Genomic DNA, 57671 nt, shown 5'->3' with positions numbered 1-57671 from the left:
GTATTCGTCTGCCAACAACCCGAAGGCCATCGCACTGCTCAACTCCCTTGGATACAGCAGCGTCGGCGAATTCTCGACCCGTTATGCCGAGCCTATTCTCGCCGTCGATGCCCTACTGGGAGTCAAGTATGCCATTCCTGAGAACGTACCTGCGGGATACGTTTTAGCCAAGATGAATCAGGCCGACTCCACAAGCGCAGTGTACGAGAACCCCTATGCGCTCAGCATTGGCGTCGCAGCCTCAAGCGATATCCAAAACAGCACGCTGAAGAGCGAGAACCCCTTCGAAAAGCAGAACGACCTCTACAGCAAAATCCTAGGCCGCGAGGTCGAGCTCTATACCAAGATCGAGGCCACGAGCACGGAGAATGGCGATAGCTTAAAGCAATGGAGCGTTACTGTTCCGGCAAGCTCCATCGGGTATCTCTACATCAACAAAGATGCGACCGCCGGCAGTTATTGGCCCGTCGCCCTCACCATCGACCAGCGAACAATCAAAAACGAGGCTTGGAGATTCGACAACAATATCCGACAGATTGCAGGCACATCGGACACCCCGAGCCAGCATACGGTGGCAATCGGAGTCGCGGAGGGCTATACAGACATGCCCCAAGACAATGAGCCGGTCTTTTATGCCCTCAATCTTGACGTTTTCGAACAGATTATTAGCGAGCTTAAGACGAGCGAGTTTATTCCGACGGTTTTTAAGGACGGAAGGATCGAAGGCGAGTATACCGCCAAGGATGACGGCAACCTGCTGCTGAGCGTTCCGTACGATGAGGGCTGGAACGTAACGGTAAACGGAACCACCGCAGAACTAACGCCCGCCGCCGATAAGGGCTTGTCGTCCCTGAACATGCAGAAAGGCGCGAATAGGATCGTGATGACCTACAAGACTCCGGGCGCCCTTGCGGGGCTTGCAGTGAGTCTGGCGACCGCTGCCGCCCTTGTTGCAGCGGGGCTATACGCCAGGCATAAGAAAAGCCGCCGTTAAAGAACGGCGGCTTTTACTCTCGAAAAGTTAATAGCGGCTAGAGCGTCTTGAGGTACTCCCCCAGTTCTTCCTCCCAGTCGGGCATGTTGAACCCGACCGACTCGAGCTTGGACAGGTCGAGCGCGGAGTGGACCGGGCGCGGGGCGACGGGGCCGGCGGCATTCGCGTAGTAGTCGGCGGTCGAAACCGGCAAGACCTTGTCCCCGTTGCCGTTGGCGGCCTCGAAGACGGCGCTGGCGATATCGGCCCAGCTCCTCACGGCACCGGAGCCGGTGCAGTTATAGGTGCCGTAGGGGGCGTGCGTACCCAGCACATGGAAGATGGCGGCGGCCATGTCGCGCGTGAAGGTCAGGCGGCCCAGCTGGTCGTCCACGACGGTGACCTGCGTGAGCCCGTCCTCCGGGTCGGCGACGCGGTCGGACAGCCCCCTCATGGTCTTCACGAAGTTGTGGCCCTCGCCGATGACCCAGCTGGAGCGCATGATGTAGTGGCGGGGGCACCCCGCCACGGCGATGTCGCCGGCGGCCTTGGTCTGGCCGTAGACGGACAGCGGGCTGAGGGGCTCCTCCTCGGTATGCACCTCCTCGGTGCCGTCGAAGACGTAGTCGCTGGACACGTGGACGAGGGTGATCCCGTGCCCGGCGCAGGTGCGGGCGAGAAGCGCCGGCCCCGTGGCGTTGGCCTTCCAGGCGGTCACGCGGCCCTCGGGGGTCTCGGCCCTGTCCACCGCGGTGTAGGCGCCGCAGTTGATGACGGCGCCGTAGAGCGACCAGTCGTACTGCGAATAGGCCTCCGGGTCGGACATATCGAAGGTGTCGATGTCGCAGAAATCGAAGTCCTTCGCCACGCCGCGCTCCTCGGCGAGCGCACGCACCGCATGGCCCAGCTGGCCGTTGCAGCCGGTGACGAGGGTGCGCTTCGGCGCCATGGGGACGACGTCCTTGAGCATCGGGTGGTTGAGGTCGGCCTCGGAGACGGTCGCCTCCGAAAGCGGGATCGGCCACTCGATGGCGAGCTCGGGGTCGGCGAGGTTCACGAAGGTGTAGGTCCTCTTGAGCTCCAGCGACCAATGGGCGTCCACCAGGTACGTGTAGGCGGTGCCGTCCTCGAGCGCCTGGAAGCTGTTGCCCACGCCGCGCGGGACGTAGATGGCCTTGGAGGGGTCCAGCACGGTCGTGTAGACCTTGCCGAAGGTGGCGCTGCCCTCGCGCAGGTCCACCCAGGCGCCGAAGACCGAGCCGCGGGCCACGGAGATGAACTTGTCCCAGGGCTCGGCGTGGATGCCGCGGGTGACGCCCCTCTTCTCGTTGTAGGAGATGTTGTTCTGGACGACGCGGAGGTCGGGAATCCCGAGCGCGCACATCTTGGCGCGCTGCCAGTTCTCCTTGAACCAGCCGCGCGAGTCGCCGTGGACGGCGAGGTCGACGACCTTGAGGCCCTCGATGCCGGTCTCCGCGACGGAGAGGTCCTTCTCGAATGCGATGTCTGCCATATGGGAAAAGCTCCTATCGAAGAGGTTGGATAACCGGGGGCGCCCGCGCGGGAACGCAGGATCATCCCCATGCCCTGCGGCCCCGCGCGGGCGCCCCGCGGCGCGGTACGCCGGGGTTCGGTCTTACTGCCCCTGGGCGCGGTAGCGGGCCTCGGTGGCCTCCTTGGCCGGGCGCCACCAGGACTCGTTGGCCACGTACCAGTCGATCGTCTGCTTGAGCCCCTCGGCGAAGTCGGTGTGCGCCGGCCTCCAGCCCAGCTCGCGCTGGAGCTTCGTCGAGTCGATGGCGTAGCGGCGGTCGTGGCCGGGGCGGTCGGCGACCCAGTCGAAGTCCTCGGGGTCGCGGCCCATGGCCACCAGGATCATGCGCAGGACCGTGATGTTGTTCTTCTCGCCGTCGGCCCCGATGAGGTAGGTCTCCCCCGTGCGGCCCTTGGTGAGGATGTCCCAGACGGCGCTGGAGTGGTCCTCGGTGTGGATCCAGTCGCGGACGTTCTCGCCGCGGCCGTAGAGCTTGGGGCGGACGCCGTCGATGATGTTCGTGATCTGCCTGGGGATGAACTTCTCCACGTGCTGGTAGGGGCCGTAGTTGTTGGAGCAGTTGGAGATCGTGGCGCGCAGGCCGTAGGTGCGGGTCCAGGCGCGCACGAGCATGTCGGAGGACGCCTTGGTCGAGCTGTACGGAGAGGACGGGTGGTACGGCGTCTCCTCGGTGAACTTCGCCGGGTCGTCGAGCGCAAGGTCGCCGTAGACCTCGTCGGTGGAGACGTGGTGGTAGCGGATGCCGTATTTCCTCACGGCCTCCAGCAGGCGGAAGGTGCCCTCGACGTTGGTGCGAAGGAACGGCTCCGGGTCGGCGATGGAGTTATCGTTGTGGCTCTCGGCGGCGTAGTGCACGATCGCGTCGTGGCCCGGGACGATGCGGTCCAGCAGCTCTGCGTCGCAGATGTCGCCAACGACGAGCTCGACCCTATCCTCGGGCAGGCCGGCGATGTTCTCGGGGTTGCCGGCGTAGGTCAGCTTGTCCAGGACGGTCACGTGGACGTCCGGGTGGTTGTTGACCACGTAATGGACGAAGTTGCTGCCGATGAAGCCGCAGCCGCCCGTGACGATGATGTTCTTCGGTTCGAAAAACCCAGACATAAAAATCCAATCTGAAGCAAGTACAGCTTCTTTAGTATGCCGCAGGAAGTGACGACGCGACACTATTCAACAAAACTATCGGACATTTCGGCATGCGATAAGAGCCATAACCTTCGCAGAATTACTCCCCCTAAAAAACGCCTCCGGAATACAGTCTTTGTCGTACCGGAAGACCGAATTCCCAGTTTTATCGCGTAAGTACTTATAGAAGAAGTCCTCCCAGCTTTTAAACTTTTCACTGTCTGCAAACGCTTCTGGCTCTTGCAAAACCGCCTTAACATCTAACCCTGAAATTACGCCGGAGCTCAGCAGAAGCCATTCGAACGACTCGGGAAGACAAACCGTAACAGTATCGCGGTGAATGTCTTGCAGCTTAAGGACGCGGTCCGCATAGCACCCAAATGCCGCTCCGTCCGCAACAACAAACACGCGATCGTCAAGATGCTGATCCAACCAGCGCAAAATCGCGCTGTTCGTCATGGCCGAAGTACAGGTAAGCTCACTGTCAGCGAAATGCCGTTCAAAGAACTGGAAACCAGACTTACTGTCCTCGCATAGAAGGATAGAAAAGTCCTGTTTTGGCGCCGACCGGGAAATAGCATAACGATGATTCCCGCGATCTTGATAAACAGGGATGAAAGAATGGTATTTTCCGCTCGTCTTAATCTTGTAAATCTCATCCACGCTATACGGAAGATTGGGGAAATCAGCCCTTGAGATCAGCACGAAATAATTCGAAGAATACAGCACATGATGGGCAAACTCATCAGAATGAATCTCTTTTAAGCCCTCATCGACAAATACAATCGAGTCATGAACGGACGAAAGCTGGTTTCGCCAATCATAATCGGTCAAAGCGACACAGGGACAATCACATTGTAAGGAAACACCCGACTGCTCGCCCGTTCGCATGTAGTCTGCGACCATGTCAAACAGTGTCGTCTTACCCGTGCCGCTATCGCCACGCACAATAGTGATGTTCCGCTTGATGGTAAATGTGTACTTAGTTCCCCTGCGGCGGGAAATCTTAACGAGATGCGAACCGTTCATAAGCAGTACCTACAGATACGGAATCGACTCGTGAATCAATTCGGCCATGTTGTGAACGATTCGGCCGCTATTCACGACTTTAATTTTAAAATCCTCGCGACCAAAGTCCATCACATGATAGAGATTCACAACGAGCTTGCGATCTTTCGCCATGTCGAGAATCCACTTGGCACAGTTGTCACCACAGGTAGAGGCGTTAAAAATATGCTTACGATCAAATCTCATAAGCAGCAGCGTTTTCACGCCACCAGAAAGCTGGAGTGGGGAGATGGATCCGAGCACAGGGCTTTCGATGACGTTTTCGGAGACAACATCCGATCGATCGACATCTTTAATTATCGAGACTGCATAGGAATCCGTAATCCAAGAAGACCGGTAAGAGTTTTTGAAATATGTCGCTGTGTTGTAAATCGCTTCTGGCATATCGCCAAAGTAGACGCTTAACACATCCACTCCCAATCATATTGTCTTTATGGTCAACGTAATCATAACGAAAGGGGCCACCAGATAAACGGTGACCCCTAAAAGAAAACAAGCTGGCGCTAGTACTCGCGCGGGCTGTTGACGATCTCGCCGGCGGCGACCTTCTTGAGGTGCCGCCCGTAGACCGACTTGCCGTAGGCCTTCGCGGCCTCCTCCAGCTCGGCGGTCGTGATCCAGCCGTTCTCCCAGGCGATCTCCTCCGGGACCGAGACCGGCAGGTCCTGGGAGTGCTCGACGGCGCGGACGAACTCCGCCGCCTCGTGCAGGCTCTCCATGGTGCCGGTGTCCAGCCACGCGTAGCCGCGGCCCAGGGTGACCACGGACAGCGTCCCCTCCTCCAGGTACATCTGGTTGAGCGTGGTGATCTCCAGCTCGCCGCGGGCCGAGGGCTCGACCCTATGCGCCTTGGCGGCCACGTCGCCCGGGTAGAAGTACAGGCCGGTGACGGCGTAGGAGCTCTTGGGCTGGGCGGGCTTCTCCTCGATGGAGACGGCCCTCCCCTCGCGGTCGAACTCCACGACGCCGAAGCGCTCGGGGTCGTCGACGTGGTAGCCGAAGACCGTGGCCCTACCGGACTCGGCGTTCTGGACGGCGCGCGTCAGGTGGCGGCTGAGGCCGTTGCCGTAGAAGATGTTGTCGCCGAGCACCAGGGCGCACGGCTCGCCGGCGATGAAGTCCTCGCCGATGGTGAATGCCTGCGCCAGGCCGTCCGGCGAGGGCTGCTCGGCGTAGGAGAGGTTCACGCCGTAGCGCGAGCCGTCCCCGAGCAGGCGCTCGAAGTTGGGCAGGTCGGTCGGGGTGGAGATGACCAGGATATCCCGGATGCCCGCCAGCATGAGGGTGCTAAGCGGGTAGTAGATCATGGGCTTGTCGTAGACCGGCAGCAGCTGCTTCGAGGTCACGAGCGTGAGCGGGTACAGGCGCGTGCCCGAGCCACCCGCGAGGATGATGCCTTTCATAGGTTGGACCTCCAGAGTTGGGCGTACACAGATTATATAAGTATACGCGAGGCCGAACCTAGGTTGCAGAGCTGCACAAAAGAAGGACGGAGAGAGCCAAGCATGCAGCCTCTTTGGTTCACGTCCTTACGGACCACAAGACTCCAACCATTGGACCATATTTGGTCCACTGCGCTGTTCAGTTAGCCATTGACACAAACACGCACTACAGGGTCGCGGACGAGCTGGATGAGGCGGTGGGCACATAACGGCGTGCGAGGTGACGGAGCGCCTCTACATCCACTCGTACCAAAACCTAGGAGACGGGGAGGTTGCTGGGGTCATTGAGCGAAGGGACGCCCTCTCGTCTCGAGGGACAGACCCCGAGGAGATATGGGCGAACTCGTTTGCCGCCGCGCTCCTCATGCCGGCACAGGTCGTAGCGAAACCCTGGGCGGGCAATTGTAGCATCGGTGAGATGACGGACATACTCGACGTATCCGTAACCGCCGTGGGCCATAGGGTGGAAAACCTTGGGCTGCGATAGCGCAGACCAGCGCGGAAGCAGGTCACCAAAAGGGACACAAGAGGCAATCGACCTCATGGGTTCGGCACAAAGGAGAGCAAACGTCTTCCCCATCGAAAGCGCCCATTTAGACGAGGTCAGGGTCGAATGCTCGAGCGAGGAGCGGGAACGGCGAGCCAAGGCGGCCCAGACCGAGAGCGTGGTCAAGAGGATGGAGGCGGAGAACGACCTTCGGTCCGAACTCGGAAAGGCCGCGCTCAAGTGCGTCAAGTGGCAGCTGGTCGCATGCAACACCCTCGTCGTCGCGTACACCGCCCGTCTCATGTGGCTGCAGCGCGAAATCCCTACCGAGGTGATAATTTCCTGGATGGGCGCGACGACCGCCGAGATCATCGGAATACTCTGGGTGATAGCGAGGAGCCTGTTTCCGTTCCAGGACGAACACAGGTCCGCAGACCTGGAAAAGAGTGGCGGCGGCCGAATCGGCCATCCCAGGAGATAAGGGTCGCCCCAATGGCGGTTCTTTCTTTACGGAGGGGGCCGGGGGATTCGAACCCCTGGGCCTAGGACACACCTCGCACGTCACGTCAATCCGTTCGTTGGGCGCAGCCCCCGCCTAGGACCCTTGCAGCCCCTCCAACAAACAAGACAACTTTCATAATAACCCCCTTGAAGTCAATGGACCCGAAATGAGCAACGACTAGGAAGCAGAGCGCCGCGAGGACCATAACCTGAACCTCAACAGCGACAGAAAGCGTGATGTACGTAGATGTCCTCTTCGATGTTAACACAGCGGAACGGAGCGTCTGACGAACTCATAGCGACACATCTAAGAATGCCAGAAATCACGGAACTCCTCTCTGCATTTATAGCGAGACATGAAGTGAATAAGTACAATGAGCAGTGTCCAACAAACGAAAGGCAAACCATGCGAGTCGTAACAACCGGAGTATGCAGAGGAAACTGGAAAATCTACCAGCAACTTAAAATCGAAGGCGTCCATGAAGCCTCCAGCGTAACAGCTCAAGCGACTACGGACGATAATCGCCGTTTGCCTTTATCCCTTCTAAATTTCAGGGACAATAGCGACGAACCGAACTCGTACGTTCTTGTAATCCCTGATCCCGATGTTCGCACCATCATAATTGAATTAAATGAAATTGATTCAGACGGTCGCACTCTGAGCAGCGACTCTATTTCACTCAATTGCAAGAACATAAAATGGGAGTCTCGTCTTAACTACAAAATAAAACCCGAAATGTGCAGCAAACTTAGAAACTATGATGACGTTTCAGAGTTTGACATGGCAACGATTGATTTTTGGCAGTGTATTGAGGATTCAAACGAATATATCCTTAGGTGTACGGTAAGAACTCCGTACCGTAGCGACTCACAAATCAAGGTTCGCTGCCTCGATCGATCCCTCAACGAAGTCAATTTGACTACCGTCGATTTCGGCTCAAATGTAACAAGCGTTGGATTCGCTGCTGGGAAAAAACAGCTTGAAACGCAGCTCTCAGTCCGAATGCCAAAAGCGTTCGATCGTTACTACTTTATTATTGACGATCAAAATCATCCTTCATTCAGCTCATTCGACTGTCTCACACCCGATAAACTTGGCTTACTTCTAGAAGAAACTAACTTCCTTTTTACCCATGCACAGTTTGATCCTGAATACCCCGAATGGTTCACGGAGCATAAGGCAACCATTGGAGCATTGGAAAAGCAGAGAAAAATAGCCTTTACCAGCGCTCCGAAGTTCAGCATTATTGTCCCTCTTTACAACACGCCTATTCCGTTTTTTAACGATATGGCGGAATCCGTTAAGGGCCAGTCTTATGCAAACTGGGAGCTCATCCTAGTTGATGCAAGTCCAGACAATCAGGAACTAAAGGCTCGCGTTGAGCATGAGGTAGCCCGCGACAACAGAATTAAATCAATTACCCTTGCCGAGAATAAGGGCATTTCCGAAAACACAAATGCCGGAGTAGCTGCTGCTTCGGGCGATTTCGTCAGCTTCTTTGACCATGACGACATCCTTGAACCGGATTTGTTGTTCTCGTATGCCGAGGCAATTGAAAACAATGATAACGTTGATCTTCTTTATTGCGATGAAGACAAACTCATGCCCGATGGAAAGCTGGCACAGCCGTTCTTTAAACCGGATTTCAATATCGATTTACTCAGAAATAATAACTATATATGCCACATGCTTACCATCCGTAAGTCCCTTCTTGACACTCTAGAACCGAATACGAAAGAGTTCGATGGAGCCCAGGATCATAATTTGACTCTCCGGGCCGTTGAAAAGGCAAGGAATGTCCACCATGTTGCAAAAGTTCTATATCACTGGCGCCTAAGCGAAACATCAACCGCGGCTAATGCCGACAGCAAGCCGTATGCCACTATCGCAGGAATCAAAGCAGTTCAGAATCATTTGGACAGGCTTGGGCTCAATGCAAAGGTCGAACAGGCACGTCGTCCCTTTACATATAAAGTAACCTATGCCGCGCCAGATTCCCATCCGCTCGTTTCGATCATCATTCCAACCAAAGATTACGCTAATATCCTCGATAACTGCATTACGTCAATTGTCGAGAAATCCACATACGACAATTACGAGCTTGTGATAATCGAAAATAACAGCACGGAAAATGCGACATTCGAGTATTACGATAAGTTACAAGCCAAATACCCTGATATCGTTCGCCTTGTTACCTGGGAGCACGAATTTAACTTTTCCAAGCTCATGAACTTTGGAGTGGCCCGTGCCAAGGGAAATTATCTCTTGCTGCTGAATAACGACACCGAAGTGATTACGCCCAATTGGATTGAAACTATGCTTGGCATCTGCGCACGCGAGGATGTTGGCGCAGTTGGTGCAAAACTCTACTATCCCGACAACACCATTCAACACGCTGGCCTATGCGTCACGGGCGGCGTGGCAGGACATCTCTGCCAAAGCATGCCAAAAGACAACTGGGGCTATTTTGCACTCAACGATGCGCAGCAAGATTTCAGCGCCGTCACGGCGGCTTGCATCATGACCAAACGAAGCGAATACGAAAAAGTCGGAGGTTTCACCGAAGAGCTTCAAGTCGCATTTAATGATGTTGACTTTTGCCTAAAGCTTCGCGAGATTAACGATCTGATTGTATACACGCCCGAAGTCGAGCTGTATCATTACGAGTCAATTTCTAGAGGCGTTGAAAACAACACGGACAAGCAGATTCGCTTCCACAAAGAGGTCGCGTACATGAATTATCGCTGGGCAAACTACTATGTCGAAGGCGATCCATACATGAACCCGAATTTCACCGTGGGAGAACCTGGAAATCGCTATTACCACTTGTGAGATCCAAATGCAGCCTCACAATAGGTATTAGCAATATCATTGCACTATAGATAAGGGGATGGGACCTCCATTCCCCCGTCCCCTTATTACGGCGACTTAATTTTGAGTTACTGATTCCTTTTTCTGTATTTAGAGAAAGAAATCTCATAGACCATTTCATTGGGGGTTGGCAAGAGGACTATTATGTAAGAAGACTCCAGCAAGCAGTTAAAGCTAATCTGAACCTCGCAACGCTAAAGTTACTGCCAGTTCCTGTTTTGAAGAATGGGAGAAGACTAGAATACGAGCGGAAGGTTATTCCATTGGAGAATGCCATGGAGAGCTACGCCGCCGAAAGCAGAACGCTAGCGAATTTGCGTGACACCTTACTTCCCAAGCTGATGTCGGGCGAGATTGATGTGTCGGGGCTTTAGATCGATTAGCATTAGTCGGGTCGGGTTAGGAATGCGGTTTTGAAGATTGCAGATATTTTATCCAATCACATTGTTCCTTTCGAGACGGAGGACATGAAGCTCAAAAGCCTCTTTAGCTTCTTTTTGCATCTTGCACCAACGATCAGCAGTTCGAGTGCGGGTGATATCCCGAAGGCTGGACTTGCTCGGACTTTGGCAAGCTTTCTTCGTGAAACGAGAATTCAGAATGACTCATTCCGATTCTATACGTCCGGAAGCATTAACAAAAAGCAACTCGAGCGTTATTCCCTATCCAGTTCTTCGACGGTGTCACGGAAAAGCAAGTGTTTCATCTGCAGCAGAAAATCTGCTGACGAATGCAAATGAGCTGTTTGCTAAGACATTTGCGCAATTCAATTGCCCACAGCAACGTGTATCTATTGAATAACAACCGAAAGTATATTCTCTTCGACGACTTCAATACCAAGCAGAATCGTTCAGCGAGAATATTGCTTTCGCAAGGTGATTTAAAAGTTTTGAAGAAATATTTACGCTGAATAATCGGTCTAGAAGTAGGTGGCGTAGATCGCGTCGAAAATGTTGGTGTAAGGGTGACACCCTAGCGCCCGTTTAACGAAAAACGGCCTTCGTCCTAGAATCTGAAATCACCACAACAACAGGTTCTGGGAAAGGACGAGGACCGCTATGGGAATCTTATCAGACCCGACGCCGGACATGCTCGCCATGCCCCGTTTCGACGACGGCGCCATCGACATGCAGGAGCTGCTCCGCAGACTAGCCGAGCAGGTCGTGAACGCCGTGATGGACGCCGAGGCCGACCAGCTGTGCGGCGGCGGGGCGAACAGCCGAAACGGCTACCGCGAGAGGTCGCTCGCCACCTGCGTCGGCACGCTGACGCTGCGCATCCCCAAGCTGCGCTCCGGCAGCTTCTTCCCTGAGGACGTGCTCGAGCGCTACCAGCGCGTCGACCGCGCCCTCGTGGCCGCCGTGGCCGAGATGTACGCCACGGGCACGAGCACCCGCAAGGTGCAGAGGGTGGCCGAGAAGATGGGCGTCTCCAGGCTCTCGAAGGACCAGGTGAGCGCCATCGCCTCGAGCTTGGACGCAGATATCGAGGACCTATGCGGAAGGCCGCTCGGCGGCTCGCCGGTGCCCTATGTCTGGCTCGACGCGACCTACGTCAAGTGCCGCCGCGAGGGGCGCGTCGCCTCCACCGCCGTGGTCACCGCCATCGGCTGCGATGCGGGCGGCTGGAGGCGCGTCCTGGGCGTCGACGTGGTCGACACCGAGTCCTACGACTCGTGGCTCGCCTTCCTGCGGGCTATCCACTCGCGCGGGGCGGCGGGCGTGCGGCTCGTCGTCTCGGACGCCCACCCGGTGCTCGTCCGGGCGCTCGGCGAGGTCTTCCAGGGCGCCGCGTGGCAGCGCTGCGCGGTCCACCTCATGCGCGACTGCATGCGCGAGGCCGGCTCCTGGCAGCTCAGGCGCCGCGTGGGCAGGATCGTGTCGCAGGTGTTCCGCGGGCGCGACGCCGCCACCGTGACGGCCATGTACCACGCGGCGTGCGACATGCTGGAGGGGTGCTGCCCCAGGGCGGCGGCGGTGCTGGAGGAGGCCGAGCCCGACGCGCTGGCCTACCTCGACTTCCCGCCGACCCACTGGAAGCGCCTGCGCACCAACAACGTGCAGGAGAGGACCAACCGGGAGATAAAGCGCAGGTCGCGCGTCGTGCAGGTGTTCCCCTCCACGGGCTCGCTGGTGCGGCTCGCGGGCGCGGTCATGTGCGAGCAGGACGAGATATGGCAGGAGTCCAGGTACTTCTCGGAGGTGAGGATGAACGAGCTCTACGATGACGGTCGCACTCGGGGAATCGACGGTCCCGTCGAGTGGGCGCGGCTTGAGGCGGAGGCCAGGAAGATGCTCGAGTCCGGCCTCGAGCTTGCGGACAGGGTCGAGGCGGCATAGGATATCAACCGTATTCCAGATTCCAGGACGCCGGGCCGACTCACTTCGGATCGGGCGCTACACCAACTTTCTCGACACTACCGTGGCGTAAATGGACGATGTGGTTATAACGGCAATTGCGACAGCGGGTTCTCAACTCGCCACTCTCGCTGCAAAAGGAACAGCTATTCAAATCGGCGCTGACGTCCTACGAGAAGCTTCAGAGTGAAATATGGAGCCTTTATGGAGCCATCAATATTCCCTTGCTTGACCTCGGCGAGCTAAACCCGATGACCAACCCGTCGCAGATTATCAGCAACGGGTTGAGAAAAAGTAGGCCGCAAGACAGGACCGTGCCGATGCGCTCGCCGGAGTGGTAGATTTACAGCGTCGACTCGCCGACCCTGAGGTCGACCTTGCGGTCCGCAGAACCTGGTGTACCCCATCGCCGCCTTGTGCTCGCGGGCGCACTGGACTTTGTACTCGTCGTGCAGCAGTCGCAGGTTGACCCCGACCTTGGCCATTTCCGTATGGACGTACGACCAGTCGAGCTCCTCGAACACGCTCTCGCGCACGTTCCTTTCCGGGTGGAACAGGCTGTAGACCTGCTCTTCGCCCAGGTCCTTGACCTGGATCCACGTGATTCCCCGCTCGTCTGCGATGTCGAACACCTGGAAGACGCTGCCCATGGACATATGCCTGGTCTTGGCGATCGACCTCCTCGCCATGCCCTGGTCGCGGAGCTCCATGATGAGCTTCACCTTTATCATCCTTGCCATGTGGTTTCTCCTTCCGTCGATCGGTTGCATGGCAAGCAGATTCTACGGAAGGGACAAAGAGACACGGAAACGGCGGAACGGGTGATACGGAGGCAGCGAATCCGTGAAATGATAGGCGATACGGAAAACGCGAAACGGGTGCTATCCAGAGCGCGCAATACTCAATTTGACCACAAGAAAGCGATAAGCGACCCTTTGACTGAGGTATGCGCGGATGCAATCCGGATGAACCTGAGCCAAAAACAAACGACCGCTAACCGCAATAACCAGAAGAACCGCAACTAAGTTAAAATCATTAACTTGCGGATCCAAATGGCCTGCGCGCAGATTGTATGCCGCTTTTCAGAGATGAATAATTCCAACGGTATGCAAAATAGCTCTCGTAGGCGATTCTTTGAGATTTCCACCATTCGTCGTACTCTTCCCATTTCGTTTGCTTTATTAGATCAGATAGCTTGCCGTACGCATCGTGAAGAAAATGCTTCGAGAATCTTATGCCTGACTTATGGTGAAACACTGCAGGATGTGTAATAACTTGCTCGTAAGAATACTGCGTTGTGTTGTTTCGTGATTCTTTTGGATCGAAATAATCAACGAACTGAGGGACTTCTCTGCAGTCATCGAGAATATGGAGCAAATCACCATGGCAAATCTTGTTTCGAATATGCTCACAGTAAGCATCCCACCACTTTTTTGTATCGCCTGATAAAAGCCCTTTACCTTTTGCACAATTGATGACTGGCCTCAAGGTTTGTTTTCCGAACATCTCATCGTGGTCTTCTCGAATTGATGGCACATCTTCAAGATTCGAAACGACCATTCTTAAAGCAAATTCAAGAAGAACAGACGTGCTAATGATTGCAGCTTGGTAGTTTCCGCATAAATGAGAATTACACGCCTCGAACCATAGGTTATTGAGGGAGGGCTCAACCCAAGGGAGGGCTGGCGGCAAATCTGAGCCGTTGCTATTAACGCTTTGTGCGAACATGCCAGCTGCATTCCCTTTTTCAATATACCAAACCTCTATCATGGGCAAACCTTTACATGTGATGGAAGAATAGGAGTTTAACGGCACGGACTCGGAACCTATTAAGCATTAGGTACAAGATAATATATCGCGCAGCTGATAAATCAGGCAAATCTCGTTATCCCGCGCCTGTACGACCTGGGGCAGGCGAGTGCCCGGTCCTCTACAGCGACCGGGGCGCCCGCTACCGCTGGCCCGACTTGATCGAGATATGCGGGCGGCACGGCGTCTCCCGCACGATGTCGAGGAAGGCAAGGACGCCGGACACGCGCGGATGGAGGGGTTCTTTGGCACGCTTAAGCAGGAGTTCTTCCATACAGGGACTGGTCGGGCGTGAGGGTAGAGCGGTTCATGGAAAAGCTGGACGCGTGGTTGGTCGACTATAACGAGTAGCGGATCAAACTCTCGCTCTTCTGGAAGAGCCCGAGCCAGTACAGAAAGGCGCTAGGCCTGGCAGCCTAACGCCCCAAGATTCCTACCGCACCCCCGTTGCTTGACCCCTATCTTTTTTAGACACTGAAAAATGAACTGTAATAAGAAACGGTATCGCTACCGACCAATCACACAACACAGGCACGCAAAGAAAGACATCAGAATCATGACTACAGGAGGAATGACGGAAGAAAAATAAAACCGCTGCGACACGCAATCGATTCGGGCCCGAGGTGCACACAAAGAAATGAACGCCGGAACAAGTACCGGTATCAAATATCTCGGTTGTACACCTGCTACCGAAGTGTCACCAACGGGCGTGTAACCGACATAAAGCGCCATGCACACCAAAGAGACACTTGCGACAACAAGCGCAAGGATCCACATACGGAGGGCAGGGGTTACAGGGTTTTTAGAGGAATCACCTTCGACATTAAAGGCGCTCGTATAAATACAGAGAAAGGGCAGAGTGGAAAGAAATGGGAGCGATACAACAACATTGCCCATATATGCATACGAAAGAGAGTAGTCATTCGATGAAGCGGGCGCGAGCAGATTGACCATAAAACCGAATAATGTACCGAGGAATTCCATCGGATTATTCAGAATGTAGCGTATTTGTCCTATTCCGCTGACCCCCTCGCCTCCCCTCACATCTCCCGCCTGCACAGCGGGGGAAAACAGCATCGGTAAGGTAAAGCTACACACCATTAGGATGCCGAACAAAATCACCAAAGCCACATATAACTTCCGTTGCTTCGAATTCCTAAATTTCGAAGCAGGCATGAACAGCATCATTCCAATTAACGGAAAATAAACAGCTTTTGCAGACAAGCCCAAAAAGAAACACGCTGTAATTGCGAAAACGCTTAATGGCGCCAGCCTCTCATCAGGCTTCGACAACTCCCTTAGAACCAAAGCAACTGCAAGCAATAAGAAGCTAGTCACCCACGGATCATAGGAATAGTTCGATGCAAGATAGACAGCATAAGGAAGTAGGGCAACCGTCGCAATCAAAGATTTCCATTTCGGAATATAGAGGATTGCAACGGCGGTCACGACAACATAAGAGAAAAGGTTGAACAGCCTTCCCAAGGCAAAGCCCGTAAGTAATGGAAGGGACAACAACCTCCCCAACCAAAGACCGAGAGCGCAAGGAATATAGGAAATGGTCGAAATGTTCCTCAACGATTCACCGGTCACCGCAGCTACAAAACCAGGGGAACTATAAACTTCCCCTGAAGCCAACTGGGACAAATGGAGGTCATTCAGATCCATCTCCGCGTCATGCACCTCATCAAACTGAAGACTGTTATTTTCCACCCATGGAACCGCAACTAATTCAATTTCAGACCCGGTGAAGACAGGATCCCCCATATAGGACAGGCCCAGAGAACGAGCGTAATGGATCTGATCGTCCGGAGAAACAGCAGTGAGGTTCGGTAAAGCTGAAATCAAAAAACAACCTAGTGAAAGCGCGGCGATGGAGAAGGAGACTACGGTCTTGTATAGACCCGGTTTCACAATAAACCAAGGAGCGACACCTAGAATAATCACAATGCAGAGGTGAACAGTACGCACAAATGATGCTCCAAGAAACGGCATCAGTACAGTGGACGCAACCGCCAACAGACCATTTACGGATAGAACGACTATGCACAAAACAACGATGCCCAGAACAGGGTTTGCAGCAAAAAATGCACGCGCCCTTCCCTTGTTGGCCAACGCGGGCTTTTTCACAGCTAGCAAGATAAAGGAGCTGCTGATAAATACAGCAAAGAAAAAGAGTACTATTTCTTTTTTACTCCAATCCATTATAGATAGCACGGACCCCTCTGGCGTACCCACCACGGTTCCGGCTTCAAGTAATATAGAAAAAAGAGCCGAGAATGCACAGACACTCAAGGCAAGACGAGGAGAAGCCTTTCCGAACAGGGTGCTTCGCTCGGAGGCAAGATAAAACCAAGCAAGAACCGCTAAACAAGCAAATAACGCAAGCTCCATGCACCAATAAAAGATTGCCGCCGTGACGTCATAGCGAACAAACAGCACTGCACCCGAGATAGCAAGCAGTACAAAGCACACAAGCGGAAGCGCGCTCAACCGATACCCATCGGAACATCTCCGTATTTGCGTCTTAGCCATATGAGCATGGCCGTGAACAATCGGAATCATCAAATCGTCTCCTGTCTGAATCTACACTATGACCGTACGGTGAACATCAAAGAACACGACGGCGGAACCGTTAGCGATACCATTTTTCAACAAGGCGGCCATCCCTCCCGCAACCCAAGCCGAACACCGTCTATTGTCTGTCCGCTCAGCAGTCTCTTACTATTTCCTTCTCGATAATCGCAAGCCGCTAAGTCAGATCCTTTATGCTTGCTGCTTGCTTCGTCACGATTACGCTAAGCATCAGCGAAAACGCAAGGAGAAGAAACAGATCAAGGAAGAACACGAAGTTAGTGTTCAACACGAAACCAAACAATTCGCCAATTGCTCCAATGGAACCAGGGAAAATAGCAGCGATGAGGATTATCACCGACAAGGACAGCCAGAAAAAGGAAAAGCGTAAGGGCAACTTGCCCTTGGATACGAGACAGATCGCGCAAACGAAGAACACAATCGCAACAAAGTGAGGAAGAGACACAGTCTCTCCTTTCGAGGGGCGAACGAATAATAGATATGACAAATTTAACGAAGCGCTTGCTCCTCAACAAGTTGATTAATCCTCCTGCGCAGCTTCGAGATGCTCACCGTGTTACTGAACTCTCGATACAGGAGCAATACAATCACGTAGAGGAACACGAAGTTTGCCGGGCTTTCAAATCCCAAAAGTGAAGACAGCCAAAAGGCAACTTGTGGGAAAGCAGCCAGCACAACGAAACTGAAGGCGAAGAAAAGCCAGAACACAGAATCCAGCACTTCAATCTGCGCCTTCCTTAGCTTCCTGATGACAAAATACAAAACCAAAAGAGCCCCGAGCAGGAGGACGGCCCTAAGCACAATAGACATTATTCAATCACCTAAACCACTGAACGAAGAGAATGGAGATGCAAGCGCGAGCCATATAGGCAATCGATTTAGGGATGTTCAAATAGCTCTCCCCTGCCTGCCTCTCACGCATCTCAACCTGAACTTCACGAACCTTAGCACCCTTCTTAATCAGGTACGAAATAGACTCGGGCTCTGGGTTCAAAGAGTCGTCGTTTGCAAAAAGCTCGATCATCTTCCTGTTAAACATACGCATGCCAGAAGTCGGATCTGCAACTCGCTTGCCGGTAGTGAGCTTGATCGCAACCGTAATGATGCGCGAGCCGAGCATGCGTGCAGAAACCTCTTTACACTTGTTTACAAAGCGCGAGCCGATAACGATGTCGGCGTCCTCGGCGATCGCAAGGTCGAGCATCTTGGACATATACTCCGGGCAATGTTGGCCGTCTGCATCAAACTGCAAAGCATAGTCATACCCATTGCGCAGCGCGTACTTCATCCCCGTCTGGAATCCAACTGTAAGACCAGAATTGACCGGAAGAGTGACATGATTGAAGCCACGGTCGAGACAGATTTGCTCAGTTGCATCCTTGGAACCGTCGTTTACCACGAGATAATCGATATCGGGCACAACAGAAACAAGCTCGTCAACTGTTCTCTCTAGAGATTCTTCCTCGTTATACGCTGGCACAATTACCAACACTTTTTTACTATTCAACATCCGCCAATCTCTCATAGACAACTCAACAAGAACTCGCCGCTACAATTGGTTGCTCTCCTGACCTCGGCGATAGAATTTAAACAACAGCTTCGCAATAAAAGAAGGCCAAAACCGCTCGAGCATCGCGAGGTCCTCCTTTTCTCGCGTGTCATCCTTAATTAAGGCAGATGTCTCAGATTCTTGATGAATACGGTGGTGCATCATCACCTTGGAATCATAGTAAAAAGCACCAGGCAGCTTTGAAAAGCGCTCCCATGCCGCCCAATCGAGATTCGAGCGGAATTCTGCAATAAACGGAGGCCTAGGCAACTTGCTCATATTCAACGTTACGGACGGGCAACAAATTGCAGATCCGCAAGACAGAATTCTCCTACGCATCCATCTGGACGTAGCAAATCTTCCGTCCCTAACGGGAGTAAGCATCAGGCGTTTGATTCGAAGTAGCTGGTTATCGTCAACCTTGGCACCATTCCTCAACTCACCATAGTTGGTAAAGAAGATGAGCAGATTGTCCATCTTATTCGCAGCAGTTAGAAGATGAGCCGCGTACTCAGGCTCATAGGTATCGTCCTGGTGCGCAACGGTGACAAGAGAGGTGTCAGCGCAACTTACTGCGTAATTCCAATCATCAGCGATCCCAGGATTTCCATCCCGAACGTACAACTTAACGGAGTATCGCTTAGCAAGCTCACGCGTTGCATCGCACGGAGTCGAAGTGGCAATCAACACGTTGGTCTTTACAGTCTGCGCAAGCAAGGATTGAAGGCACTCTTCAAGAAAGGGGCTCTCTTTGTACGCGCAGAGCACAAAGGTATGGTCAGAGGGACCAAATGTCATGAATCGCTCCCGTTTAATCGTATAGGCATGCCTGTTCATTATACGTTCACCTTTGCACTCGTTGAAAAGGGCACTAAAATTACTAAGGTCTTTCGAACGAACGCTTCGCACGAGAAGGGAGCTGCATGCCCAACGTCCCCGTACCCTTGAGCACGAAAAAGAACACGCTCTGGAACGCCGCTGGTTGCATTTTTTACCTTGGATGCCAGTGGCTTACAACCGTCCTGGTCGTTGTTCTGTCGACCGACTACAGCAATTCCGGAGCGCTTGCATTTGCCATGTCCGTTGGCAGCATGTTTGCCTCCGTCAGCCTATATAAAATGAGGACCTACCAGGTTTCCGACATTTCCTGCGAGCATTCCGCAAATGACTATATTGGCTTTCGCTTAGTATCGATTTTATTCAGCTTGATCATGAGCTGCATCTACGTCGCTGCGATCAGCGACAACGTTTCCTTCCTGATCGCCACTTTTGTATTCCTCGTTTTTAAAATCGATGAGACCTTTGTCGACGTGCTCTACGGAGTCGACCAAAAGGGACAGCGCATGGACTACATCGGCAAATCCCAGTTCATGCGCGGAGTGCTATCCCTCGTCGGCTTCGTCGCCCCACTCGTAACGATCAACTCGCTGCCCGCTGCGATCATCGGTATGGCGTTTTGCTGCATGCTCGTGACCCTCTTCTACGATCTCCCCCACGCAAGACGATTTGGGGATATCAAGCCCAGCTTCGCTCACGAACATCTTGTCGAACTCGGAAAAGCATGTCTTATGCCGACAATCGCCAATTTCTTAGCAACGTCCATCGTTTCTATTGTCCGTCAACGCTACGGCGTTCTTGCCGGACAAGAACTCCTAGGAATTTACGCCAGCATCGCGACTCCCGCAGTTCTTATACAGGCAGGCGCGACGTATCTCTACAGTCCGCTTATTGGCACCCTAGCACACTCTTTGCAAAATGGAGGCGCAACAGCTTTCAAGAAGAGCTTCTTCAAGGTATTCGGCTTGCTCTTTGCATGCATGGCAATAGTTACGATTGGATTCTCATTCGTTGGTGGCCCCCTGCTCGAACTCGTTTACGGAAGCAAGATCGAGCCCTACCTGTGGATATTCCCATATGTTCTTGGAGCCACAACGTCAATCGCCATCCTGCTCTACGTAAACGACTCCCTCCTCATCATGCGCGACGGGATCACCCAAATTATCATCAACGCTCTTTCATTCGCCGTTATCGTCCTTGCGGCGGATTACCTTATTACCGCCTTCGGCATGAACGGCATCAACGTGGCCATTATTGCCGCATGCGTTCCCGCGGCGGTTGCGGGTACCATCAGGATTGCCACGAGCAAATAGGCTTCGCCATCCGCCCCTCCCAGCATACCGCAAGCCGCTCCCGTAGACACACAGGCGCTTCACTCGAAACGCACCTAAACGCTGGAAACATTTGATTACATTGGAGACGCCGCACACGTATGCCTTCGGGAGTGGTAGCGTGAAGTGCGCGAGTGGGTTGACGTTGGCCTGACTGTGACGACGCAGGTTTGTTGTGTTCGGAGTTTGGTGGGTGGTCCTCCGAGTCCGTGGTGACTATATTCCCTTTCTTTGTTAGAATCATGGCTTGTTGATAATGCTTTGGAGAACAGATGAATCTTCTATATACGGTCAATGAGGCATTTGTGCCGCAGCTTGCAGCTTCAGTTGCTTCTGTTTGTGAGAACTCGTCTCCCGATGACGCAATTCACTTTTTCGTATTCTGCGACAAGGTGTCACAGACGTCGAAAGAGACGCTGCGTTCTTTTTTGAATAAGTATTGTGTCGAGATCGATTTTATTGATATCGATGGTTTCATGGAAGCTGGCTGCATTGACTTTGATACGCAGGGTTGGAATGAGATCGTACTCTCTAGGCTGCTGTTGGCAAGGTTTTTGGTCAGCGATATTCAACGCGTTCTCTATCTTGACGCAGACACAATGGTCAGGGGGAGCCTCAAGGAGCTCTGGGACGCTCCGCTGAACGAGCACGGCTGCATAATTGGTGCATGTCCTGAGCCAACTGTATCGTCGAAACGCATGAAGGCCCTTGGACATGGAGGAAAGCCGTACTTTAATGCTGGAGTCCTTTTGATTGACCTTGAATCCTGGCGTAGAAATGAGATTGAAAAGCAGCTACTAGAGTGTCTGAAAGAGCGGGGAGCCGAGCTTTTTGCGAACGATCAGGATGCGATAAATCTTGTCCTTGATGAGCGAATCATGCCTCTTCCAGTAAAGTATAATTATTGCAACTCTTTCTATTATTATCCGCTTTCGATGCTGAAGCGGGTCTCCCCTTGGTTCGATCCCGACCCACGCCGGTATTCTGAGTGGGTAAGCAACCCCGTTATCGTGCATTTCCTTGGTGAGGACCGTCCTTGGAGATTGGGCAATACGCATAGGTATTCAAATGAGTATCTCCAAAACCTCTCTTTGACTCCATGGAAGGGACAAGGCATGGAAGATGGCTGGCATTTCTACTATGCTGCTTGGTCTCTTTTCAATATGCTGACCGGTCCTTTCCCAATGCTTAGATACCGCCTTATTACAAATATGATTCCCTCTGTTATGAGATTACGTGCAAGAGGTAAGAGGAATCGCTGATGGCGGGATATTTGGGCCGCACTTCTGGGCCGCACTTCTGAGCCAGCTCTTGTTAAGGAAGAGTTGTCAATTAAACAGAATATGGTTTAATATTCAAGGTGCAAATTCGTAGATTCGCGTCACATATAGTTGGGAACAAATGTTCAGGGCAAGCCACGGTTGATGTATACTAAAGTGGAACACGGAGTGCATCCGGTATTGCCCTTCACCGTTTATCTTTTTGTTGCGCTTTCGCGCCATACGACAGCCGTCTCGACAGGGAAGGCTATCGTCATATTACAAGCCTAGAGCCCGCTACTTACTCAGGATGGCTTCTGTCTATCTCATACGTTTTGTTTACTATTATTTTCAGCCGATAATTCTGATCCCAAAGTATTCTGTGCTTATATTTATTTGGTCATTGCTGTAATCTTTAGCGATATCAGCACTTCTTGACATCTCCTATGAAAGACTGTCAGAAATTCTCAACAATATAAGATTACATATATAGCCGAAAAACTAGAGCCGATATGCAACTAGATTTGCATATCGGCTCTAGAACGTCTGTAGACCCATTACATGCACAAAACGTCAAGGACAATTGCATTTAAGCCTTCGCCGTAACCTTTACCGGGAACGGCCCAACGTCCATTTAGGTCCGTTGTCTTGGGAGCACACCCACGGGAAACAAGATTAAAGCGTGGGTCAATACACGGATTATTCAAAGGTTCAGTTGTTGCGTACGCTTTTAAATGCTGCGCTTGAACTCTAAGCCCTTCTCTAACGGAAGAAAAAGTATATCCGGGATTTCCAGGACCGGTGGCTCCAACGCCTCCAAAATTGCACTGATTTGCCTGGACCAAATTTCCAAATCTTAAATAGCCCGTCTCTTTCATGACTTGAGCATATAAAACTTCAGGACATACTCCCTCAAATGAGGCTTCTTCGTAAAGAATCTTACAAAACTCATCAATAGATGCGCTGCCTTTGCTTTTATACACGCTTGTTGGATAAGTTTGCCTCCCAACAGTCCTGCTGTAATGAGCGGCAGCATCCTCGTAAGAAGTGAAAGGCGGGGACATTATATAGCCCTCAAATCCAGTCATGCTCGAACCATTACGATGCTCTTTCATCCCATATTCGAGATAGTGGAGATAATACCCTTTTAAATTACTTCCGTAAGCCTTCCTAAGATCGAGATATCTCGTTTTATAACTATAAACGTCGAACGCCTCGGAGCCGCGGCGGCCCTCCGACATGCCGTAGTTGATGAAGTGCCGCAGGACGGCTGAGTCGTCGACCACAGTCACGCCGCCGTAGGTCGACTTAGTGAAGGCCTTCTCGACGTCGCCGTTGCGGGAGAGGTAGAACTCGGGGTCGTAGACGGGAGCGTAGTCCACGCCGCCTGCCTTGGTTGCGGCGCCCTTGAGCTTCGAGCAGCCGGTGGCGTGGCGCCCCTCCTTCTTGCCGTACATAAGGTAGTGCGAGTAGTAGCTGGCGAGGTCGGTGCCAAAGGCGGCGCGGAGATCGGGGTACTCATTGTAGTAGCTCTGCACGTCGAACGCCTCGGAGCCGCGGCGGCCCTCCGACATGCCGTAGTTGATGAAGTGATCCAGGACGGCTGAGTCGTCGACCACAGTCACGCCGCCGTAGGTCGACTTAGTGAAGGCCTTCTCGACGTCGCCGTTGCGGGAGAGGTAGAACTCGGGGTCGTAGACGGGAGCGTAGTCCACGCCGCCTGCCTTGGTTGCGGCGCCCTTGAGCTTCGAGCAGCCGGTGGCGTGGCGCCCCTCCTTCTTGCCGTACATAAGGTAGTGCGAGTAGTAGCTGGCGAGGTCGGTGCCAAAGGCGGCGCGGAGATCGGGGTACTCATTGTAGTAGCTCTGCACGTCGAACGCCTCGGAGCCGCGGCGCCCCTCCGACATGCCGTAGTTGATGAAGTGATCCAGGGCCTTATCTTTTCTTCCGTTTGCCCATTCGTTAACATCTGGATACTTATTGAGATAGTAGTCGACATCGAAAACAGACGAATAATCAAGCCAAGAGGATTTGGGGAACTGCGCGATGATGGCATCCGCATCAGCTTCTCCAAGACGTTTGCACCCGGCATCACTAAAGTACTTGTTCGCATCGCCCCAATTGGAGATAAATCCGTGTTCAATCAAAATACCGGGGATTCCAGCTTCACGAGCACAACGAATAACGGCGAATTCGTCGCCTACCTGCATCTGAAAGACACCACGGTTTGTAAGTCCGAGAGCAACAAGATTGTTCTGAACCTTCTGGGCCAGTTCGTACGAAACCTGGGTATAGTCAGCCCCGTTCACGGTAGGCGAATATACCTCGGCACCATGAGCTGCGGACGAACCCGAATTGATATGGAAACTGATATAGGCCTGAGCGCCCTGTTTGACGCAACGCTGAACGCGGTAAAGGAAGTCGTTGCTTCCGTAACTGCCCGACTGCTCACGAGCGAGAATTACCTTAAATCCGTAATTCTCAAGCTTGGTCTTACACGCGCTAACAATCTTCCAAGTTAAGTCGGCTTCGCTCTTCCCATTGCCCTGAGCGCCAGAATCGGATCCACCGTGACCGGCATCAAGTGCAATCACACGAACGTTTTTACGAGCTGAACGGGAATCGATGCTATAAGCCGCAATGCCGTCATCATCTTCAGAACCGGAAAGCGCCTCTTCAATAGAGAAAGCCTCGACAGGATTGCCGTTCTCATCGGCATAGTAGACCGACATATCATCGGAATTGTCAACGCGATCAGATGAAGAAGACGAACTGACTACGTCAAAGCTGTAATCCTCAGACGAGAGGTCCACTGAATAGACTGCGTTCGAATCCTTCACCTGATACGTAATACCGGTTAAAAAATACCGCGCTACCAACAAATCTTGTCCGAATGTAAAGCCCGCAGCATTCCCAGAGAAAGCCGAAGCTTCAACGGAGCGCTCTTCGCCAAAATTGCTGACGAATGATAGGGACGCAGAGGTCAAAACATCAGAATCAGATGCAGTTGCGAACGCCGCCTCTTGCATAGCACCCAAAGAAAGAGAGGGCTGCGCAATGTACAAGTATTGGAAAGAGGCATCGACAGAAGAGGAATCGGGAGATTGGGCCGGCTGAGCGGCCGATTCGACTTCCGAATTACAAGAGTCGGCTTCGGCGGTCTCCTCAGTATCCTCACAAGAGTCGGCTTCGGCGGTCTTCTCAGTATCCTCGGAAACGAAATCCGAAAGTGAAGAGGAGCTAGAGGCCTCGGCTTCATTATTTGAGAGCGAGGAAAACTCAAGTGCATAGGCCGACGAAACGGGAGCAAGGAAGGAAGAGGAAACCAGAACAGCGGTAACCAAATTAGCAACTGCGCAACGAACCTTTTTCATATATGCACTCCCAATAAATTACGTAAATCTAAATAGTAGACTTTAACCAAAACAAAATAGAGTTCAAGCAATTCTAACTGAATTACTTGACCTACTGTTAACCCAATTTCGCCCTTACACCATTATCGGAACCGAGCTGAGGAAGGCAGCGTAGGAGAAACGCGATTACGAATTTGTGCACAGCTTGGGACTTGGCCCAACAATGGCCTACCTTGGCAAAGAGACCCCTGTAATCTTGTCCCACAAAACATCAAACACCCTACCCGGATGCTTGAACAGCGCCCGATACAGAACCTGTCGAATCGCCTCGACGCAGGACGCGACAACATACACGCCGGTCACTACAAGCATTACGGACAGCAGCCCCCACGCTGGGTGGCAGTGGGAGAACACAAGCAAGTTCTTCCACAGCAGCTCCTGCATGTACGCGCTGTCCGTGGCAAGGTACACGCCAAACGACAACGTGGCCAAGTAATTGACAGCAGGCCAATGCGCAGGTTGAGCATTAAAGACAAACAAGCACACCGGAAGTGCGATCGCAAGCGACAAGAGGCTTCCAGGATTAGTCACCACCGATCCGTACACGCTGGAAGCGAAAGCGCTCAAAAGGAGCACGTCCTTTTGAGCCACAAAGTAGCAAACGTACACAGCAACGTACGAAAGAACGGGCAGCACCAAAACCCTCGGACCCGCCCCATCGCAATAATGCCACTTAAACCAACATGTCACGCACGCGATCACGACCGTCTGACCCGTCAGGGAGGAAACAAAGCCACCAATTGTCGAATACGGCACAACGGGCAAGACCCCATATAGCACGACCAGTAGCATACAGAGCTCGCCCAGCCGCCGGCTCGTCAACGCACGCAACCCGTCGAACAGATAGGGTGCCACAAGAATCAGCAGAATATACACCGTAGGAAACCACCACAGCGAGGCGAGCGGAGCAAAGACGGCAGCCATCAGCTCTCCAGCTTGCAGCCCATCCCCCGCATTAAACACGCCAAAGTACAGGACGAGCGGCACACTGAAAAGAGCATCTGCCCCAGCAGGGTCCAAGCCCTTCGCAGCTGACCCTTAAGTGTCAGTTGCGCGTCGGCCAGATACCACACCGTAATGATAAAAAACACGGCAACGGCAATACGCCCCGAAGGGTACAACACGCCGTGCAGTACCATGCGTGCAACGGTCCCGGGGAAAACGGAAATAGGCTCAGCATTATGAATCACGAAATGATGAGCCACTATGAACCACATCGAGATGATGCGCAGAAGCTCAACCTTTGAATTGCGCCCTTTTGAACGTCCCAAACTCTCCCCCATCAACCGTGCAACTTTTATGAGTCGCTAACGTATCCCGCATACCAACAATTTAGCCAATTACACCTGGAGGGCAAGTTGTGTCACGAAAAGTGGTGTAAGCCCCTCCAGGGCCGTTGTCGGCCGATATCCTACGCGACCTTACCGAGCTTGTCCATGAAGGCGGCCTTCAGCGCGGCAACGGTGGCGCCCCCGACGCGCTTGTGGCGGCACCACTCCGCGACGTTGCGCTCCAGGTGGACTGCTTCTGTCAAGGCTAAACTGAACACCGGGGACTGCAGTGGAAACCCCGGACTGTGTTCCTACGCTACAGGACCTAGGCTTCTTCGGAACTGCATCGGGCTCATATAGCCCAGGTCGCTCTTGCGGCGCTTGTCGCGGTACCAGAACAGATAGGCGTCCGGCATCTCCATGAACTCCCCCATGCCAGCATCGTCCCAGCCCCTTCCGTGGAAGGACTCCACCTTCAGCCTGCCGAAGAAGCCCTCCGCCCTTGAATTGTCGGGTGAGCACCCCTTCCTCGTCATCGAGCGCACGGTGCCGTGCCCATCGCAGATGGCGATCCAACCGGGCCACCGGTAATGGCTGCCGCGGTCGGAGTGCACCCAGTGGTGCTCACCATACGCAAGCTGCGAGCAGGCCCGCAGGAGCGATGAGTTGGCAAGCACCGCGTTCGGGGGCGTGCCGATGGACCAGCCGACGGGCATTCCGTTGAAGCAATTGATCGCCGGCGAGAGGTGCACTTGCCGGCGGGGATGCGGAATTCCGTGATGCCTGTGACCCACAGCCCGTTTGGCTGGCCGCGAAGCGGTGTCTGCCCCTCTCGTCCAGGCAGGTGTTCCCAGGCGCCACGTAGACCTCGCCCACGTACGGGCTGTACCTGCGCCTCCTCCGCGGCGCGCAGGCGACCAGCCCCTTTGAATTGCCCATGGAAGGAGAAGACCTATGGGCATCAACTGGAGGGTCCGCACGAAGCCGCTGGCGTTCTGGCTGGGCATCGCGGGCGCGGCGGCGACACCGGTGCTCGCGTACCTGGGACTCGGCTACGAGGCCATTCCACGCGCATGGGCGGCCCGCGGCGCGACCGACCCAGCTCGGCACCCGGAGCGAACGCAAGTTCGGCGCGGGCGGCCCCCGACGGGCGAGCACGTGGCAGTGGTTGCTCCGCTGGGGGGGCATAATAATGAACGGTTGGCCTGCGTCCCGTGGCGGTTGCTGCAAAGGCTCCGCTTGGGAACAGATGCAATATTGCGTCCGCACCTTCTGTTAGAATTGTTCACTAGTGTTTTATGCTGCGGTTTTCTGATCCGCCGGCATGGGCTAAGGGGTGTTTTTTGGCTGTACAGGGTAAATCAAAGGAGCGCGTTCAGGACGTTGGCGAGGTCTTCACCAACGAGTGCGAGGTGAACGCCATGCTTGACATGGTGAAATCCGAGACGGAGCGCATCGACTCCCGGTTCCTGGAGCCGCCGTACGACAACGGCAACTTCCTCGCTGAGGTGCTGCGACGCAAGCTTTCCGTGGTGGCCTCGCGCTACCACAAGAGCGCGACCGACTGCATACACGGTGCCGTCGCGGCGAGAAAGGCTGGCGCAGAGAAGCCGAAAACCGCGGCCGACAGCGGCGCGGCCGGCGTCGAACAAGGCCCAGTTGAACGCACTGGGAGCCGGGTGCAAGGTGCGCCACAAGGCATGGGGCGCCGGCACCGTGACGAGGATAGACGGCGGCTCGATCTACGTGAGCATCGGGGGCAAGGAGCGGATGTTTCAGTTCCCGGGCGCGTTCGAGCAGGAGTTCTTGAGTTTATTGGGAGCATGCATGTCTGACAACGCAATAAACATACCGGGCAACGTGTCCTCCGATATGCAGAAAGAATCCTCCAAACCCCTTTTTACCTTGCAGAGGGGTGCAACAAGGCGTGAGGTAAACGCGGTAGAAGCCAGACATTTTGTTCAAGGCATTCTTTCCAGGTCGATTAACCTAGCCACGCTTATCGGCTCTGGCGCATCTACTCCGGCCATTCCCCTGATGGGTGAAACCTTCAGGAACTTGCGAGCGTACCTCAAGCTCAACGATCCCGATCTATCTATCCTTCTGGAAAGTCGGATAACTAAAATTGCCTGTCGAGATAACGAAGACCCTGCGAAGTACTCGAACATAGAGAACCTCCTCTCGTGGCTGAGTCAGCGCATCGAGGGCTCTCTAGATAGCGCCGATGACGACAAGAGGGTTTCCGATGCAGTTCGCAAGGCCTTTCTCGAGTCCGTCGACATCAAATACAGCGCGGAGCACTCCGACGTCCTTGATAGCTATCGTAAGTTTGTTCAGGGACTTGGCGTATCGCGACAGATCCTTGCGCGCGGTGGTCAAGCTGCCTTCGACGTCGTTAATCTCTTCACAACAAACTACGACCTATTTCATGAGATGGCCCTTGAATCGAGCGGCTACGCCTATGTGGACGGGTTCTCGAACGGGCTGATACCCACATTCAACCCGCGGGAATACCATCGCAGGCCGATTGACCTCGACGAGAGATTCAGGGATCACTACGAACCGGTGAACCCCTTCTTTCGCCTTTACAAGATGCACGGGTCCATCAACTGGAGGATTTATGACGGAAACGTCGTAAGGGTCCCCAGGTTTCCCGACATCACCGACGAGTACCAAGGCGACAGACAACTTATCGCCCCGATGACTTCCAAATACGCCTTGACCCAGGGCTCCCCCTATAGCGATATGTTCCGCGAGTTCGTAAATGCCCTCGCCGTCCCCAACACAGTCCTTCTGACTTGTGGATTCAGCTTCGCGGACTCTCACATATCAAACCTTATCAGCCAGGCTCTTGCGAGGCCCGATTTCACGCTCCTCGCCTTTATCGGCAACCCGGCAGAAGCAGATGTCGGTTCCCCTACACGTGTGTTCTACGATAAGGCAGGTGGCGCGAACACCTATTTCGTATATCCAAGTGAAAGGGAACTGGACCGCAAGCGCCCGCTATACTTCTCGGAATTTGCTGACTTTATCGGGCCCGAGATCACCTTCGGAGACGATGTGGCATCTGGATCTTTGGGGCTTGGTGACAAGAATGACTAATGAGGTTCCCAATCCGGGTTGGCTCATCGGCACCATCTGCTATATGGATCAGGAGAAGATAAGACTACGCGCATCACGTTCCGACTTTTCAGACCGGATGCTCGATGGCGAGCCAAGGCATCTAAACGGGCTCAATCAATATCTCTTTTCCTATCTCTCTATCTCGACAAAGATCATTTTTCGCGTGACTTCCGTAGAAGAGGCCGAGAGGCCGTATTCCGACCAGCCTTCGTCGAGGTTTAGCACGAGCTATATCTTCACCGCCGTCCCCATTGGAGAGATTGAAGGATCTTCCTACGTGCCCGGCGTAGTAGACCTCCCCATGGTCGGCTCCAATGTCTATGCCTGCGATGAATCAATCCTCAAGAGGGTCTTTTGCGTGCGGGAAGGAGTCGAGATTGGGTCCCTCGCTGGGTACGATTCAGTAAGACCCACTTTTGATATCGATTCCCTGTTCTCTGGTCATCTCGCTATTCTCGGTAATACCGGCTCGGGAAAGTCCTCAACCGCGCGGCTCCTGCTTGATAGGGCGGCATCGCTCTTAGATGCCGAGGACGCGCTCGATGCAGAGCCCCGATTCTTCGTCTTCGATCTGCACGGCGATTATGACTTTCTCACGCGCGGCGGTTACGGCTGCACGAGACGAATCGGCGCTGATGAGTACCACCTCGCGCCCGGAGAGTTGTCGATGGATGACTGGTCAGCTATTCTCGACCCCTCGCGACGCATCCAGAAACCTCTGCTTGAGAGGGCCGTGAGATACTCCCACCTCAACGAGGAGGGCAAGAAGAAGCTATTTGCTGCCTTTGCATATACCGCAATTCGGGACACGAGCATCGATAGCCACGCAGCGAGGAAGTTTCAGGTCTCAAAGTATTACCAGCCGATTGAGGGAGAACTTAACAAGATTCTCGAACGCGAGTCCGGACCTTTCTCTCGCCCTCAGACCGCTCATAACCTGTTAGCGTCTTTCAACCTGGAATACGGAAACATATCGAAAGATGTCGTCGAAGGGCTTGAGTCCCTTTTGAAGGAGTTCATCGAGGACGAATACATGTCCGATGGACTTCCCAATATCGAACGCATCTTATGTGAGTACGAAAAACCTAAAAGCGAGGTCTCAATCTCTGACGTCGTTGATGCGCTTGACTTCGTGTTCGACGAAGAAGAAGTGCGGGGCAACCGTCAGATAAGGTCGTATTCAGAGGGGCTGGTTACTCAGCTTAGAAACCTTAGGGAAAGGTATTCGCAAGACCTCTTCTCACTTGAGCGGGGCGAGTCAATTGCTGCCCTCTTAAACAAGGGGCATGGCATTCTTGTGCTAGACGTATCTCAGATAATCGACGAGTCAGGATTGAAGTTGTTTTCCCACTACGTTGCGCGCACCCTCTTTCAGGCTAGCCTAGATGCAGGAAGAGGCTCCTCGACACCCATCTATCTCATTTTTGACGAGGCGCATCGCTATATCAGGGATGCAGACCTGACAGACGACTCAGTGTTCAATCGAATTGCACGGGAGGGCCGTAAGTTTGGCATTTACCTTACCGCCATCAGCCAAATCCCCAGTGAGCTTTCCCGCGTCGTGCTCTCTCAGACGGGAACCTTCATAATCCACCGCATTCAGAACTCTTACGACCTCGATTACGTTCGCCGCAATATCCCTTCCATATCAAATGGCCAGGTCATGCGCCTTCCCGCATTCGCCCCGGGAACCGCGACCGCGTTGGGAAGCTCCATTACGGTGCCCCTTGAACTACAGATAGACGATGACTTTGCCGACGAGACGCCAACGATCCGGATGATGAAGAGCAATCGGATTCGATAAAGCTATTTGTGGCCGGCCCGGAGAATGCCCGCAACGGAGACGTTGTGGGCATTTCCTTTTGCCCGCTCGGGGCACGGGAGTCATACGTGGGTGAGTAGGATGGTAAGCCGCAGGGCAGCAAGGGCAGCCGGAGGAGCCGCAGGAGCAGGCGCCGCAGGTAGAGGCGGTGTCGAACCACTGCGAGCTTCTCAACCGGCGGGACGCGCGCTACGCCTAGCAACAAGCCAGAACAAGCACAGTAATTTTCAGCGCACCATACACGCACTCGCTGCTAAGGTTCGGCCCCAGCCACGGATCACCCGTCAAGAAGAACTCCAGCCAGTGCTGCATAAACAGTGCCTGCTCGCGCTTCCAACGGCGCAGCTTTTCCTCGCTGGCCTCTTCCCTGCTGCGCGAAGTGAACTCGTAGTGGTGCAGCTCAGCATAAGGTGTAAAGATGGTGCGGTAGCCCCATACGCGCAGGCAAAAATCCGCATCGTTAAAACCGACGGCAAACTTCTCGTCGCAGCCTTCAACCCGTTCATAGACGTCGCGACGGACCATCTGGCAGGCGCCCGTAACGGCGCTGAAGTTGCCCGGGTGCACGGCACGGGCAAGATATCCCTCGCGCTTTGCCGAAAAGTCCCAGTTGGCATGGGCAAGGGCGCCGCGCACGCCGACCACAATGCCAGCTAGCTGAACCAGATGGCCAGCAAAGTAGAGCTTGGCACCCACTAAAGCCCATTACTTGCTCAGGATGACCAGGAAGGTCAAGAGAAGTAGGAGAAGGATAATCCTATCCATCTGACTACCCCCTGCCTTGTAGAACCGCGGCCCGGAATACAGCTGGCTTCGGAGAACAAGGCAGAGGACGACACACCGCCGCGTCCAGCTAAAATTTAAACAGAAATACGTACGCATGTTCGCGTTTCGTGGTACACTGTATCTACCAGAATAAGACAGAGTGAAAGTCGCTTCGGAGGCCCCCAATGGTACGAAGCGCCGGCGCCGCGGATCCCCGCTGCCCCGACCCTGGCTTAGCCGGCGCACGCGACGCCGACTGACCGGCGGGATGCCGGTTGAAGCTACGCAATACCGGCATGTTGAAACCACTCGTCCTCCGGCGTGCGGATCATAGCATGTCGACTAAACCGAAGGGGCATACATCATGGACAATTCCAACGCAAGCCAGCAGATCGCTTTGTACGAGGACCCCGACCACGCAGTCCACCTTGATGTGCGCGTCGACGGCGATACGGTCTGGCTAACCCAGCAGCAGATGGCGACGTTGTTCGGGCGCGGAGTGCCGACTATCTCCAAGCACATTCATTCCGCAGCAAAGGAAGAGCTTGCCGGAATTCGAACTATTTCATTTTTTGAAATAGTTCGCTTAGAGGGAACAAGAACGGTCAAACGTCAGGTCGAGCACTACAACCTCGACATGATCATCTCGGTTGGCTACCGCGTGAAGTCTCAGCAGGGCGTGTACTTCCGCCGGTGGGCAAATGGCGTGCTCAAGCAGCATCTACTCCAGGGATACTCCATCAACCAAAAGAGACTCGAGGCGCTCGGAACGGTCTTCAAGGTCCTCGAGAGGTCGAGTACTCCGGAACTCTCCGGTGCGGCAGAAATTCTACAGAAGTACCTTCCGAGCCTGACTCTGCTCGATGAATACGACACGGGAAGGATGAAGGCGCCCCAGGGCAACGAGCCCAACTGGGAGCTCGGTTACACCGAAGCCCTCGAAGTCGTCCGCAGCCTACCGTTCTACTCGTCGTCCACCCTGTTCGGACGAGAGCGGGACAACCAGTTCGCCGGAATCATCAGCGCCCTCTATCAGGGCTTTGGCGACCAAGACCTATATCCCTCCGTTCAAGCAAAGGCCGCCAACCTTCTCTACCTCGTAGTGAAGGACCATCCATTCTTGGATGGCAACAAGCGCTCTGCAGCGGCGCTCTTCATTCACTTCCTCGACAAGAACGGGATACTGCGCAACGGCGAAAGACTCCGCGTGGAGGGCAACGCGCTCGCGGCCATGACGCTCATGATTGCCCTCTCTGACCCAAGCGAGAAGGACTCCATGGTTACGCTGGTGGAGAATTTCATCGCGTAGCGCCTTCGCCCGAGCACCAGAATCGACGTTCCTTCATATAGCAGATGCAAACGAGGAAAGGGCCATCAAAGTTAGGCACCGTCATGGCGAGGGAGGTGCCACAATGAGTCGTTCCATGAAAAGCCATATAAGCCTACAATTATCATCAGATGTAGGTTTATATGGCTTTCGAGGGGAGGTCGGCATGGTGATCACCTACCGGGAGGCGCTGGCTGAACTCGGGAGCAGGTACCGCGTTCGCAAGGCGGTGTCGGAAGGGACGCTCCACCCCGTCGGCCGAGGGATGTACTCGACCAACCGGGACGAGGACGCCCTCGCCGTGATCGCGAAGCGCTACCCCGGGGGCATCCTGACCGGGCAGACCGCGCTCTACGCCCACGGGCTCGTGACCGCGCCCCCGACCGGATCGACCTGGCCACGAAGCGCGGTGGGACCAAGATACGCGACGCCGCCGTGCGCCAGCACTTCATCCCGGAGGGATGGCTGGGCGTCGGGAGGTCGACCGTCTCGGTGGACGGGACCGAGCTTGCCGCTTACGACCCCGAGCGCATGCTCCTCGAGCTCATGCGCTCGCGCAACAAGCTGCCCTGCGACCTCTACCGGGAGGCCGTCGCCTCGTTCCGCAGGCGGTCGGAGCGGCTGGACATATACAGGCTGCAGGACTACGCGGAGGCAATCCCGCACGGCGAGGCACACCTCGAGCGCGCCATGGAGGAGGTATTCTGATGGACCTGAACGAGATGAGGGCGCGCTACGAGCGCGAGGAGGGCTACTCCTGCCTCAACGCGACCGCGCGCGTCTGCCAGGACGTGATCCTCTCAAAGCTGGCGGCATCCGGCATGCGCGACCGAGTGACGGTCAAGGGAGGGGTCCTGATGTGCGCGCTGTCGGGGAGCGGGCGCCGCGCAACCCAGGACATAGACCTCGACTTCGTGCGGTACCCGATGACCGACGCCTCCATTCGCTCCTTTGTGTCCGCCCTCTCGAACCTCGGCGACGGCGTAACCGTCCGCATCGCCGGCGAGATAGAGGAGCTGTCGCAGCAGGACTACAAGGGCAGGCGCGTCAACCTCAAGGTCAGCGACGGGCGCAGCACGTTCGACACGAAGCTCGACCTGGGGGTCCACGCGAGCGCTGCGATGGAGCAGGACGAGCTGTGGTTCGACGTGGCACACCGGCAGGAGGGCGTCTGCCTGCTTGCGAACTCGAAAGAGCAGGTGTTCGCCGAGAAGCTCAAGTCCCTGCTGCGCCACGGCATCCGAACGGCCCCGGAAACTCGTTTCATGGAGCGTTTCATGGAAAATCCCCCCAATCTAGCAACGGTTCAGAGTCTACTAGATTGGGGGGACGCGAGCCAAGTCGACAAGGGCAGTTAACCGGCGGCTATTCATGCCTCGATTTAGAACCGCTCGAGAATCTCCGCGGCATTCTCTCGCAGATAGATATCTAGGTCCGGCACGGCAAACTGCACGTAGCCCCTCTGCGGAGCTTGAATAACCTCTCTTTGAAGCAGCTTAGCCCTAATAGAGCTGACCTCATTGGTCTTTTTACCCATGCGTTTAGCAATCTCAGATGATTTGGACTGCTGCTTATCCTCGCACATGGCTAAAAGGTATTTGATATCGTTGAGTCCAAGTCCAGAAATCGCGGGCTCGTGAACAACATCGTGAAAACGAGCCTCTGCCAGCGCAATGCCTTCGGTGACGTCGCCCTCGCTCACAATGGCACTTTTGGCACGATGCAAGTTGGCGCGTTGCCAAATGGAGTAACCGACCAGTTGCACCAGATAGGCATAGCCCTTAGTGGCCTTAGCGGCTCTCGACAGAAGATCGTCCTCTATGGTCAAACCAGTCGCGACAAAGCTATCGCCCATAGAGAGCGCTACCTCCACCTGGTTGATAGGCGCCAGATCTTCGGAGAGGGCACGACGCAAGAACGTAAGCGCCTTGCCGTTAATAAGATCCATAACGCCGGCGGGTAAGCCGGCAAAGGCAAGTGCGATATCTACTTATATCGAATAATATCGAGCTGTATAAGCTTGTATAAACTTATCGCGGAAGTATCGAGCTTTCGTAATATGACTTAGTTAGTAGTCCACCATTGCTTTCTTCCAAGCTCATAGCGAAAGAAAGTTCAGGACTTCCTAAACCCATTGCCTTAGACCGAGAAATACTCACTCTCGGCAGATAGGTTTGGCCCCAACCACGGATCGCCATCGAGGAAGAACTCCGGCCAGCGCTGCATGAACAGGGCCTGTTCGCGCTTCCAGCGGCGCAGCTTTTCCTCGTTGGCCTCTTCCCTGCCGCGCGAGGTGAACTCGTAGTGGTACAGCTCGGCATAGGGCGTAAAAATGGTGCGGTAGCCCGCCTCCCACACGCGCAGGCAAAAGTCTGCGTCGTTAAAACCGACAGCGAATTCCTCGTTATAGCCTCCGACCTGCTCAAAGACGTCGCGTCGGACCATCTGACAGGCGCCCGTCACGGCGCTAAAGTTGCCCGGACGCACAGCGCGGGCAAGATAGCCCTCGCGCTTTGCCGAGAAGTCCTGGTTGGCGTGGGCAAGTGCGCCACGCACGCCAACCAAAATGCCGGCATGCTGCACCATATGATCGGCAAAGTAGAGCTTGGCACCCACCACGCCCGCATCGGGACGCTGCAGGTACCCCATCATCTCTTCGATAAAGTCGGGGCTTATGACCTCGGTATCGTTATTGAGCAGCAGCAGGTAATCGCCCTTGGCATGCTCAACACCAAAGTTGATGATCTGGGAGTAATTGAACTCGCCCGGCCAGTACACAACGCGCGCGATGCCCTTGCCTTCGGATGCCGCGGCCACGTGCTCCGGCAGGGTTTCGTAATACGCAAACGTCTCCGGGGCTTCGCTGTTATTCTCCACCAAGACGATCTCGTAGTTGGCATACGCGACCTTCTGGGCGATCGACATCACGCAGGCATCGAGCGTCTCAATGTGATCCTTGGTGGGAATCAGAATGCTCACCAGCGGCGCAGGCTCCGGCAGCGCATAGCGCATGCGGTAGACAAACGGCGTATCGGTCTCCTCGACCGTTCCGCAAATGCCCAGCGCGTTAAAGTGACGCTGAAGCGCAAGGCGCCCGGCTTCAATGGCATACGGTTTGCTATCTGCAGAGCCATCGGCGGTGGAACCGGGATGCACACGCCAGTGATACAGTACATGCGCAACGTGCTCAAAGCGCGCGCCGGCTACAAGGCAGCGGAGCGTCAGATCATAATCCTGGGCGCCCGCGACGTCTTCTTGCGACATGTCAATGCGATCGATGAGCGCCTTCTCCACCATCAGGAAATGCGTCACGCAGTTATGGCTATAGAGCAGGTCGACGTTGAGCCGCGTCTTAAAGACCGGCTGGCCCCACTCCCCCGTTTTCTGGAACATGTCCTCGTCGCAGAACAGGACCTGGGGACGCTCGTCCTCGGCAGCCTTGTTCAGCGCGGCAACATAGTGGAATAACGCGTCCGGTTCCAGGATGTCATCGTGGTCCAAGAACGCGATGTAGTCGCCATTCGCCTGCTGAATACCAGCGTTGGTGTTGAGCACAATGCCGCCGTTGCCGGGCAGCTCAATGCGACGGATGCGCTCGTCATTGGCATCCGCCGCAAAGTCGGCCACCGCATCCCATTCAGGCGAGGCATCCATCAGCAGCAATTCCCAGTTGTCATAGCTCTGGGCTAGCACCGAATCCAGCAGCTCGCGCAGGTAGACCCGATCAGTCTTGTAGCACGGCACCACAATGCTCACGAGCGGCCTATAGGCAAAGGCCGCCGAAGCGACACGCTGGCACGCCAAATCGCCCGGCTTTGCGCGATGCTGCTCAAACCAACGTCGATAAGCTGCGTCGTCTGCACGCGCGTCCTTCATGCGGCTCCAACTGTCGTCGACCATGCCGTTGTACAGGCGACCGTCCATAGCGCAAAACCCGCTCTGGATTAGGCCCGTGGGGTCAGCCGCAATCGTGACAAAATCTCGTATATCCTGAGGCATCTCAACGCTCAGATACGTTTTATTGACGCGGCAACCGTTGCGCTGCGGCACATCGACCTGCGACTCAAACACATGCACGGTGGCATCGATGACATTCATATGCGTATCGAAGATCTTGAGCTCAGGTGCGCACTGGGGGTCTCCCGCCCAGGTAACCTCATAGCGCCACACCGCGCCGGCGTCTGCCGGCAAATAGCGAATGGCATCGATTTCGTAGCGACCGCAGCATTCGCCACGCTGCGCGTCGCGGATAAGCGCGCACGGCGCAGGCTTTGCTTTGTAGTTAACCTTGGATTCCAGCTTGGCCACGCGGCTATCGAGGCGAATGGAGCCAAGCTTTTGGCCACCGGACACAAATGCAGCATCGATTGCAGAGCCATCCAAAAACGGAAGCACCAAGACGGCGAGCTCGCGCTCGTAATCGGAAACGGAAGGGCAAAGCGCCAGTACACGGCCATGATCGACCGGGAACGCCAGCGACGGCACAGAAGAACCGCTCGTCGTCGCATGGGCAAACGCTTGAGAACCCTCCCGCTCAATAAGCGCGGCGACATCCTGACCGGCAAAACGAAGCAGCACAAACAGACGGCCCTGACTGCGGCAAAGTGCCAAACGCTTGATACTCATCTACACTTCTCGCTTTCCCAGGGCGTTCGCTGCCATGCGCTTGCAGGCACCCAGACGCCCAAACCTCAAGACGTCGTAATCGAACATGAGCTTTTTGCACTCACGGGCATTGGGGGCCTTGCTGGTAAGCGCCGCACGCACCATAGCAGCAACAGAAGAAGCGCATTGTGCGAGCGCAGCATCGCTGCCCACAGCAGAACCGGCAAGCGCCATGGCAACGGCGGCAAACACCTTGCCGCAGTCCGAACCCAGCAACCTGAGCGCATCGTACAGCACCAGATCGCACAGGAAGTACGCCAGGTCATCGGCATGCTGGACATCGAGACCGTCGCGCTGCCAGTCAGCCAGCACCGCGGAGTAAATCTTCACGTGCTCCAGCAGTCGCGTCTCGTCGTCATAGCGCATGGTATCCATGAGCGAACCCTTGCGCGCCACGCGGTAGTCATACAGCTTGTTCGAGATAAGCGCGGTCTTGCGCGAACGACCGTACACGGCAAAATCAAAGACCTGGTCCTCGCCATACTTAACGGTTTCGTCGAACACGATCCCGTTGCCCAGCAAAAACTCACGTTTGCAGGCGGTGCGCCATGCAAAGGGGCGAGACGCTTCCTTAAACAGCAGGTCAGAGTTATAGCCTTCAAACGACACATCGCGCGGACTCAACACATAGTTAAGCCATGGATACCCCGCCTCGAGCGGATACGGATTCGCGCCAAAGGTCAACACGTCGCAATCCTCGCGTTCAAAGGCATCGACGATCACGCGGCATGCATCGGGCGTAAAGCGGTCGTCGGAATCCAAGAACGCGACGATAGGCGACGCGGACGCAGCGATGCCTGCATTACGCGCACTCGACAGGCCGCCGTTCTCCTTATCGACCAGCGTAAAGCGCGCGTCCTTTTCGCAATAGACAGCCGCAATATCGCGCGAACCGTCCGGCGAGCCATCGTTGACCAGCACGCCTTCCCAATCGGGCATGTCCTGCGCAAGCAGAGAGTCCAGGCACCATGCCAGGCACTCCTCTACCTTATAGATAGGAACGACAACGGAAATCTTGGGGGTAGCCATAGTCAAGTGCTCCTACTGTGCGACCGGAACGTCATCGGGGTGCGGATTATCACCGTAGGTGCGCTGATACGTCAGCACGCGCCAGACCAGCGGCAGGCCGCCAATCTTAAAGTAGTGCTTAAACGTATTGAGCTTGCCGGGCTTCTTAAAGTCAAAGCGCGAATCGATATAAGCACGGGGCGACTTGACCATCAGGCGCAAGTCGGTCTCGCCGCGCGGATCGAACAGCGACAGATCAAAGCGACCGGCATCCCAATCGGCCTTGAGCTCGGGCGAAGCCTTCTCCCAAAACTGCTCGCGCAGCTCATCGACCAGACGCTCGTCATTCCAGCGATACGTATCGACCTTCATGCGCATTAAAATGCCCTGGAGCTGAACCTTGAGCTCGGGACGTTCATCCAAAAAGCGCTGCATCTCGGCGTATTCGTCGCACACGCAAAATACCTTGTTGGGCGAATTAACTGAGCTCTTCTCGTTGTCTTGGCGATAGCACAAAATGGGGTCCGCGATAAACGCTGCACGCTCGGCGCATGCCCAAACCTTAAAGTTAAAGCCTGCGTCCTGATACGAGGCGCCCGGCGTGGGAAGGAACCGAATCTGATTGTCGTTGAGGAACTCGCGCCGATAGATGGCCGACCAAATGGAAGGTTTGCGGTAGAAGATGCCCGGGCGATCGACGGGGCGATACGCGGCGCCCGTCATATACTCGCCGATGATCCCAAACAGCTCACGGCGCTCGCTGGGCGTGGACCAATACAGATAAAAGTCGCCCTTTACCACATCGGCATGCTCAGCATCGGCCTTGGCGACCAGCTTTTGGAGCGAATCCTCAAACATAAAGTCGTCGGACTCAAGAATGCCCACGTACTCACCGCGCGCCATCTCCAGACCGCGGTTCATCGAGTCGCCGTAGCCGCTGTTGGCTTTGTCGATCATCTTTACACGGGGGTCGCGCTCCATGTACTCGCGGATGATATCCGGCGAGCTATCGGTGGAACCGTCATTGATACAGATGATCTCGATGTCCTTGAGCGTCTGCGCCACGGCGGAATCGAGGCACTCGCGCAGATAGCGCTCGACATTGCAAATGGGGACAAGCAGCGAAACTTTAGGGGTATCAGAGTTCTGCAAGAGAACCTCCTGTTGAATAGCGTGTAACAGGGTTATTTTAGCAGCCGGGTTGCGGCGGGCGGCAGCGCTTGGAATTAGATAAAGCGCTCCAGACAGGCTTTGAGACCGCGAGTCGAAAGATAGAACAGCGTGGCGTCTGCCATCGAAACGCCCGAGGTCGCCGCAACGAGCTTGTGGGCAACACGCCGAACGGCGCCCTTAGCAGGCATATCCGCCCACGCCGTTCCCAAAAACGTCGTGAGATCCATGTTGACGCGAGCCGCCACGCGATGGAAACCATCGGCATCCAAGCGCGCCAGGTCGAACACAATTAGGTCTAAAAACCAAGTTATCAGCTCGCCGGGGCACAGGTCCAAAAGACCGTAGGCCGCCCAGTCCTCCAAGACCTCCTCGAGCATCCTCATGTGGGCGTCAAGCTTTTTGGCGCGAGCATCGGCACTGTTGAACTCGTGCGTCGCCGATTCACTCTCCATCACGTAGTGGTAGAACTTGTCCGGCATGACGACGGTCTTGCGGGCAAGCGCATAAGCCGCAAATTGGAAGACGACGTCCTCGCCCAAAGCCAAACCGGGGGCGAAGCGAATGCCTTCGCGATTGAGCAGCTCGCGCGAAAAAGCCGCACGGCAGGCATAGGGCTGCGCATTCGAATGGAACAGCAGTTGGGGATCACGGGCGCCGAAGGTACCGGCTTTGGGGCTCATGAGTTGCTGGACGCGTTTGGGGGCAGCATCGGCAGGTTCACAGACGCCGCCAAAAACGGCGGCCTCGGCATCCGCAGACTCCATGACATGCAACACGCGCTCGACCGTCTGGGCATCGATGTAATCGTCGGCGTCCACAAAAAAGACGGTCTCGCCCTCGGCGGCATCGATGCCGGCGTTTCGAGCGCACGAGACACCCTCGTTTTTCTGGTCAATCACCAGCACACGTCCGTCGGTCTGTGCCATTTGATGCAAGACGCTCAGGGAATCATCAGTCGATCCGTCATTGACACAAACGACCTGAATCGAGCGCTCGGACTGTGCCAACAGCGAGTCGAGGCATCGCTGAATCGAGCGTGCCGAGTTGTATACGGGAACGACGATGGTCGCTTTGGGGGTCGAAGCCTCTCCCATGTCGACCTACCCCCTCAGCGATTCGATGAGGAAGGCGGCGACCACGCCTGGGCCTCCAACCGAGGCGTAGTATTTGGCGCGTCCCAGGGCGCCGTCCGTCGCAAAGTGCGGGTGCTCGTCCACCCAAGCTTCAGGGTCTTTGAGGATCGCAGCAAGATTCGCGCGCTTCCACGGCTTAAGGTCGTCCAGCGAAAAGTCTCCTGCGTCCAAGGAGGCCTGGAACTCCTTGGTCATCTGGACCAGGAACTCTTTATAGAACTTAGGCGCCAGGCGCACGTAGTTCCACATGTACGAATCGTACTTAATAAGTTGATTGAACTTGAGCATGCGCGCGACGTCATCACTTGCGTGATTGCGAGCGTAATCCTCTCGGATCCAGCGCTCGATCTCGGCATATTCGGCATTGACGCAAAAGACCTTGGCCGAAGAATTGACCGAGGAATTCTCGTTGTCCTGGCGATACGACAACACGGCATCATGCAGGTAAACAGCCTTATCGGCGCACGCGATCACCTTAAAGGCGAATGACGTGTCCTGAAAGGATGCCCCCGGAGTCGGCAGGAACGTAATGCCGTTGCGCTCAAGAAAATCGCGACGGTACACGGCCGACCAAATCGACGGCTTTTGCTTAAAGAACTGAGTCGTATCGCTCGGGTGCACCGGCTTGCCGCAATCCTGAGGTCTAAACATCTCGTGCAGCGAGCGGCGCTCCTCGGGCTTAGACCAGTAGAAATCAAAGTTCGCCTTCGCGAAGTCGGCATTATTGCTATCGGCGGCCGAGACAAGCTTTTCGAGTGCGTCGGACGCCATAAAGTCATCGGACTCCAAGATGCCCACGTACTTGCCGCGCGCCATCTCCAGACCGTGGTTCATCGAGTCGCCGTAGCCGCTGTTGGCCTTGTCGATCATCTTGACGCGCCTATCGTGCTCCATATACTCGCGAATAATCGCCGGCGAGTTGTCGGTCGACCCGTCGTTAATGCAGATGATCTCAATATCCTTGAGCGTCTGCGCCAGGGCGGAATCGAGGCACTCGCGCAGGTAGTGCTGAACATTGTAAATGGGAATAAGCAGCGACAGAACAGGGCTGCCAGAGGCGTTAGTAGACAAATGTGCTCCTTAGGAAATACCTGTCGTTTCATGGTATCAAAGGGTCAGCGCGCCAGCGGGCGTTTATATAATCTATGGAGCTCGCAGAGACAAACCGATAAGAAAGGACGTCATGCAGCCCAAAGCCGCACGCAGCATACCCATCGAAGCCTTGCGCTTAATCGCGGTCGCTGAAACGCTCGTGCTCTCAAGCAGTAATCAGCACATCAATGTTACGTATAGCAGTCACGTATAGCAGTCACCTCGCCCATGGCAGGTTCCTGCGTTTTATTCAAAGCTTGCCGTCAAAGTGCGCCGAGCCTTTACAATAGGACAGTCCCAAGGACGTATTCGATAGCTTCCGTGCAGCGCACGCGCGCCGCGCGTGAAAGGATATATTGCCCCATGCCTTCAACCCTCCCCGCCCCCATCGATAAGCTCGCCATCGTCGTCGTTACGTACAAGCGCCAGGAACTCCTGGCCAACTTGTTCGACTCTATGACCGAGCTCACGGCAACGCCCTGGCGCATCATGATTGTCGATAACGAGAATTCGCGCGAGACCGAGGCCATGTGCACCGCATTCAACGAGCGCCTGGCCAACCTGTGGGGCATCGACACCGAGCAGCCCGACGCGCAGGGCGGCACCGACCGTGTCATCTACGCCCCGCAGCTCGAAAACGGCGGCGGTGCGGGCGGCTTCTCGGCCGGCACTAAATGCGCATACGACCTGGGCGCCCAGTGGTTCTGGGTGATGGACGACGACGTGCTCGTCATCCCCGAAGGCATCGAGCGCTTGGCCAAGTGGACCGACCGCTACGATGTCATCCAGGGTTCGCGCCTGGACTTTGACGGCGGCGCCTTCTTTTGGCAATACCAACTCATCCTTTCGCTCGGCATTCCCAACCCTGTCGCCAAGTGGGACCTGGGACCCGAGGGCTACCGCGCCATGAACCAGCTGTGCTTTGAGGGCGGCATGTTCTCGCGCCGCGTGGTCGACAAGATCGGCCTGCCCGATGCGCGCTTCTTTATCTACGGCGACGATGCCTGCTACGGTTACGTAGCCAGCCAACACTTCCCCGCCGCCGTTGTTGCCGACGTGGTGCTCAAGCGCGCCCGCGCCGTCTCTAACTGGGACATCGCCGGCAAACGACAGCTCAACTCCACGAGCGACACCAACCGCTACTACATCATGCGCAACCGCGGTTATCTGGCACGCTACATGCAGATCTACGGCGACTACCACCCCGTGCTGTTCCGTCTGGGCAATGCCGCGACCTTCTGCAAGGAGTTCATTCGTCTGGCAGCAGTCGACAAATGCTTTAAGACCGGCATTCCGGCGCTGCGCCGTGGCATGAAGGACGCCCGCAAGATCGTCAAGGACCCCAACTGGAAGCCCATGCCGCCCCTGAAGGACGCAGAACGCTAAAGGGCTTTCGCCCGCCGCTACAGTCGTTGGCACACCACGGACACACGCTGACCGTCAAAACCAAAGCCCCAACGCATGCGCCCGACGGCGGGGCGCGGCACGCGGATATCATCGATGCCGTCGCGCTCTATGTCGAGCAGTGCCTGAACCGCCAACAGTTCCAGGCCCAGGGCATCGACGCCAGGGTCGTACATCATGTTGATCGTAATGAGCGGTCGCTCATCGAGCATGCCGAGCGTGTCGGCCACGTCAAACACCCGACCGGTGGGAATCACCTGGATATCCCAGCGATCCGAGACGCCACTTCGCTTGGAGCTGGGATTGCAATAGCCGGGCAGTCCAAAGCAGAGCCCCTGCAGCGCCAGATGATAGGCTGTCGGCATATCTGATTGGCCCACATCGATACCCAGATCGCCGATAGCACAGCTCAAAGCTTGCTTTACAGTGTCCTCGTCTCCTCGACACAGCCCGTCATGGAACGAGTCGATAACTCCAACGTCCTCAACGGCGCACTCAAACCATTCCAGAATTACAAGACGGAGCGCCTGACGCACTTCGTTGTTAGGCAGACGCAGGGAACGAAGGCACGCGCCGTCCCCCGAATGCCCCGCCATGTCCGTCGTAAGGAATCCAGACAGATACAGCGCAGTCCAGACATCTTCGGGCTTGGCGGCATCGGCCTCCTCGGCATGCACATGCACTGGCGCCTCAATAAACCCATGCGGCTCAACCAAATCGAACAATGCGGACAGGCGCATGAGATTCCAGTCACCGACGCATGCGCTCAGACGGTCGGCGTAACCATACAGATCCGCCCGAACGGGCGCGACGCAACCGCGATGTGCGTAGTCCACCACGCGCTCCGGGCTCGAGCAATAAAAACCACCAAGCAGGTAGCCCTCGAGCCACTCACGCGCGTCATCCAGACAGCCGTTGCGACCGATGCAATCCAACAGCACCTGGACTTCGTCGTCCGAAAAACCGAACCATCGATCACACCAACTCGACAGTGGCGTCGCCGATCGATAGGAAACCCCACGCTGGGACAACGCAAGCTCGGCAGGACCGGGGTGCTCGCCCATCAGACACGTCAATCGCAACGAGTCGCCGGCGTCGGCAATGGTGTCGAACAACATCCGGCTGAGCGGCTCTAGGGAATCCACGTTACCGTCGTCCTTAGCGTCCAAACGCTTTGGACATACCGCGTCGTAGTCGTCAATCAGAAGAACAACCTGCTCATCGAAAGCCGTCTGGAGCAGTTTAATAAGCACGCCAGTCGCCGCATCGATCTCCTTATCGCTGGCCACCCCACGCGCCGCCCTCTCGATAAGACGAACCTCACGTCTTGACAGATCAGGCGCGGCAAGCAGCGGCAGCAATCGGGCGCACTCGTGCGCGACAGCGCTGCGAATAGCCGCAGCAGCATCGGCGTCGCGCCTCGCAGCGGCAGCTGAAAAGTCGAGCATGATGACCGGATAGCACGCGTACTCATCACGAAAGCGACCACCACCCTCCTGCCAAATCTGGGTGCCGACGAACGGGCTTCGATCCGGCCGTTGATCAGGTCGTTCCAAATAGCATTTGAGCATCGATAGGTTCATGCTCTTGCCAAAACCCTTGGGCCGACAACAAAGCGCAACAGGCGCTTCGCTGTCCAATATATCGGCAATAAACATAGTCTTATCGACGAGTAAACACCGATTGATTGCATCGGAAAAGTCGTGTACATCAACCGGCAGAGCTGCGTTATCCGCATAACTGAGCAACCGTGCGCCAAACGCATGAGCAACACCATAATTCGCCTGTTCAGACACCGTAAACTCTCCTTCTAACGCAGCACGATGCCCATTGTAGCGAGTGGGTAGAGCGCAACAATATCGACATGCAAACGTTTCGGGCAACGGTAGCAACAGACCCCCGAGGGGGCATAACAAATCGTTGCACAACAAAAACGGGGCCCGATGCCGCCGCACCGGACCCCGTCCCAAACTCTTATAGAAAACGATCTGGAAGATTACTCCTCCGAGCCGTCCTCCCCAGAAGCCTTCTTCTGCTGATCGAGCTTATGCTTACCACTTACGATAGACGTAGCGCCCAGCGTAGCTAAGCTTGCACTGGCAAGGCTCGCCATCACGATCAAGTCGCCCGTCTTGGGCATGTTACCGCCCGAGGACTTGGTAGTTGTAGTCGTCGTGGTCGTGGTGGTCACCGTTTTGGAGCCATTTTGCTCCTGGACCTGGTTGTCGGCACCGCTCTTGTCGTCGTCTTCGGACTGTTTCTTTTCGCCCTCGGCCTTGCTCTTGTCCTTCTCCTCAGATTCAGAGTTCTTATCCTCGTCCTTCTTCTGTTCGGACTTGTCGCTCTTCTCCTCAGAGCTAGAACCCTTATCGGATTCGGTCTTCTCGGAAGCCTTGTCCTTGGAGTCGCCCTTTGTGGCTTCGATCTTTTCCGTGGAAACCTGATCAGAGTTGCCCTTGTTCTGGGTCGAGCCGTTATTGACGCCAGCCATCAGCGAAGAGCCCAGCGTAGAACCAAGCTGCTCGGAGAAAGAAGGCTTCTTGTCCGGCGAAGCAACGGGAACGTCCGGCGCCTTATTCGAGTCATCCTTGGAAGCATCGGAGCCAGGGGTTGCGTCAGAGCCGGAGCCGTTGTTAGAGCCGGTGCCAACGGACGAATCGCTCGAGCCGGTGGATGAGTTAGAGGTGCCAGCGCCGGTCGAACCAGAAGCGTCGCTGTCCGTATTGCCGGCAGAGCTTGAAGACGAATCGCCCGCAGCAGAGCCGTTCGAATCGGAGCCGTTCGAGGTAGAGCCGTCGTTGGTAGTGCCACCAGCAGAGCCATCGCCGTCAGCATCGGTCGAGGGCGCATCCATCCTGTCATCGTTGGCATCGTCACTCGCGTCGTCATTCGAATCAGGCGTCGGCGAGGGCGCCGGCGTAGGCTCGGGCTGCACGGGCGTCGCAGCGGCAGCGGCCTCGTCCTCGGCGATATAAACCAAGCAGTCCTTCAGCTCGTTGCGGTAGCGGTTCTTCCAGCCCTCATGATACTGGGGCTGACTTGAAAACTTGGTGGCAACATTATTGACCACGCTGTTGGAAAGCGCCGTCACAAACTCGCGGTCGGACATATCGTTGGAAAGATTCGCCCAGCGGAAAAAGTCCCTGCAGCCACCGGTGCCGCACATGTTGGTGATGCTCCACACCATGCCCTTGACGCAATCGGCGCGGCCGGAGATGTCAATGCCAAGAGCGCTCTTAAGCCACGCCTCGGTCACCGCATAGTACGAGTTGTAAGCATAGGCATCTTGAAGTGCTGAGAACTCAGCAGGATCGGTGTTATAAGCACCTTGGAAGGCATCCTGCGCGATATGGCCCAGCTCAGTGAGCTGGCCGTTCTCGTACATGGCATTGCTCGTGTTGGAAATCTCGTTGCCGCAATCAATCGCATCCTTGAGCATGCAGTATTTTTCGGGGTTGTAGTTGTAGGCCTGCTTCATAAACGGGATGAGCGACCAACGACGGTCGAACTGGTAATAGCCCAGCGCGTTGTAGGCGTCGCCATACGAAAAGCCCTGGTTGTAGTTGCCATGGCTCTCGTACTTGGTAAAGTACTTCATCTCGGAAGTCACGTTGACAAACGAAACGCCCTGGACCGACCTCAGCACGCCCGAGAAGGACTGCTGGGTATAGAGACCCTTATCGATATCGGTCGCATCCGAGGCAACGCCCGGTGTGGGCTCCTCGGCGGCAGCGGGTGCGGGTGCGGTAACGGCGCCAAACGAAAGCGCCAGCGTCAGGCCCGCGACAATCGCAGAATGCTTGGGCTGCATAAGATCCTCCCTGCATTGGTGTAGTTAAAGTGCAGTTTGCAAAGATAAAAGTAAGTATTGCAGCTCGTCCGTTGTTGCACAACAACCCCTCGGTAAACGGCAACAACCCTCCGCGAAATCCGCGAAATCTAAAGGAATTAAACGAACTGGTCGTCGGGCACCAGAAGAAGATCGCCGTAGCGTCCCATCAGCCCGTCTCTCAACTGACAGAAAGCGGGGATATAGACGTTCAAGATACGCTGAATCAAATCTTGAGCGAGCTTGTTGTCATAGATATGGACGTTCGTATTGCGGTCTCTGAGCATATCTAGCCATGCCGCCTCATCAATAAAGTCGTAGAATCGGTAGGCTTCCTTCAAGATGGCACGAGGAGACCCCGATGCAGCAAGCGTGGCGCCCTCATACTCGAGCAGACGTTTAAGGAGCTTCCAGCTCAGTTCAAACTGAAGGTTGAACTTATTAATCAATCCACTCTGAACAAAATCATTGCTAAGATCCTGATTGGGTGCATCCTCAAGATTCGCCAAGGCGCTGGCAAAGTTCTCATATTTTTTCATACAGAATCACACCATCCCTGGCAATTTCATCGAGCAATTGCTGCGATAAGGACTCATCCAGATTGACGACGTCTATATCTAAAAGAGTATCAAGACGCTCCTCTATCAGATATGAGAAACGGTCGAAATCCCGGCAACCTGCTACAGCAATATCAATATCGCTCTTAGGCAAGTTGTCACCGCGGGCACGAGAACCAAACAGCACAACCCTCTCGGCGTCACATTCCCGAGCAAAAATCTCAATTTGCTTGTACACCTTGTCGAGAGATACCATCTGCAGCCCTACAGCTTAATGTCGAAGTTGATCTCGGGGACGGCAGCAAGGTCGGCCAACGTCACGCCGTCGACGTACTTTTCGATCACGTCGTCCAGACCGCGCCAGAATTTGACGGTCGAGCAAAGATCGCTGCGGGCGCAGCTGTTGTCGATGCCATCGCACGCCACCGGAGCCGTGCTGCCCTCGACGGCGCGCAGGATGTCGCCGGCACGCACCTCGGCCGGGTCCTTGGCCATCATGTAGCCGCCGCCCTTGCCGCGCACGCTCTTAAGTAGGCCCGCCTTCATGAGCGGACGAACCAGCTGCTCCAGATACTTTTGCGAGATACGCTCGCGGTCGGCGACCTCGCGCAGAGCGATCTTGCCCTCGGCGTCGCCCAGCGCTGCGATATAGATCATCAGTCGGAGGGCATAGCGGCCCTTAGAAGAAATGAGCATACCTACCCTCCCATCGCATCTTGGACAACATAACCAGGTTTGTTTGTCCCAAATCTTAAGTAAGTGGGACAAACACAACAGGTTATTTTGTCCCACATCTAGAAAAGTCGAGTGGATTAGTCGGGTTTTCCCTTGACTAACGCCGAACCCATAGTAACTTTATTCCGAGAAGATTCCTAGGGTTTCGTACACCCATGAGTACACCATATACAGAGAGGGACAGCATGAGCGCAAATCCGCTGCTTTCCATCGAAGGTCTGACCGCCTCCGTGGACGAGAAGACCATCCTCCACAACGTCAACCTTAACGCCGCCGCCGGCGAGACCCACGTGTTGATGGGACCCAACGGCGCCGGCAAGTCCACCCTTGGCCACCTGGTCATGGGCGACCCCGTCTACACGGTCAACGACGGCCGCATCGTCTTTGACGGCCAGGACATCACCGAGCTCACCACCGACAAGCGCTCGCGCGCCGGCCTGTTCCTGAGCTTCCAGGCCCCGGTCGAGATCCCCGGCGTGCCACTGTCGAGCTTTTTGCGCGCCAGTATCGCCGGCCGCCCCGGCCTGGAGATGAAGGGCAAGGAATTCCGTCGTCGCGTCAAGGAGCTCGCGGCCGAGCTTAACATGGATACCGCCTACCTCAACCGTGAGCTGGGCGTGGGCTTCTCGGGCGGCGAGAAAAAGAAGGTCGAGATGCTCCAGCTTCTGCTGCTGCAGCCCAAGCTCGCCATCTTGGACGAGACCGACTCCGGCCTGGACGTCGACGCCCTGTCCACCGTCAGCCACGGTATGGACGCCTACCGCAAGAGCTGCGACGGCTCCATGCTCATCATCACGCACAACACGCGCATCCTGGAGCACCTGGATGTCGACCGCGTCCACGTTATGGTCAAGGGCCACATCGTGCGCGAGGACGATGCCTCGCTGATCCCCTGGATCGACAAGAACGGCTTTGAGACCTTCGAGCGCGAGGCCGCCGAGCAGCGCGCCCAGGCCGAGGCCGCCGCTGCCGAGCAGCAGGCGTAAAGGGGCGACGCAATGACCAAGAACCGCACCGAGGTCGCGGACATCGACCGCAGCCTCTACGACTTCACCTACGGCGAGGAGGGATTCGAGCGCCTCGACGCCGGCATCACGCCCGACATCGTGCGCGAGATCAGCGCCAAGAAGGACGAGCCACAGTGGATGCTCGATCTGCGCTTAAAGTCCCTCGAGATCTTCAATCGTTTTCCCGACCCGACGTGGGGCCCCTCGATCGAGGGCCTGGACATGGACAACATCGTCACCTACGTCAAGCCCAACACCGACCAAAAGCACGACTGGGAGTCGGTGCCCGACGACATCAAGAACACCTTTGAGCGCCTGGGCATCCCCGAGGCCGAGCGCAGCTACCTGGCAGGCGTCGGCGCGCAGTACGACTCCGAGCTCGTCTACCACAACATGCAGGACACGGCGTCCAAGATGGGCATCGTCTACTCCGGTATTGAAGAAGCCCTGCACGATCCACAGTGGGAACCGCTCATCCACGAGAAGTTTATGACGCTCATCCCGCCCACCGACCACAAGTTTGCGGCCTTGCACGGCGCCGTATGGTCGGGCGGCTCGTTTGTCTACGTGCCCAAGGGCACCAAGTTGGACTTCCCGCTGCAGAGCTACTTCCGCCTTAACGCCAAGGGCGCCGGCCAGTTTGAGCACACGCTCATCATCGTCGAGGACGACGCCGACCTGCACTTTATTGAGGGTTGCTCCGCGCCCAAGTACAACGTTGCCAACCTCCACGCCGGCGCCGTCGAGCTCTTTGTGGGCAAGCGTGCGCACCTGCGCTACTCGACCATCGAGAACTGGTCCAAAAACATGTACAACCTCAACACCAAGCGTGCGCGCGTGGACGAGGATGGCGACATAGAGTGGATCAGTGGCTCCTTCGGCAGCCACGTGGGCTACCTCTACCCCATGAGTGTGCTCAACGGCCGCCGCGCCCGGTCGAGCTTTACCGGCATCACCTTTGCCGGCGCCGGGCAGAACCTCGATACCGGCTGTAAGGTCGTGCTCAACGCCCCCGAGACCTCGGCAACCGTCGAGACCAAGGGCATCTCCAAGAGCGGCGGCATTCAGACCTTCCGCAGCTCCATCGTGGCCACGCCCAAGGCCGAGGGCTCCAAGGCAACCGTGAGCTGCCAGTCGCTCATGCTCGACGACCAGAGCCGCTCCGACACCATCCCCGCCATGGACATCCGCGCCAAGAACGTCGACATCGGCCACGAGGCCACCATCGGCCGCATCGGCGACGACAAGGTGTTCTACCTGATGAGCCGCGGCATCTCGGAGGAAGAGGCCCGCACCATGATCGTCAACGGCTTTGCCAACCCGGTCTCCAAGGAGCTGCCGCTGGAGTACGCCGTCGAGATGAACAACCTGATCAAGCTCGAGATGGAAGGAGCGATCGGATAATGAAACAGGAAACCAACACCGCTGCTACCACCCTTGAGCAGGTCAACGCGATGCCGGCTGCCACTTGGGGCTGGCTGAAGATGAATCAGACCAAGCTCGAGCTCTCTGACGAGCTTGCCGCCGCTCCCGCGGAGGCCGTTGAGGTCGAAGGCTTGGGCGAGCAGTTTTCCGGCGCTGCCGACGCGTTTGGCACCGCCATGAACGCCATGGCCGAGCGCTTCCCCGAGCGCCGCGCCTCCGCCCCCGGTGATGCCGCCGACCGCGCCCGCATCACGCCCGAGACCGAGCTCGACGTGCCCGCCACCTCCGTCTACCAGGCCGGCGCCATCAAGCTCGAGGAGGAGCTCTCCCCTGCTGAAGCCTTCGAAACCGGCATGGGCGAGGCTGCCTATGCGCATCTGACCGAGCACGCCACCAAGCGCATCGTCATCGATGTGCCCGCATACAAGCACGCCACGGTTACCGTGCGCGTGAGCGGTATCGATGCCGCCGCGGCCATCGCCGCCATCGACGTCGTCGCCCGCCCGCAGGCAACGCTCGACCTGCAGATCGCCCTGGACTCCCCCGTTGCTGGCGAGGGTGTCGTGGGCTCCGTGCTGCGCGTCTGCGCCCACGAGTACGCCACCGTCAACGTGACCTGCACGCAGACACTCGACGACAGCTGGATCGCGCTCGACGACACCGGCCTGTTCCTGGACGAGGGCGCGCGCGTCAACGTGCAGCACACCGTCCTGGGTGCCGGCGCCAGCGCCACTGGCCTTGCCGGCGACCTGCTGGGCGATACCGCCAAGGTCACCATCGATACTGATTACCTGGGCGCCCGCGAGCAGGTGCGCGACTTTAACTACGAGCTGCGCCACCGCGGTCGCAAGACCGAGTGCGAGATCGACGCCAACGGCGTGCTGACCGGCACGTCCAAGAAGGTCTACCGCGGCACCATCGACCTCGTGCACGGCTGCAAGGGCGCAACCGGCACCGAGCGCGAAACCGTGCTGCTGGCCAACAAGGGCGTCGACAACAAGACCGTCCCCGTCATCCTGTGCGACGAGGACGACGTCGCCGGCAACCACGGCGCCACCATCGGTCACGTCCGCGACGAGCAGCTGTTCTACCTCGCCTGCCGCGGCCTTGACCAAAACGCCGCCGAGGACCTGTTCATCCGCGCCAAGCTGGAGGACGCCGCGCTTTCCGCCACCGACGAGCGCACCCGCGCCGCCGTCGTCCGCCTGGGAAACAACCTGATCGACAACTTTGAAGAGGAGCTCGCATGATCGACACCGAGCACGTTAAATGCGACACCTGTACTGCCCCCGAACCCATGGAGCTCGACGCCAGCGACGAGGCTTCGCGCGGCTGGCCCACCGTGGACATCGAGACCAACCCCTACAAGGGCCAGTTCCCGCTGTTCCAGCAGCACCCCGAGATCGCCTTCCTCGATAGCGCCGCCACCGCGCAGCGCCCTGCCTGCGTGCTCGACGCCGAGCGCGACTTCTATCAGCGCATGAACGCCAACCCCCTGCGCGGCCTGTACTCGCTGTCCGTCGAGGCCACCGAGGCCATCGCGAAGGTCCGCCAGCAAATCGCCGACGTCATCGGCGCCCCCAACGCCAACGAGATCGTCTTCACCCGCAACACGAGCGAGTCGCTCAACCTGGTCGCTAAGAGCTTTGCGCCTACAGTGCTCGAACCGGGCGACGAGATCGTCATCACCATCATGGAGCACCACTCCAATCTGATTCCGTGGCAGCAGGTCTGCCGCGAGACCGGCGCCAAGCTCGTCTACCTCTACCCCACCAAGACCGGCCAGCTCACCACCGAGGAGGTTCTTGCCAAGGTGGGTCCCAAGACCAAGATCCTGGCCGTGGGACAGGTCTCCAACGTGCTGGGCGTCGAGAACCCGGTCAAGAACCTCGGCAAGCTCGTGCACAAGTACGGCGGCTACCTGGTCGTCGACGGTGCGCAGTCGCTGCCGCATATGCCGGTCGATGTGACCGACCTGGGCGCCGACTTCTTCGCCTTTAGCGCGCACAAGGCCATGGGCCCCATGGGTATCGGCGTGCTGTGGGGCAAGATGGACCTGCTCAACGCCATGCCGCCCATGCTCACCGGCGGCGAGATGATCGATTCGGTCACCGAGCAGGACGCCGTCTGGGCTCCCGTCCCCGAGAAGTTCGAGGCCGGCACGCAGGACGCCGCCGGCATCTTCGCCACGGGCGCCGCACTCGATTACCTGGTCAACACGGTGGGCTACGAGAACATCCAGGCACGCGAGCAGGCACTCGTCCACTACCTGATGGGAGAGCTCATGCAGCTCGACTTTGTCCAGATCATCGGCTCGATCTACTGGGACAACCACCACGGGGTCGTGAGCTTTAACGTCAAGGGCATCCACCCGCACGACGTCGCGAGCATCATGGACATGGACGGCGTCTGCATCCGCGCCGGTCACCACTGCGCGCAGCCGCTGCTCACCTGGCTAGGCGTCGAGAACCTTGCCTGCTGCCGCGCCAGCGTGGCCTTCTACAACGACAAGGCCGATATCGACAAGTTCATCGCCGGCCTGCATCACGTTTGGAGCACGTTCAATGGGTAATCTGTACACCTCCACTACGTTTATGGAGCACAACTCGCACCCTGACTACAAGTACGAGATGGACGCCCCCACGCACGAGCACGACGGCATCAACCCCAGCTGTGGCGACGAGCTCACCTTGCAGCTGCGCGTCGAGAACGGCGTGATCGAGGAGGCCTCGTTTACCGGTCACGGCTGTGCCATCAGCCAGGCAAGCGCCGACATCATGGCCGACCTCATCACCGGTGAGACGGTCGAGGAGGCTCGCCGCCTGGCGGAGCTCTTCCTCGCCATGATCCGCGGCGAGCAGCTCTCCGAGGAAGACCTGGAAGACCTAGACGAAGCCGCCCAGCTCCAGGACATCTCGCACATGCCCGCCCGCGTCAAATGCGCCGAGCTCGCCTGGCGCACCCTCGACGGCATGCTCACGGGACAAAATAATCAGTAGTATTTAAAAAAAATATATGTTATGTTGAGGTTAGCAAAAACAGTACGTGACATAAAACTATCAAAAAGTAAAAAAGAGAAAGGAGGTTTATCGAATGAGAGCAAAGAAGTTGAGAACGAAAGTAGTTGGTCTTGTAGCAGCAGTTATGGTTGTCGGCGCTCCACTTACAGCGTGGGCTATTGATGTAGCGGGTGGAGATTTGTACTACAATGGAGGGCAAACAGACACCATTGTATATTCCGAAATTGGGCGTAAAGCAGGTATTAGTCGCAACTACATGGTAAAGGCAACTGTAAAGGTCGGCGGAGATACATATACCAGTGGATTCAAGTCAAACTACGCTTACAAAGATGCAAAGAGAGTTTGGTGGGCGAACGAAACATCTTAATATGATTATTATCCATATTAAGTAAAATAGTTCAAACACCAAGGGCGGGGCTATTTGTCCCGCCCTAGTTTATACATTTCTTCAAAGAAAGGGGCGTATGTTATGAAAAAATTTTTAAAGATTTTTATTTTCCTTGAAGTCATACTCTTTGCATATATTTTTAATACTTCTATTTACAACATTTATGAAAAGAATAACATTGCTACTGAGAATTTAAAAGGGTATGTTTTAGAAGAAACATCGCCAGAAATTCTCGACAAATTTTATACAATATTTACAGAAGAATATTCTCAAAATAAATTAGAACTCATTAACAATACGCTCACTTCCACAGATAAATCTGTTTATGATTTATATTGCTATCCATTAAATGAGTTTACACAAAAACAGCCTATATCTTCCTCTATTTTGTTTCAATATCATGAATTGCAAAAGGAAGATTTTTTAGATAGTGTTGGTGTATTCTATACAGATTTACCAGCTAACGCAATTAAAGAGATAGCTTCTCAACTGTCCGTCGCAATAAATAACTTTGAAAATGACGCTATTCCGTATAGTATGGTATTAGAATTGAATCTTCTGAATTTTGTAATCTTATTTATTGTACTTCAAATCATATACTGTATTTATACGTCTTATAGTTTGAAAAAAATAGGTATTAAAAAAAGCATGGGCTTTTCTACTATACATATTTTAAAGGAGCAAATTACCAGCGTAATAAAATATTTTGCTGTAATATGTTTAGTATTACTGTTCTTGCTAAATTTATATTACGCATTAACAAACAGATATGATTTTTCTTATTTAGCAACAAGTGTACTGTTCTTTATTGGTGTTTTAGCTATAAATATACTTTGTGTTTTAATTACAAGTATTTTAATTAAGTTTGTTTCTTTAGAGGCAATGATAAAAAATAAGACTTTAAATAGCGGCACAAATATTGTAGTTCAGGCTATAAAAATAATTTTTTCGGTAATAATCGCTATCACTATTATTTCATTGCTGAATCAGGGGAACTCATTTAGACAAAGCCAACAAGCTGTTTTAGATTATAAGTATCTGGACGGATATTATACCGCTAATGGTTTTAATTCATCGGAGTATGATTATGCGTTAGCAAACACAGACATATTAGAAAAATATTCTGAACAAACATTAGAGATGTATAATCATAACCATTCACTACTATGTGATTTTAGGACAGACGGTGGTTTGCAGACATCACGCCCCTATTATGAACAACAGCTTGTTATTGCAAATAGAAATTATCTGAATGAATTTTCAAATATCCAGCTCAGTGGAAAACCATTGGGAGAAGATATATTTAGTGAACCAACAGTATTAGTTCCACATAAATATAAGAATGATGAAAATTCTATTAGCGAATATATTAAGCAAGAATATTTCCGATTGATGAATTACAATCAATTTTATGGAATACCGGGAGAAGAAAAAACTATTGATAAATTTAATGTTGTTTATATAGACGATGATTCTACGATAAAAGTCAATACAGAAAATGGTTTTTCGGATATGGCTAATCCTATTATCATTGTTGATACGGGCAATTTTGCAGGACTTTACTATTTGGATTCTTTAAATACAAGGTGTTTATTTTTTCAAATGGAGTCAAGAGAAGATTTTTCTTCTTTGTTATCAGAATATGATTTAGAGCAATTAGTTACAGCCGGAACATTACTTACACCTTATTTAATGCAACTTGAAAATGTGACATTCGTTCTTAAAACACTCACTATGTTTACGATTGTCTTTATAGTGTCTTTACTGTTTATTTTGTATATTTCAAATTATGTGGACATTTTTGTAAATCGAAAGAGATATGCGGCAAAAGAGATTTTAGGATTCTCTCATTTTAGGACACTGAAAAATCGGTATATTTTTTGGGGAATCGAAATAATTATATCAGGCGTATTAACTGCTATAAATTATTATTTTGCTTGCCTTTTTGCGATTATACTTATTGACTACATATTCTGCGAATTGCTTTATAGAATTTATATCTCAAACGCTTTATATGAGATTGAAAAGGGGGCATAAGTATGTCATTGATTACATTAAAGAACGTCAAAAAAGAATATGGGAAAAATCAGGTTCTATTTGAAAATTTATCTTTAGAAATAGAAAAAGGCGAATTTGTGGGGCTTGTAGGGAAAAGCGGGGCAGGTAAAACGACACTTTTAAATATAATAGGATTGATTACTGATATATCCGAGGGAACAATCACTATTGATAGTCATAAAAATTTGTCCATGAACGGTAAAAATGCTATGATTTTGAGAAGATATACAATAGGCTATCTATTTCAAAATTATGGACTAATAGAAGATGAAAGCGTGTTGTGGAATTTAAAATTAGCTCTTGAATATAAAAAAGTAAAAAAAGAAGAAAAACTGAAACTAATCAATAAGTATTTAAAGCAATTTGAGCTAAGTGACATGCTTAACAAAAAAGTATATCAGTTAAGCGGTGGAGAGCAACAGCGAATTGCAATTATTAAATTGATTTTGCAAGGAAGTCAGATTATATTAGCTGATGAACCAACTTCTGGACTTGATAAAGAGAACGAATTGATAGTGATGAAACTTTTGAAAGAATTAAATGAAAAGGGCATTACTATAATCATGGTCACTCACAACATGAATTTGTGCGATTGTTTTTCCAGAGTTATAAATGTAGAAAACTTTAGATAGTTTGTTAAAGGGAGATACGCGGTTTTATTATACGTGCAATCTCCCTTTATATTTCGTCATATCAAGA

General features: G+C 54.6%; 52 protein-coding genes (1 of these 52 only partly in view). 24 read left to right on the top strand and 28 right to left on the bottom strand.

Going from position 1 to position 57671, the window contains the following annotated elements:
* Positions 1-994: the end of a YfhO family protein gene (locus ACEG18_RS00515; RefSeq protein WP_372540864.1), read on the top strand. It extends 1418 nt beyond the left edge of the window; only the last 994 of its 2412 coding nucleotides appear in the window; its start codon lies beyond the left edge, outside the window; it ends in the stop codon at positions 992-994.
* 37 nt (positions 995-1031) lie between these two features.
* On the opposite strand, the gene ACEG18_RS00510 is transcribed toward ACEG18_RS00515, so the two are convergent.
* The 5 genes from ACEG18_RS00510 to rfbA form a co-directional block, all read right to left on the bottom strand.
* On the bottom strand, positions 1032-2486 hold the full coding sequence (locus ACEG18_RS00510) for a sugar nucleotide-binding protein (RefSeq protein WP_372540863.1): 1455 nt from the start codon (positions 2484-2486) through the stop codon (positions 1032-1034).
* Positions 2487-2609: 123 nt separating this feature from the next.
* Positions 2610-3629 carry a dTDP-glucose 4,6-dehydratase gene (gene rfbB / locus ACEG18_RS00505; protein WP_372540862.1) on the bottom strand — a complete coding sequence of 340 codons (1020 nt, stop codon included), beginning with the start codon at positions 3627-3629 and terminating at the stop codon, positions 2610-2612.
* Between the two features lie 75 nt (positions 3630-3704).
* A complete protein-coding gene (locus ACEG18_RS00500; RefSeq protein WP_372540861.1) occupies positions 3705-4679 on the bottom strand; it encodes a hypothetical protein in 975 nt (324 codons plus the stop codon).
* Positions 4680-4688: 9 nt separating this feature from the next.
* A complete protein-coding gene (locus tag ACEG18_RS00495) occupies positions 4689-5126 on the bottom strand; it encodes a DUF4869 domain-containing protein (protein ID WP_372540860.1) in 438 nt (145 codons plus the stop codon).
* Positions 5127-5221: 95 nt separating this feature from the next.
* Positions 5222-6121 carry a glucose-1-phosphate thymidylyltransferase RfbA gene (rfbA, locus tag ACEG18_RS00490; RefSeq protein ID WP_372540859.1) on the bottom strand — a complete coding sequence of 300 codons (900 nt, stop codon included), beginning with the start codon at positions 6119-6121 and terminating at the stop codon, positions 5222-5224.
* A 581-nt stretch (positions 6122-6702) separates the two neighbouring features.
* On the opposite strand from rfbA, the gene ACEG18_RS00485 reads away from it, so the two are divergent.
* The 5 genes from ACEG18_RS00485 to ACEG18_RS00470 all read left to right on the top strand — a co-directional run bounded on the left by ACEG18_RS00485 (position 6703) and on the right by ACEG18_RS00470 (position 12359).
* Positions 6703-7128, top strand: coding sequence for a hypothetical protein (locus ACEG18_RS00485; protein ID WP_372540858.1), 426 nt, complete (start codon positions 6703-6705; stop codon positions 7126-7128).
* 381 nt (positions 7129-7509) lie between these two features.
* Positions 7510-9981 (top strand): glycosyltransferase family 2 protein, encoded by a 2472-nt coding sequence (locus tag ACEG18_RS00480; RefSeq protein ID WP_349100085.1) that lies wholly within the window; start codon positions 7510-7512, stop codon positions 9979-9981.
* 314 nt (positions 9982-10295) lie between these two features.
* Positions 10296-10394, top strand: a complete 99-nt coding sequence (locus ACEG18_RS00475) for a restriction endonuclease subunit S (RefSeq protein WP_367303218.1) — start codon at positions 10296-10298, stop codon at positions 10392-10394.
* A 356-nt stretch (positions 10395-10750) separates the two neighbouring features.
* Complete coding sequence (locus ACEG18_RS09700; protein WP_489768354.1) at positions 10751-10930, top strand: HEPN family nuclease; 180 nt, start codon at positions 10751-10753, stop codon at positions 10928-10930.
* 148 nt (positions 10931-11078) lie between these two features.
* Positions 11079-12359 (top strand): IS256 family transposase, encoded by a 1281-nt coding sequence (locus ACEG18_RS00470; RefSeq protein ID WP_372540857.1) that lies wholly within the window; start codon positions 11079-11081, stop codon positions 12357-12359.
* A gap of 260 nt (positions 12360-12619) precedes the next feature.
* Here the strand turns inward: ACEG18_RS00470 and ACEG18_RS00465 are convergent, their stop codons facing one another.
* The 7 genes from ACEG18_RS00465 to ACEG18_RS00435 form a co-directional block, all read right to left on the bottom strand.
* Positions 12620-13117: a hypothetical protein gene (locus ACEG18_RS00465; RefSeq protein ID WP_161189917.1), complete on the bottom strand. Its 498-nt coding sequence runs from the start codon at positions 13115-13117 to the stop codon at positions 12620-12622.
* 295 nt (positions 13118-13412) lie between these two features.
* Positions 13413-14147, bottom strand: coding sequence for a hypothetical protein (locus tag ACEG18_RS00460; RefSeq protein ID WP_372540856.1), 735 nt, complete (start codon positions 14145-14147; stop codon positions 13413-13415).
* A gap of 546 nt (positions 14148-14693) precedes the next feature.
* Positions 14694-16751, bottom strand: coding sequence for a DUF2142 domain-containing protein (locus tag ACEG18_RS00455; protein WP_372540855.1), 2058 nt, complete (start codon positions 16749-16751; stop codon positions 14694-14696).
* 187 nt (positions 16752-16938) lie between these two features.
* The gene (locus ACEG18_RS00450; RefSeq protein ID WP_161189911.1) at positions 16939-17226 is read right to left on the bottom strand and encodes a DUF2304 family protein; all 288 of its coding nucleotides are present in this window, start codon (positions 17224-17226) and stop codon (positions 16939-16941) included.
* A gap of 44 nt (positions 17227-17270) precedes the next feature.
* A complete protein-coding gene (locus ACEG18_RS00445) occupies positions 17271-17591 on the bottom strand; it encodes a DUF2304 domain-containing protein (RefSeq protein ID WP_117770621.1) in 321 nt (106 codons plus the stop codon).
* A 7-nt stretch (positions 17592-17598) separates the two neighbouring features.
* Positions 17599-18306, bottom strand: coding sequence for a glycosyltransferase family 2 protein (locus ACEG18_RS00440; protein WP_161189909.1), 708 nt, complete (start codon positions 18304-18306; stop codon positions 17599-17601).
* 24 nt (positions 18307-18330) lie between these two features.
* On the bottom strand, positions 18331-19167 hold the full coding sequence (locus tag ACEG18_RS00435; RefSeq protein WP_226790627.1) for a glycosyltransferase family 2 protein: 837 nt from the start codon (positions 19165-19167) through the stop codon (positions 18331-18333).
* Positions 19168-19253: 86 nt separating this feature from the next.
* On the opposite strand from ACEG18_RS00435, the gene ACEG18_RS00430 reads away from it, so the two are divergent.
* The gene (locus ACEG18_RS00430) at positions 19254-20480 is read left to right on the top strand and encodes a lipopolysaccharide biosynthesis protein (RefSeq protein ID WP_226802962.1); all 1227 of its coding nucleotides are present in this window, start codon (positions 19254-19256) and stop codon (positions 20478-20480) included.
* A gap of 290 nt (positions 20481-20770) precedes the next feature.
* The gene (locus tag ACEG18_RS00425; RefSeq protein ID WP_372540854.1) at positions 20771-21760 is read left to right on the top strand and encodes a glycosyltransferase family 8 protein; all 990 of its coding nucleotides are present in this window, start codon (positions 20771-20773) and stop codon (positions 21758-21760) included.
* A gap of 554 nt (positions 21761-22314) precedes the next feature.
* Here the strand turns inward: ACEG18_RS00425 and ACEG18_RS00420 are convergent.
* The 4 genes from ACEG18_RS00420 to ACEG18_RS00405 form a co-directional block, all read right to left on the bottom strand.
* Positions 22315-25131 (bottom strand): N-acetylmuramoyl-L-alanine amidase, encoded by a 2817-nt coding sequence (locus tag ACEG18_RS00420; protein ID WP_372540853.1) that lies wholly within the window; start codon positions 25129-25131, stop codon positions 22315-22317.
* A 207-nt stretch (positions 25132-25338) separates the two neighbouring features.
* Positions 25339-26094, bottom strand: a complete 756-nt coding sequence (locus ACEG18_RS00415) for a hypothetical protein (RefSeq protein WP_372540852.1) — start codon at positions 26092-26094, stop codon at positions 25339-25341.
* 487 nt (positions 26095-26581) lie between these two features.
* On the bottom strand, positions 26582-26704 hold the full coding sequence (locus ACEG18_RS00410; protein WP_255413388.1) for a hypothetical protein: 123 nt from the start codon (positions 26702-26704) through the stop codon (positions 26582-26584).
* 48 nt (positions 26705-26752) lie between these two features.
* A complete protein-coding gene (locus ACEG18_RS00405) occupies positions 26753-26977 on the bottom strand; it encodes an IS3 family transposase (RefSeq protein WP_233539125.1) in 225 nt (74 codons plus the stop codon).
* 418 nt (positions 26978-27395) lie between these two features.
* Between ACEG18_RS00405 and ACEG18_RS00400 the strand changes: the two genes are divergently transcribed.
* Genes ACEG18_RS00400 through ACEG18_RS00385 form a run of 4 tightly spaced genes read left to right on the top strand, consistent with a single transcriptional unit; the run spans position 27396 to position 31368 of the window.
* Positions 27396-27857: a phage holin gene (locus tag ACEG18_RS00400; RefSeq protein WP_372540851.1), complete on the top strand. Its 462-nt coding sequence runs from the start codon at positions 27396-27398 to the stop codon at positions 27855-27857.
* The gene (locus tag ACEG18_RS00395; protein WP_372540850.1) at positions 27785-28276 is read left to right on the top strand and encodes a hypothetical protein; all 492 of its coding nucleotides are present in this window, start codon (positions 27785-27787) and stop codon (positions 28274-28276) included. The genes ACEG18_RS00400 and ACEG18_RS00395 overlap by 73 nt, the downstream gene beginning before the upstream one ends.
* Positions 28269-29543 (top strand): SIR2 family protein, encoded by a 1275-nt coding sequence (locus ACEG18_RS00390; RefSeq protein ID WP_372540849.1) that lies wholly within the window; start codon positions 28269-28271, stop codon positions 29541-29543. The genes ACEG18_RS00395 and ACEG18_RS00390 overlap by 8 nt, the downstream gene beginning before the upstream one ends.
* Positions 29536-31368 (top strand): ATP-binding protein, encoded by a 1833-nt coding sequence (locus ACEG18_RS00385; protein WP_372540848.1) that lies wholly within the window; start codon positions 29536-29538, stop codon positions 31366-31368. Before ACEG18_RS00390 ends, ACEG18_RS00385 begins: the two co-directional genes overlap by 8 nt.
* Before the next feature lie 213 nt (positions 31369-31581).
* Here the strand turns inward: ACEG18_RS00385 and ACEG18_RS00380 are convergent, their stop codons facing one another.
* Positions 31582-32082 (bottom strand): glycosyltransferase family 2 protein, encoded by a 501-nt coding sequence (locus ACEG18_RS00380; protein ID WP_372540847.1) that lies wholly within the window; start codon positions 32080-32082, stop codon positions 31582-31584.
* 433 nt (positions 32083-32515) lie between these two features.
* On the opposite strand from ACEG18_RS00380, the gene ACEG18_RS00375 reads away from it, so the two are divergent.
* The 3 genes from ACEG18_RS00375 to ACEG18_RS00365 all read left to right on the top strand — a co-directional run bounded on the left by ACEG18_RS00375 (position 32516) and on the right by ACEG18_RS00365 (position 34836).
* Positions 32516-33460, top strand: a complete 945-nt coding sequence (locus ACEG18_RS00375; RefSeq protein WP_368135739.1) for a virulence RhuM family protein/type II toxin-antitoxin system death-on-curing family toxin — start codon at positions 32516-32518, stop codon at positions 33458-33460.
* 453 nt (positions 33461-33913) lie between these two features.
* Positions 33914-34186: a hypothetical protein gene (locus tag ACEG18_RS00370; protein ID WP_372540846.1), complete on the top strand. Its 273-nt coding sequence runs from the start codon at positions 33914-33916 to the stop codon at positions 34184-34186.
* A complete protein-coding gene (locus ACEG18_RS00365; protein WP_055252274.1) occupies positions 34186-34836 on the top strand; it encodes a nucleotidyl transferase AbiEii/AbiGii toxin family protein in 651 nt (216 codons plus the stop codon). The genes ACEG18_RS00370 and ACEG18_RS00365 overlap by 1 nt, the downstream gene beginning before the upstream one ends.
* Before the next feature lie 23 nt (positions 34837-34859).
* Here the strand turns inward: ACEG18_RS00365 and ACEG18_RS00360 are convergent, their stop codons facing one another.
* The 6 genes from ACEG18_RS00360 to ACEG18_RS00335 all read right to left on the bottom strand — a co-directional run bounded on the left by ACEG18_RS00360 (position 34860) and on the right by ACEG18_RS00335 (position 42528).
* A complete protein-coding gene (locus tag ACEG18_RS00360; RefSeq protein WP_187360521.1) occupies positions 34860-35426 on the bottom strand; it encodes a DUF8462 domain-containing protein in 567 nt (188 codons plus the stop codon).
* A gap of 191 nt (positions 35427-35617) precedes the next feature.
* A complete protein-coding gene (locus ACEG18_RS00355; protein WP_372540845.1) occupies positions 35618-38104 on the bottom strand; it encodes a glycosyltransferase family 2 protein in 2487 nt (828 codons plus the stop codon).
* Complete coding sequence (locus ACEG18_RS00350) at positions 38105-39172, bottom strand: glycosyltransferase family 2 protein (RefSeq protein ID WP_372540844.1); 1068 nt, start codon at positions 39170-39172, stop codon at positions 38105-38107. It lies immediately after the preceding gene.
* 12 nt (positions 39173-39184) lie between these two features.
* Positions 39185-40303 (bottom strand): glycosyltransferase family 2 protein, encoded by a 1119-nt coding sequence (locus tag ACEG18_RS00345; protein WP_372540843.1) that lies wholly within the window; start codon positions 40301-40303, stop codon positions 39185-39187.
* Positions 40304-40377: 74 nt separating this feature from the next.
* The gene (locus tag ACEG18_RS00340; protein WP_055286569.1) at positions 40378-41418 is read right to left on the bottom strand and encodes a glycosyltransferase family 2 protein; all 1041 of its coding nucleotides are present in this window, start codon (positions 41416-41418) and stop codon (positions 40378-40380) included.
* Positions 41419-41424: 6 nt separating this feature from the next.
* The gene (locus ACEG18_RS00335) at positions 41425-42528 is read right to left on the bottom strand and encodes a glycosyltransferase family 2 protein (protein ID WP_372540842.1); all 1104 of its coding nucleotides are present in this window, start codon (positions 42526-42528) and stop codon (positions 41425-41427) included.
* A 384-nt stretch (positions 42529-42912) separates the two neighbouring features.
* Here ACEG18_RS00335 and ACEG18_RS00330 point away from each other — a divergent pair, with 384 nt between their 5' ends.
* Positions 42913-43935, top strand: a complete 1023-nt coding sequence (locus ACEG18_RS00330) for a glycosyltransferase (protein WP_372540841.1) — start codon at positions 42913-42915, stop codon at positions 43933-43935.
* A 17-nt stretch (positions 43936-43952) separates the two neighbouring features.
* On the opposite strand, the gene ACEG18_RS00325 is transcribed toward ACEG18_RS00330, so the two are convergent.
* The 5 genes from ACEG18_RS00325 to ACEG18_RS00305 form a co-directional block, all read right to left on the bottom strand.
* The gene (locus tag ACEG18_RS00325; RefSeq protein ID WP_372540840.1) at positions 43953-45749 is read right to left on the bottom strand and encodes an AAA family ATPase; all 1797 of its coding nucleotides are present in this window, start codon (positions 45747-45749) and stop codon (positions 43953-43955) included.
* A 200-nt stretch (positions 45750-45949) separates the two neighbouring features.
* The gene (locus ACEG18_RS00320) at positions 45950-47764 is read right to left on the bottom strand and encodes a VgrG-related protein (RefSeq protein WP_372540839.1); all 1815 of its coding nucleotides are present in this window, start codon (positions 47762-47764) and stop codon (positions 45950-45952) included.
* A gap of 137 nt (positions 47765-47901) precedes the next feature.
* The gene (locus ACEG18_RS00315) at positions 47902-48321 is read right to left on the bottom strand and encodes an HI0074 family nucleotidyltransferase substrate-binding subunit (RefSeq protein WP_117635061.1); all 420 of its coding nucleotides are present in this window, start codon (positions 48319-48321) and stop codon (positions 47902-47904) included.
* Positions 48308-48595: a nucleotidyltransferase family protein gene (locus ACEG18_RS00310; protein WP_117655961.1), complete on the bottom strand. Its 288-nt coding sequence runs from the start codon at positions 48593-48595 to the stop codon at positions 48308-48310. Before ACEG18_RS00310 ends, ACEG18_RS00315 begins: the two co-directional genes overlap by 14 nt.
* Positions 48596-48603: 8 nt before the next feature.
* A complete protein-coding gene (locus ACEG18_RS00305) occupies positions 48604-49035 on the bottom strand; it encodes an RrF2 family transcriptional regulator (RefSeq protein WP_099431873.1) in 432 nt (143 codons plus the stop codon).
* A gap of 224 nt (positions 49036-49259) precedes the next feature.
* Between ACEG18_RS00305 and sufC the strand changes: the two genes are divergently transcribed.
* From sufC to ACEG18_RS00265, 8 genes are all read left to right on the top strand, one after another.
* Positions 49260-50060 carry a Fe-S cluster assembly ATPase SufC gene (sufC, locus tag ACEG18_RS00300; protein ID WP_372540838.1) on the top strand — a complete coding sequence of 267 codons (801 nt, stop codon included), beginning with the start codon at positions 49260-49262 and terminating at the stop codon, positions 50058-50060.
* 12 nt (positions 50061-50072) lie between these two features.
* Positions 50073-51485, top strand: coding sequence for a Fe-S cluster assembly protein SufB (gene sufB, locus ACEG18_RS00295; protein ID WP_022094821.1), 1413 nt, complete (start codon positions 50073-50075; stop codon positions 51483-51485).
* Complete coding sequence (locus ACEG18_RS00290; protein WP_372540837.1) at positions 51485-52756, top strand: SufB/SufD family protein; 1272 nt, start codon at positions 51485-51487, stop codon at positions 52754-52756. Before sufB ends, ACEG18_RS00290 begins: the two co-directional genes overlap by 1 nt.
* A complete protein-coding gene (locus ACEG18_RS00285; RefSeq protein WP_372540836.1) occupies positions 52753-54078 on the top strand; it encodes an aminotransferase class V-fold PLP-dependent enzyme in 1326 nt (441 codons plus the stop codon). The genes ACEG18_RS00290 and ACEG18_RS00285 overlap by 4 nt, the downstream gene beginning before the upstream one ends.
* Complete coding sequence (gene sufU, locus ACEG18_RS00280; RefSeq protein ID WP_117735615.1) at positions 54071-54505, top strand: Fe-S cluster assembly sulfur transfer protein SufU; 435 nt, start codon at positions 54071-54073, stop codon at positions 54503-54505. Before ACEG18_RS00285 ends, sufU begins: the two co-directional genes overlap by 8 nt.
* Positions 54506-54599: 94 nt before the next feature.
* Complete coding sequence (locus ACEG18_RS00275) at positions 54600-54893, top strand: hypothetical protein (protein ID WP_372540835.1); 294 nt, start codon at positions 54600-54602, stop codon at positions 54891-54893.
* Between the two features lie 102 nt (positions 54894-54995).
* Positions 54996-56951, top strand: a complete 1956-nt coding sequence (locus ACEG18_RS00270) for a bacteriocin-associated integral membrane family protein (protein ID WP_009321393.1) — start codon at positions 54996-54998, stop codon at positions 56949-56951.
* 2 nt (positions 56952-56953) lie between these two features.
* A complete protein-coding gene (locus tag ACEG18_RS00265) occupies positions 56954-57604 on the top strand; it encodes an ATP-binding cassette domain-containing protein (protein WP_009243732.1) in 651 nt (216 codons plus the stop codon).
* The last annotated feature ends 67 nt before the right edge of the window (positions 57605-57671 follow it).

It is taken from the genome of Collinsella aerofaciens (assembly GCF_041537385.1).
GTDB classification, from domain to species: domain Bacteria; phylum Actinomycetota; class Coriobacteriia; order Coriobacteriales; family Coriobacteriaceae; genus Collinsella; species Collinsella aerofaciens_BV.
Note: the sequence above shows the minus strand (reverse complement) of the source record. Positions and strands in the feature narration are given on the sequence as shown.

Coding starts and splice junctions, on each gene's coding strand:
- ACEG18_RS00510 (WP_372540863.1), bottom strand. CDS start 2,486: ATGGCAGACATCGCATTCGAGAAGGACCTCTCCGTCGCGGAGACCGGC.
- rfbB (WP_372540862.1), bottom strand. CDS start 3,629: ATGTCTGGGTTTTTCGAACCGAAGAACATCATCGTCACGGGCGGCTGC.
- ACEG18_RS00500 (WP_372540861.1), bottom strand. CDS start 4,679: ATGAACGGTTCGCATCTCGTTAAGATTTCCCGCCGCAGGGGAACTAAG.
- rfbA (WP_372540859.1), bottom strand. CDS start 6,121: ATGAAAGGCATCATCCTCGCGGGTGGCTCGGGCACGCGCCTGTACCCG.
- ACEG18_RS00485 (WP_372540858.1), top strand. CDS start 6,703: ATGGGTTCGGCACAAAGGAGAGCAAACGTCTTCCCCATCGAAAGCGCC.
- ACEG18_RS00475 (WP_367303218.1), top strand. CDS start 10,296: ATGGAGAGCTACGCCGCCGAAAGCAGAACGCTAGCGAATTTGCGTGAC.
- ACEG18_RS09700 (WP_489768354.1), top strand. CDS start 10,751: ATGCAAATGAGCTGTTTGCTAAGACATTTGCGCAATTCAATTGCCCAC.
- ACEG18_RS00470 (WP_372540857.1), top strand. CDS start 11,079: ATGGGAATCTTATCAGACCCGACGCCGGACATGCTCGCCATGCCCCGT.
- ACEG18_RS00465 (WP_161189917.1), bottom strand. CDS start 13,117: ATGGCAAGGATGATAAAGGTGAAGCTCATCATGGAGCTCCGCGACCAG.
- ACEG18_RS00460 (WP_372540856.1), bottom strand. CDS start 14,147: ATGATAGAGGTTTGGTATATTGAAAAAGGGAATGCAGCTGGCATGTTC.
- ACEG18_RS00455 (WP_372540855.1), bottom strand. CDS start 16,751: ATGATTCCGATTGTTCACGGCCATGCTCATATGGCTAAGACGCAAATA.
- ACEG18_RS00445 (WP_117770621.1), bottom strand. CDS start 17,591: ATGTCTATTGTGCTTAGGGCCGTCCTCCTGCTCGGGGCTCTTTTGGTT.
- ACEG18_RS00440 (WP_161189909.1), bottom strand. CDS start 18,306: ATGAGAGATTGGCGGATGTTGAATAGTAAAAAAGTGTTGGTAATTGTG.
- ACEG18_RS00435 (WP_226790627.1), bottom strand. CDS start 19,167: ATGAACAGGCATGCCTATACGATTAAACGGGAGCGATTCATGACATTT.
- ACEG18_RS00430 (WP_226802962.1), top strand. CDS start 19,254: ATGCCCAACGTCCCCGTACCCTTGAGCACGAAAAAGAACACGCTCTGG.
- ACEG18_RS00425 (WP_372540854.1), top strand. CDS start 20,771: ATGAATCTTCTATATACGGTCAATGAGGCATTTGTGCCGCAGCTTGCA.
- ACEG18_RS00420 (WP_372540853.1), bottom strand. CDS start 25,131: ATGAAAAAGGTTCGTTGCGCAGTTGCTAATTTGGTTACCGCTGTTCTG.
- ACEG18_RS00415 (WP_372540852.1), bottom strand. CDS start 26,094: ATGGCTGCCGTCTTTGCTCCGCTCGCCTCGCTGTGGTGGTTTCCTACG.
- ACEG18_RS00405 (WP_233539125.1), bottom strand. CDS start 26,977: ATGACGAGGAAGGGGTGCTCACCCGACAATTCAAGGGCGGAGGGCTTC.
- ACEG18_RS00400 (WP_372540851.1), top strand. CDS start 27,396: ATGGGCATCAACTGGAGGGTCCGCACGAAGCCGCTGGCGTTCTGGCTG.
- ACEG18_RS00390 (WP_372540849.1), top strand. CDS start 28,269: ATGTCTGACAACGCAATAAACATACCGGGCAACGTGTCCTCCGATATG.
- ACEG18_RS00385 (WP_372540848.1), top strand. CDS start 29,536: ATGACTAATGAGGTTCCCAATCCGGGTTGGCTCATCGGCACCATCTGC.
- ACEG18_RS00375 (WP_368135739.1), top strand. CDS start 32,516: ATGGACAATTCCAACGCAAGCCAGCAGATCGCTTTGTACGAGGACCCC.
- ACEG18_RS00365 (WP_055252274.1), top strand. CDS start 34,186: ATGGACCTGAACGAGATGAGGGCGCGCTACGAGCGCGAGGAGGGCTAC.
- ACEG18_RS00360 (WP_187360521.1), bottom strand. CDS start 35,426: ATGGATCTTATTAACGGCAAGGCGCTTACGTTCTTGCGTCGTGCCCTC.
- ACEG18_RS00355 (WP_372540845.1), bottom strand. CDS start 38,104: ATGAGTATCAAGCGTTTGGCACTTTGCCGCAGTCAGGGCCGTCTGTTT.
- ACEG18_RS00350 (WP_372540844.1), bottom strand. CDS start 39,172: ATGGCTACCCCCAAGATTTCCGTTGTCGTTCCTATCTATAAGGTAGAG.
- ACEG18_RS00340 (WP_055286569.1), bottom strand. CDS start 41,418: ATGGGAGAGGCTTCGACCCCCAAAGCGACCATCGTCGTTCCCGTATAC.
- ACEG18_RS00330 (WP_372540841.1), top strand. CDS start 42,913: ATGCCTTCAACCCTCCCCGCCCCCATCGATAAGCTCGCCATCGTCGTC.
- ACEG18_RS00320 (WP_372540839.1), bottom strand. CDS start 47,764: ATGCAGCCCAAGCATTCTGCGATTGTCGCGGGCCTGACGCTGGCGCTT.
- ACEG18_RS00315 (WP_117635061.1), bottom strand. CDS start 48,321: ATGAAAAAATATGAGAACTTTGCCAGCGCCTTGGCGAATCTTGAGGAT.
- ACEG18_RS00310 (WP_117655961.1), bottom strand. CDS start 48,595: ATGGTATCTCTCGACAAGGTGTACAAGCAAATTGAGATTTTTGCTCGG.
- ACEG18_RS00305 (WP_099431873.1), bottom strand. CDS start 49,035: ATGCTCATTTCTTCTAAGGGCCGCTATGCCCTCCGACTGATGATCTAT.
- sufC (WP_372540838.1), top strand. CDS start 49,260: ATGAGCGCAAATCCGCTGCTTTCCATCGAAGGTCTGACCGCCTCCGTG.
- sufB (WP_022094821.1), top strand. CDS start 50,073: ATGACCAAGAACCGCACCGAGGTCGCGGACATCGACCGCAGCCTCTAC.
- ACEG18_RS00290 (WP_372540837.1), top strand. CDS start 51,485: ATGAAACAGGAAACCAACACCGCTGCTACCACCCTTGAGCAGGTCAAC.
- ACEG18_RS00285 (WP_372540836.1), top strand. CDS start 52,753: ATGATCGACACCGAGCACGTTAAATGCGACACCTGTACTGCCCCCGAA.
- sufU (WP_117735615.1), top strand. CDS start 54,071: ATGGGTAATCTGTACACCTCCACTACGTTTATGGAGCACAACTCGCAC.
- ACEG18_RS00275 (WP_372540835.1), top strand. CDS start 54,600: ATGAGAGCAAAGAAGTTGAGAACGAAAGTAGTTGGTCTTGTAGCAGCA.
- ACEG18_RS00270 (WP_009321393.1), top strand. CDS start 54,996: ATGAAAAAATTTTTAAAGATTTTTATTTTCCTTGAAGTCATACTCTTT.
- ACEG18_RS00265 (WP_009243732.1), top strand. CDS start 56,954: ATGTCATTGATTACATTAAAGAACGTCAAAAAAGAATATGGGAAAAAT.